The 57,671-nt window shown below is 46.8% G+C and carries 40 protein-coding genes and 1 pseudogene (1 of these 41 running past the window's edge); 17 read left to right on the top strand and 24 right to left on the bottom strand.

Going from position 1 to position 57,671, the window contains the following annotated elements; translation table 11 throughout:
• The 14 genes and pseudogenes from QYT14_RS09440 to QYT14_RS09375 all read right to left on the bottom strand — a co-directional run.
• On the bottom strand, window positions 1–211 hold the beginning of the coding sequence (locus QYT14_RS09440; protein ID WP_288324672.1) for a right-handed parallel beta-helix repeat-containing protein. The gene continues 1,511 nt to the left of window position 1, outside the view; only the first 211 of its 1,722 coding nucleotides appear in the window; it begins with the start codon at window positions 209–211; the stop codon falls past the left edge of the window.
• A gap of 20 nt (window positions 212–231) precedes the next feature.
• Window positions 232–1,340 (bottom strand): annotated as a pseudogene (locus QYT14_RS09435) (DUF5009 domain-containing protein).
• An 11-nt stretch (window positions 1,341–1,351) separates the two neighbouring features.
• A complete protein-coding gene (locus tag QYT14_RS09430) occupies window positions 1,352–3,451 on the bottom strand; it encodes an NPCBM/NEW2 domain-containing protein (protein ID WP_288324673.1) in 2,100 nt (699 codons plus the stop codon).
• A 116-nt stretch (window positions 3,452–3,567) separates the two neighbouring features.
• Complete coding sequence (locus QYT14_RS09425) at window positions 3,568–6,594, bottom strand: glycoside hydrolase domain-containing protein (RefSeq protein WP_288324674.1); 3,027 nt, start codon at window positions 6,592–6,594, stop codon at window positions 3,568–3,570.
• A gap of 21 nt (window positions 6,595–6,615) precedes the next feature.
• Window positions 6,616–9,276: a beta-galactosidase gene (locus QYT14_RS09420; protein ID WP_288324675.1), complete on the bottom strand. Its 2,661-nt coding sequence runs from the start codon at window positions 9,274–9,276 to the stop codon at window positions 6,616–6,618.
• 35 nt (window positions 9,277–9,311) lie between these two features.
• The gene (locus tag QYT14_RS09415; RefSeq protein ID WP_288324676.1) at window positions 9,312–12,875 is read right to left on the bottom strand and encodes a glycoside hydrolase family 2 TIM barrel-domain containing protein; all 3,564 of its coding nucleotides are present in this window, start codon (window positions 12,873–12,875) and stop codon (window positions 9,312–9,314) included.
• A 7-nt stretch (window positions 12,876–12,882) separates the two neighbouring features.
• Window positions 12,883–15,555 carry a beta-galactosidase gene (locus QYT14_RS09410; RefSeq protein ID WP_288324677.1) on the bottom strand — a complete coding sequence of 891 codons (2,673 nt, stop codon included), beginning with the start codon at window positions 15,553–15,555 and terminating at the stop codon, window positions 12,883–12,885.
• A 14-nt stretch (window positions 15,556–15,569) separates the two neighbouring features.
• Window positions 15,570–16,898, bottom strand: a complete 1,329-nt coding sequence (locus tag QYT14_RS09405; RefSeq protein ID WP_288324678.1) for an alpha-L-fucosidase — start codon at window positions 16,896–16,898, stop codon at window positions 15,570–15,572.
• Window positions 16,899–17,104: 206 nt separating this feature from the next.
• Complete coding sequence (locus QYT14_RS09400; protein WP_288324679.1) at window positions 17,105–17,566, bottom strand: hypothetical protein; 462 nt, start codon at window positions 17,564–17,566, stop codon at window positions 17,105–17,107.
• Between the two features lie 31 nt (window positions 17,567–17,597).
• A complete protein-coding gene (locus tag QYT14_RS09395) occupies window positions 17,598–19,571 on the bottom strand; it encodes a RagB/SusD family nutrient uptake outer membrane protein (RefSeq protein ID WP_288324680.1) in 1,974 nt (657 codons plus the stop codon).
• A 15-nt stretch (window positions 19,572–19,586) separates the two neighbouring features.
• Window positions 19,587–22,961: a TonB-dependent receptor gene (locus QYT14_RS09390; RefSeq protein WP_288324681.1), complete on the bottom strand. Its 3,375-nt coding sequence runs from the start codon at window positions 22,959–22,961 to the stop codon at window positions 19,587–19,589.
• 135 nt (window positions 22,962–23,096) lie between these two features.
• Window positions 23,097–24,122 (bottom strand): FecR family protein, encoded by a 1,026-nt coding sequence (locus QYT14_RS09385; protein ID WP_288324682.1) that lies wholly within the window; start codon window positions 24,120–24,122, stop codon window positions 23,097–23,099.
• 117 nt (window positions 24,123–24,239) lie between these two features.
• Window positions 24,240–24,782 (bottom strand): RNA polymerase sigma-70 factor, encoded by a 543-nt coding sequence (locus QYT14_RS09380; protein WP_288324683.1) that lies wholly within the window; start codon window positions 24,780–24,782, stop codon window positions 24,240–24,242.
• A 76-nt stretch (window positions 24,783–24,858) separates the two neighbouring features.
• Window positions 24,859–26,754, bottom strand: coding sequence for an AAA domain-containing protein (locus tag QYT14_RS09375; RefSeq protein WP_288324684.1), 1,896 nt, complete (start codon window positions 26,752–26,754; stop codon window positions 24,859–24,861).
• Between the two features lie 171 nt (window positions 26,755–26,925).
• On the opposite strand from QYT14_RS09375, the gene QYT14_RS09370 reads away from it, so the two are divergent.
• From QYT14_RS09370 to QYT14_RS09345, 6 genes are all read left to right on the top strand, one after another.
• Entirely contained in the window at window positions 26,926–29,169 is a 2,244-nt protein-coding gene (locus tag QYT14_RS09370) for an aconitate hydratase (protein ID WP_288324685.1), read from the top strand.
• A gap of 3 nt (window positions 29,170–29,172) precedes the next feature.
• Complete coding sequence (gene icd, locus QYT14_RS09365; protein WP_288324686.1) at window positions 29,173–30,318, top strand: NADP-dependent isocitrate dehydrogenase; 1,146 nt, start codon at window positions 29,173–29,175, stop codon at window positions 30,316–30,318.
• 12 nt (window positions 30,319–30,330) lie between these two features.
• Window positions 30,331–31,674, top strand: a complete 1,344-nt coding sequence (locus QYT14_RS09360) for a citrate/2-methylcitrate synthase (protein ID WP_237039225.1) — start codon at window positions 30,331–30,333, stop codon at window positions 31,672–31,674.
• Between the two features lie 320 nt (window positions 31,675–31,994).
• Complete coding sequence (locus tag QYT14_RS09355; protein ID WP_288324687.1) at window positions 31,995–32,759, top strand: DUF1295 domain-containing protein; 765 nt, start codon at window positions 31,995–31,997, stop codon at window positions 32,757–32,759.
• A gap of 27 nt (window positions 32,760–32,786) precedes the next feature.
• Window positions 32,787–34,013, top strand: coding sequence for an NADH:flavin oxidoreductase (locus tag QYT14_RS09350; RefSeq protein WP_237039227.1), 1,227 nt, complete (start codon window positions 32,787–32,789; stop codon window positions 34,011–34,013).
• Window positions 34,014–34,043: 30 nt separating this feature from the next.
• Entirely contained in the window at window positions 34,044–34,901 is an 858-nt protein-coding gene (locus tag QYT14_RS09345; protein WP_237039228.1) for an SDR family oxidoreductase, read from the top strand.
• A 34-nt stretch (window positions 34,902–34,935) separates the two neighbouring features.
• On the opposite strand, the gene QYT14_RS09340 is transcribed toward QYT14_RS09345, so the two are convergent.
• Window positions 34,936–35,868, bottom strand: coding sequence for a DMT family transporter (locus QYT14_RS09340; protein WP_237039229.1), 933 nt, complete (start codon window positions 35,866–35,868; stop codon window positions 34,936–34,938).
• Between the two features lie 84 nt (window positions 35,869–35,952).
• On the opposite strand from QYT14_RS09340, the gene QYT14_RS09335 reads away from it, so the two are divergent.
• Together QYT14_RS09335 and QYT14_RS09330 are read left to right on the top strand one after the other, a co-directional pair.
• Complete coding sequence (locus QYT14_RS09335) at window positions 35,953–36,774, top strand: AAA family ATPase (RefSeq protein ID WP_237039230.1); 822 nt, start codon at window positions 35,953–35,955, stop codon at window positions 36,772–36,774.
• A 21-nt stretch (window positions 36,775–36,795) separates the two neighbouring features.
• The gene (locus tag QYT14_RS09330; RefSeq protein ID WP_237039231.1) at window positions 36,796–37,794 is read left to right on the top strand and encodes a DUF4435 domain-containing protein; all 999 of its coding nucleotides are present in this window, start codon (window positions 36,796–36,798) and stop codon (window positions 37,792–37,794) included.
• A 3-nt stretch (window positions 37,795–37,797) separates the two neighbouring features.
• Here the strand turns inward: QYT14_RS09330 and QYT14_RS09325 are convergent, their stop codons facing one another.
• The 3 genes from QYT14_RS09325 to QYT14_RS09315 form a co-directional block, all read right to left on the bottom strand.
• Window positions 37,798–38,238: a DoxX family protein gene (locus tag QYT14_RS09325; RefSeq protein WP_288324688.1), complete on the bottom strand. Its 441-nt coding sequence runs from the start codon at window positions 38,236–38,238 to the stop codon at window positions 37,798–37,800.
• A 65-nt stretch (window positions 38,239–38,303) separates the two neighbouring features.
• Window positions 38,304–40,097 (bottom strand): mechanosensitive ion channel family protein, encoded by a 1,794-nt coding sequence (locus QYT14_RS09320; protein ID WP_237039233.1) that lies wholly within the window; start codon window positions 40,095–40,097, stop codon window positions 38,304–38,306.
• A 109-nt stretch (window positions 40,098–40,206) separates the two neighbouring features.
• A complete protein-coding gene (locus QYT14_RS09315) occupies window positions 40,207–40,857 on the bottom strand; it encodes an HAD family hydrolase (protein ID WP_237039234.1) in 651 nt (216 codons plus the stop codon).
• A 61-nt stretch (window positions 40,858–40,918) separates the two neighbouring features.
• Here QYT14_RS09315 and QYT14_RS09310 point away from each other — a divergent pair, with 61 nt between their 5' ends.
• From QYT14_RS09310 to QYT14_RS09285, 6 genes are all read left to right on the top strand, one after another.
• Window positions 40,919–41,419: a nitroreductase family protein gene (locus QYT14_RS09310; RefSeq protein ID WP_237039239.1), complete on the top strand. Its 501-nt coding sequence runs from the start codon at window positions 40,919–40,921 to the stop codon at window positions 41,417–41,419.
• A gap of 17 nt (window positions 41,420–41,436) precedes the next feature.
• Window positions 41,437–41,697, top strand: a complete 261-nt coding sequence (locus QYT14_RS09305) for a 6-bladed beta-propeller (protein WP_288324689.1) — start codon at window positions 41,437–41,439, stop codon at window positions 41,695–41,697.
• The gene (locus tag QYT14_RS09300) at window positions 41,697–41,996 is read left to right on the top strand and encodes a 6-bladed beta-propeller (protein WP_288324690.1); all 300 of its coding nucleotides are present in this window, start codon (window positions 41,697–41,699) and stop codon (window positions 41,994–41,996) included. The genes QYT14_RS09305 and QYT14_RS09300 overlap by 1 nt, the downstream gene beginning before the upstream one ends.
• A gap of 129 nt (window positions 41,997–42,125) precedes the next feature.
• Window positions 42,126–42,377 (top strand): OadG family protein, encoded by a 252-nt coding sequence (locus QYT14_RS09295; RefSeq protein WP_237039240.1) that lies wholly within the window; start codon window positions 42,126–42,128, stop codon window positions 42,375–42,377.
• Window positions 42,378–42,404: 27 nt separating this feature from the next.
• Entirely contained in the window at window positions 42,405–44,267 is a 1,863-nt protein-coding gene (locus QYT14_RS09290) for a biotin/lipoyl-containing protein (RefSeq protein ID WP_288324691.1), read from the top strand.
• Window positions 44,267–45,502 carry a sodium ion-translocating decarboxylase subunit beta gene (locus QYT14_RS09285; RefSeq protein ID WP_288324692.1) on the top strand — a complete coding sequence of 412 codons (1,236 nt, stop codon included), beginning with the start codon at window positions 44,267–44,269 and terminating at the stop codon, window positions 45,500–45,502. Before QYT14_RS09290 ends, QYT14_RS09285 begins: the two co-directional genes overlap by 1 nt.
• A gap of 225 nt (window positions 45,503–45,727) precedes the next feature.
• On the opposite strand, the gene QYT14_RS09280 is transcribed toward QYT14_RS09285, so the two are convergent.
• The 3 genes from QYT14_RS09280 to QYT14_RS09270 form a co-directional block, all read right to left on the bottom strand.
• Window positions 45,728–47,392, bottom strand: coding sequence for a glycoside hydrolase 43 family protein (locus tag QYT14_RS09280; RefSeq protein ID WP_288324693.1), 1,665 nt, complete (start codon window positions 47,390–47,392; stop codon window positions 45,728–45,730).
• A 10-nt stretch (window positions 47,393–47,402) separates the two neighbouring features.
• On the bottom strand, window positions 47,403–48,617 hold the full coding sequence (locus tag QYT14_RS09275; protein WP_288324694.1) for a DUF4861 domain-containing protein: 1,215 nt from the start codon (window positions 48,615–48,617) through the stop codon (window positions 47,403–47,405).
• Window positions 48,618–48,694: 77 nt separating this feature from the next.
• Entirely contained in the window at window positions 48,695–50,314 is a 1,620-nt protein-coding gene (locus QYT14_RS09270; protein WP_288324695.1) for a glycoside hydrolase family 28 protein, read from the bottom strand.
• Between the two features lie 370 nt (window positions 50,315–50,684).
• On the opposite strand from QYT14_RS09270, the gene QYT14_RS09265 reads away from it, so the two are divergent.
• From QYT14_RS09265 to QYT14_RS09255, 3 genes are read left to right on the top strand one after another with little or no spacing between them, the layout of a single operon-like run.
• Window positions 50,685–51,542, top strand: a complete 858-nt coding sequence (locus QYT14_RS09265; RefSeq protein WP_237039246.1) for an enoyl-ACP reductase — start codon at window positions 50,685–50,687, stop codon at window positions 51,540–51,542.
• A 6-nt stretch (window positions 51,543–51,548) separates the two neighbouring features.
• A complete protein-coding gene (locus tag QYT14_RS09260) occupies window positions 51,549–52,556 on the top strand; it encodes a gliding motility lipoprotein GldB (protein ID WP_288324697.1) in 1,008 nt (335 codons plus the stop codon).
• A 21-nt stretch (window positions 52,557–52,577) separates the two neighbouring features.
• Window positions 52,578–53,282, top strand: a complete 705-nt coding sequence (locus tag QYT14_RS09255; RefSeq protein ID WP_005940971.1) for an SAM-dependent methyltransferase — start codon at window positions 52,578–52,580, stop codon at window positions 53,280–53,282.
• Window positions 53,283–53,376: 94 nt separating this feature from the next.
• Here QYT14_RS09255 and QYT14_RS09250 read toward each other — a convergent pair whose 3' ends face one another.
• The 3 genes from QYT14_RS09250 to QYT14_RS09240 form a co-directional block, all read right to left on the bottom strand.
• Complete coding sequence (locus QYT14_RS09250; RefSeq protein WP_288324699.1) at window positions 53,377–55,329, bottom strand: family 20 glycosylhydrolase; 1,953 nt, start codon at window positions 55,327–55,329, stop codon at window positions 53,377–53,379.
• Between the two features lie 124 nt (window positions 55,330–55,453).
• Window positions 55,454–55,645, bottom strand: coding sequence for a hypothetical protein (locus QYT14_RS09245; protein WP_288324700.1), 192 nt, complete (start codon window positions 55,643–55,645; stop codon window positions 55,454–55,456).
• A 29-nt stretch (window positions 55,646–55,674) separates the two neighbouring features.
• The gene (locus tag QYT14_RS09240) at window positions 55,675–56,970 is read right to left on the bottom strand and encodes a 6-bladed beta-propeller (RefSeq protein WP_288324701.1); all 1,296 of its coding nucleotides are present in this window, start codon (window positions 56,968–56,970) and stop codon (window positions 55,675–55,677) included.
• Between the last annotated feature and the right edge of the window lie 701 nt (window positions 56,971–57,671).

Genomic DNA, 57,671 nt, shown 5'->3' with positions numbered 1-57,671 from the left:
GCCTGTACAGGTGATAATCTCCCTGCTGCAAACGGATAACCACCGGTTTTATTCCTTTGTAAGAAGCGGCTTCGTCAATGGCGTGTTGCAATTTTAAAGTCATGTCTGCATCCTTTCCAGCAGACGGAGACACATGGATAAAGTGTTGGGCACATACATCCGGGAGGCTTATGCATAGAGCAATAAGACTTGTCAATAGGAATTGTTTCATGCTTTTTTTAAAAGATACAATTAAATTTTCAAATAGATATTCAAACGACTCATGGCACACAGAATGACATACAGAATGAGGAAGTTCATTGCGGTGAGCCAGACGGAATAGAAATCACCGAAGTGGTTTGCAAACCGTATGACACAGAATGGGCGATGCATCGGAAATTGACGACTTCGCCTAAAAGATAGGCTGCAATGGAATTCATGCCATATACTTTCAGCCAGCGCAGGCCGTTGCCGTGTCCTTTTACGTCTATCCAATAATAGAACAGACCGGCTAAAAGAAAACAATAGCCTCCTGCAAGAAGGGTCATACTGCCGCTCCATATCCGTTTGATGATAGGGTGGAAACTATCTACCAGCAAGCTCAGTAGCACGAGTCCCACTCCCACAGATATGATGCGGTGAACGGTGGAAAGAGGAGTGGAATGTCCGGTGCGGATCATCTGCCCACAGAAGGCACCCAGCAACACCGTCACTCCGAAGGTCAGACTGCTCCATATCCATGTGTAGGAGGGGTCGCCTTGAAACCGTCCCAGCACGGCCTTGTCTATGCGTGCTGCAAAGTTGCCTTCCATACTATAATCACCGGTCAGCAGGAAAGGGATCATATAGATTAGTAGTAGGAGCACTGTTGCCGCTATCTGTCTGCGACTGGGTATGTAGGTCAGCACTAGAAAAGCAATCAGGTATCCGGCGGCGATGGCTTGCAATGTATTGGTGTAGATCTTCAGTTGACTGGCATCCAGTGTCAACAGGTTTCCCTGCACCACCATTCCTAGAATAAAGAGTACGATGACACGCTTTACTATCCGTCGGTACAGGGCACTCCGTCGGGAAGCTTGCTTGTATTTCGACAGAGAGAAAGGCATCGACATGCCTGCCATGAAGAGGAATAAGGGCATAATCAGGTCCCAAAAACGGAAGCCCTCCCACATCTCGTGGTCGAACTGATGTAGCAGGGGAGTGAGCCATTCCCATTGTGCCACTTGACCGAAGGCCATAAGTACGGGTTGAAACCCTACCAGGAGGAACAAGTCGAATCCTCGCAGAATGTCCAATGACTCTAGACGTTTGGAGTCATCGGACTGATCCGATTGCAAAAGTTGGTTTTGTTGTTCTGTCATTCTTTCCCTTTCTACTTTAGTTGTTTTTTTAGCACTGGCTTGCCCACAATCACATGCCCGGATGCCACATCTGCCACATCGTTCACAAAGAAGCGGTTGCATGCGATGCGTAGGATGCGAATCCCTTTTAAGGGGATGGTCAAATGGTGATCTTCCTGATAAATGGACTTCGGACGTAGTAAAGGCGTTGAATTGACGAGTTTTCCATCAGTCCAAATCTCCACGACACTGCCTCCTAACGATGCCTTGGCGGCTCCCAAATAGAGTTCCAGCTCATTGTACGAACCATCGAGTAACCAGGTTACGGTATCGGGCGATCGGAGCGCAAAGCCTTTTTCAAAGGTTTTGCCGGTAGCCATCACTAAAGGCTGCTGTGTACGAGAATCGCCGGTAGGAAGGGCAAGCGGAGCTGTCGGGGCCAATGACGCTGTAGGGCGTATTATCGTTTCGCTATGAACGAAAGGAACTCCTCCACCTGACATTGTCACGATGTATTCACATGCATTGCCCGCTTGGATAGCATCGCTATTCAGAGGTATCTCGACCGAAGTGTTTCCGTAGGCGGGAATCGGTGCCATCTTTAGCGAGGTGTGTTTGGCATGTTGCTCGTTCAAGGTTGATTCGCAAGTGATTTCCACGGAATCGGAAGTATGGGTGCCGAAATTCTCGATCACGAACCGGGCTTGGCTGCCTGTGAGCATGGGACGGTTGGCATTGAGGATAGGCTCATCGAAATCAACTCCCGGCAGACGGACGAAACCAAAGACGAAGTTATCTTTGGTATCATTGCCCAAAAGTTTTCCTACAAAGTCTTTCTCGGTAAATCCGGCGGACTTTCCGCTGAAGGTGACAATCAGGTCGTTGCCGTCGGCTTCGCGGCGGACAGCAACCAGTCCTTTTCCGAAGTCAACTGCCGAAGGGGCACCGAAATGAAGGGATTTGACCTCTACTTCCTTCAAAGGGTCAAATCCGGGTTCGGCCTTGATTCTTACCTTGACAGTGGTCTTTCCGGCCAGCGGAGTATGGTCTGTCAGTTCCAGCCTGCGTTGCACCACTAATGGCAGGGCGATGTTTTTGGTATTGTGGTTGTCGTTGGGCAGGTCCAGGTCTTTGCGGCTGTCGATGGCGGCAAAATAGAGATGGGTGGCCCGGCCGTATTCGTCTTGTAGGATGCTGGGACGTTCGAATTTATACCACCGTTCTATGGTTCCGTCGGAATGGCGTGCCACATTGACATCGTAGGCTATACCTTGGTCCCATACCCAGTTCACACCGTCTTTCGAACGCATGTAATAGGCGGTCCGTCCATACCAGTCGTTGTAGATGGCATTGTACTGCACCTCGTCTCTCCATACGATGGGATCTTCGAATATGCCTAACGTACAGGGATGGATACCGTGGCTGTCCGTCACTTTGCGGAAAGGTTTCACGCCGTCTTCGCTTATCCACACACGTCCGGGCTGGTTGATCATCAGCACACTGCCGTCCGGCCGTTCGGCATACGTGTTGTTGCTGTCGTCGGGGCAGGAGCCTCCGCGGAAATCGAACTCGATCTTGATGGGAGACCACGGGCCGTTATAGCTGTCGGCAATGTAGTTCTTGTAGATGGCACCGATGACGTACCTGCCGTCTTTGGCGCGGTAGATGGTGACATTATGTCCGTGCGCGATGTCTTCGTCCACTACTTTGAACGGACCGCAAGGATGGTCGGACACGGCATGATACACCCGCGACTGCGGCCAGTAGTCAAATCCTTTGTCTTCGGGCCAGCGGGCACCGAAAAGGTGGTATTTTCCGTCGTCCATGCGGCGTACGCCACGGCACCAGAACGACCAGTCCGGATGTTCGATACCGTTTTCCACATTACGGGGTTTCACGTTCGGTCCTCCCCATACATCGCTGCGGAGGCCGCCTGTGGGGTCGGGCATAGGCAGGATGCGGTCAATGAAGGAAGCGCCGCGCACTAGGCCTTGGGGAATCTGGTAATCCCTGGGTGCGTGTTCCCAGGAGGTTTCTTCATCGGTAGGCAACTTGCCTTCTTGGGCATTCGTTGGGAAGGCCATTGCCAGAAAGGCACATAGGGTTACGGATTTCAGATAGAATTTGTACATTGTCTATATTCTTTATTAGGATTTATAAAAAGAACCTTAGTGCAGGGATATTCTTCCGTCACTAAGGTTCAGGATGAAAAAGTCAATAAAAAATCAAACAGCGGTCTGGTTGACTATTATTCAACGTAGATGAGCCATCCCTTGCGGGGGTCGATGCTCAGTTCATCGCCTTCGGACAGTTTCAGAGCAGGCTGGAAGGTATCGATGGCGGGTATGGTGAATCGTGCCTTGTGCGGGCGTATGCCCAGCTTCTTCCAGTCGATGTTCAGGTGTACGCGCTTTACTTCGTCCGAGTAATTGCCTATGGAGAGGAGGAACTTTTTGCCACGCTGATAGACGGTGACTTTCACCGCTTCGTCATCAGCCGTCACGGGCACGTTGTCTTCCCAGAAGCCGGTCATCTTGGCTTTGGCGATACCGAACTTGTCCCATTCCTTCCATACCACACGCGGGTCGCACACCACTCCTTCGGTGAGCCAGGGATGGCGAACAGTCATGCCGTACTGCATTCCCAGCCATTTGTTGCCGCCGCGGTGCAGCATGTCGCCCATCAGTCCGAAAGGGATGCCGCTCGACTCTACGAGCCAGTTGGCGGGTGTCATGCGGTCGTATAGGAAGCTTTCGCCGAACCAGGTCTTGTCGATGTAGGGGAAGAACTCGGCATATTGGTTGGCAGGTCCGCGCGAGAATCCGGTGTTCGAGTGTAGGTCGATGATGCATCCGGGTTTCACTTCTTCCATGGCACGGCGCATCCGTTGCAGGATGTCACGGCCGAACGATACGTCGTCAAGGTATAGTCCGTCGATGTCATAGTGGCGCACCATCCAGCGGAGGCCTTCGATATAGTAGTTGTACCAGCGCGAGTCACTTTCCGAAGTGAGGATGGCTGCATCGGCGGACGTTACCATCGTTTCATCGTCGAAATGCTGGTACCATTGGGGGGTGTATCCGGTCATCAGGTGTTCGCGCAGCCAGGAATAGCCGCCTCCGCGTCCATCACGCAGAATCTCGTCGCCCAAGCTGCGGATGGCCCAGATTTCGGTCACTACATTGGTCAGTTCGCGCAAAGTGTAGTAGAGTTTCACCTTGCATCCCCTCTTGTGCCATTCCTTGATGAAAGGTACCAGTTTATCACCGCTCAGGAAAGGATAGTTGATGTAAGGGTTATACTCGTTGGCATGATGTATGTTGATCATTTTCACGCCTGCCTTCACGTCGTCATCGGTTGGTGTGGGTTTCGCACCGTTGTGGTAGTAGCGGTCGGTGAACTGGCTCTTCAGGTTGAGAGGTTTCACGGGAGTGACGATGAAGGCGAATTCGAAGTCCATGGGAGCGTTTGCTTTAAGTGTACGCGCACCGCTATATATGGTCATGCGGGTTGTGGCACCTTCTTTCTTGAGACGGAAACCACCCTTGCCGCCGTTGTGCCAGCTAGTCGGATAGGCGGGACGGTAGGCACTCAACAGCGGGCCACTATAGGTAGAACCCCGCAGTTCGCAGTGGATTCCGGCCTTGGTATTTCCCATCCAGAAACTGTCGAAAGGCCACAGCCAGTTGGCCTGCTTGTTCACGGGGATGGACACGCCGTGGTCGTTGACCGTCATTTCGGGGGTGTCCCATTTGCCTTCGTAGGCAGCGGGAGTATTCTGTCCCGGCAGTCCGGCACCGAGGAAATAGGAGGCCACTTCGGATTTCACGGGAAGTTCAAGGCGTACGTCCTTCACCTTCAGGTCGCTTTGGGGAGTCAGTGTATAGGTGTATTTCATCCATCCGTCGAACTCCATGCGTCCGGTACAGGTCAGTTCCAGGGCTGCATCTCCGGCCTTCCAGGTCCAGGTGTGGTGGCCGGCCGTCTGTTCGGCGGTCACAGGTTTTGCCTCGTAGTGCCGGATGCCCTCTTCGGTTTCCACGATGAAGGCGATGGGATTGTTCAGTAGGTCGGTGCCCCAGGAGTTAATCTGTTGGGGCAGGGCGGATGTTTGACTCAAGGTCACGTCACGTCCCAGGCAGCTCATTGCATCCCCCTTGCTTTCCATCGGGGTATAGGGCAGGACAGGGGTATCCGCCATACCCAATGTGGAGTTCAGCCAGCGCAGTCGGCTGTGGCGCCACGGCTCGTTGTCACCTCGTTCGGCGATGGGGGCACCTTTCACGGTGATGGCTACCGGGATGCGCTGATCTACTTGGTGGTCGGCCTTTACAGTGATGGTTCCCTTGTAGGTACCGGCAGGGGTGTCCTCGGGAATGTCCAGCCCGAACCACAGGGGTTGTACCTGTCCCTTGGCCACGTTTACTTTCTTAGTGAAAGGCTTGCCGGCCGGATTGATGCCTTCGGTGTTGAAGCAGGTGATGCGGTCCTTGCCCAGTACGGTGGTGCCATTCGTAAATTCTGATGCTTCATAGCGCACGTTGTCCAGCGCGATGGACGGACTCCACACGCCTAATTGGAACGCATAGTACTCGTTGGGGGCCGCTGTTCCTGCAAAGGTGTTTCCCGGTACGGCCTTCATCCACTGCAAGGGTAGGTGTCGGCGCATGCGGATGGGGTTTTTTCGGTCTTCGGGAAAAACAAACCAGGTCTGTTTGTGGCTGCGGACGTATGCGTTTACCTCGTCGGCCGTGGCGATGACTTCCATGGGGTAGAAACTGTCGAAGGCCGTGCGCGATTCGATGCGTTTCACCTCGGCACGCGGGTAGTCTGTCGCCTTGGCTGTTGTGGATGCCCATACCGAGTCGGCGGGTACATCGTTCAGATAGCCGTACCAGTAGCTACCTTGTCCGGGTTGTACCCGGTAAGGCAAGTAGTAGAAATAATAGGTGCCTGCCTTGCTTACGGGACCAAATACGATGTCGCAGCTTTCATTGTTTACTTGAAGTTTCTGCACGTTGGGGATTGTGTCACCGGTTTGTGCGTTGATAATCAGGAATCGCTTTTGGTTCGAAGCGTCGTCGCCACGTCGCCAGTCCAGACGGAGTTCCACTGCTTCGGCGGGGCTCTTTACCTCTATGACGGCACGGTGGTTACCCATTCCTTCGCCCCAAGGCTTGTCGGGTACGGAATAGGTGTATGTACTTTGCTGGGCGGTAGCCGAAAGGACGGTTGCCGAAAGCAAAGCGATTGAAATTTTTTTGAGTCGTTTCATTATGAGTAAGAATTAATATGATTAAAAGGTAAAACGATATTCCTGTTTTACTTCCACTTCATTGAGTTCCGGCTGCACACAGAGTGAGGGGTCGATGTGCTTTTCGAAGTAGATGGGAGCGTCGGCACTCTTCAGACCGTCAATGCGGATGACCATGGGGTTGGCGTCAATGGTGGACTTCTGACGGCTCAGGCTGACAATCCAGTCGGCTCCGTCATAGAAATTATCGGCTACCAGTTGGCCGTTGATGTAGGCATTGGCCACATCACCCTTGTAGCGTATATACATACGGGTCTCTTCTTCACCACGTACGGGTGCGGGTGCGTTCAACTCATAGACTGCCAGATGTTCTTCGGGAGCGAAGGCTTTGGGCAAGGTTCCTTCTTTCACTACGGCAGGCACTTTGCCTTGGGCGGAAGTCCAGGTGGCATCAGTGTTCCACAGGATGCGTTCGCCGTTGGTCATGAGAATTTCCACTTCGGCCACGGCTGCATTCTGTGCGTCCATGCCTGTCAAGGTCAGTGCGTTGGCTTCTCCCTTGCGCAAAAGCTTAGTTACATCTGCACGCTGGTAGCCAACTAAATCCTGCATCTGTACCGTCTGTCCATTGAGGCTGAAGGCCGTGCCTTGGGGAGCGCTCATACGTACAAAGGCTTTCTGTACTTCGGCAAAGCGTTGGAGCTGGAAAGTACGGGTCACACTGCCTCCTTCGGCCGGAGCGATGAAACGGCTGTGTTCCATAGGACGCAACGCACGGAGGTTTGCATTCAGCCGGCGGGTATCACCCTTGAAGTTTCGGGTCTGGAAAGTACCGTTGTCATACAGGTCGATGCTGGTTTGGGGAGCATCGTCAATCAGGGTGATGTGCTGGTCGTCATAGATTAGGGATGAGGAAGTCAATGCTACAAATTCCCGGTTCTTTGTCTTGCCCTTCCACAGCATATCCGACTGTTCTTCGGTCAAAACCACAAAACGGACTTTCGTTCCATCGTTTTTGGTGATGGTGATGACACAATCCTTGCCGGCCTGGAGCTGGTCGATGAAGTAACCGTTTTTCTTCCGCTGGCAAACGGCCCGGTTGACGGTCACTTCCTTGATGTTGTCACCTTGGAGCAGGAACTCGCCGCCGATTTGGTCATCCTCAAAGAAAAAGAACGTCTGATTCTTGCCTTCATTTAGTGAACAAATGGGCTGGACGGTAGCATATTTCAACAAGATTTCACCCATGTGTTGGTTGAACGGCCACAGGAAATACGTACCGCCTTTCACCGTCACCTTCTTGCTGGGGATGCGCAGTGTTTCATTCTTCAGCTTGAGGGTGAACTGCACGCGCTTGAAGTCCTGGCGTTCGTGACGGTAAAGGATGTTCGAGCAGAACAGATACCCGGCATCGTCCTTGGAACGGATGGCCCATTGAAGATTGTCGCGGTCGTTGTTGCTGTTGGGCAGGTAAGCCACGGTGGGGGCGAGGGCGGTGCCGAAGTCGTTCATGAAATAGTTGTATTTCTTGGTTTCGGGCATTACATTTCCTGGTGTACCGCTTTCGCGCACGGGAGCCTGATAGTCATAGCTTACGCGAGGACCCGACGACTCGAAGGTGCGCAGCTGGCCCACCGGGTTGGTTCCGCCTACATACATATAATATCCCATCAGGTTGGCACCGCATCCCAGGCGGAGGTTGATGGTTTCACCGGCCATTTCTTCAGGGATGATGGCACGGCGGGGATAGAAAGTCGTACTGCCCACACCTACTTCACAGGTGAAGAAGGGAGAGTCGTTGTTCTCGCCGCTGAGGGACTGTACTTCGCCTTCAATCTTGATGATGTCGGTACCGATATTGTCCGACAGACGGTTGTAGGTGAAGAACTCGAAGTTGGAAGTAGGCATTTCCTGCTTGCCGCTGGTTGTCCAAGGTGCCTCGATATAGAAGCCGGCATAAGGTACGATTTCGCCTTTCGGGTATTCGCTGTCCATCCAGTGGGTCATCGAATACAAAGGTACATCGAAGCCTATTTCCTGTGCCATGCGTTTCAGGGTGGTGAGGTGCGGGATAATCTGGCCGCGGGTCACGTATTCGTTTTCGAGTTGCAAGCCCATGATGGGACCGCCATCTTTGTGGAACAATCCTTCCACTTGTCGGTAAACCGCCTCGTACCAACGGCGTACGTATGCCAGGTAGAGCGGGTCGTTCGAGCGTTTCTTGACTTGTTTGTTGTTCACCAGCCACATCGGTAATCCTCCGTTTACAATCTCGGCATTGCAATAAGGACCGAAACGCAAGTGGACTTTCAATCCGATTTCTTTGCAAAGGGTGATGAAACGGTGCAGGTCGAGGTGCCCTTTCCATGAAAGTTCGCCTTCGCTCTCTTCGTGCAATGCCCAAAGACAATAAGTCGATACGATGTTCACGCCCGAAGCCTTCGCTTTGAGCAGGGCGTCTTTCCAGAACTCGGGGTTCATGCGGGCATAGTGGAACTCGCCCATGACAGGCAGTTGGGGAATCCCACCTTTGTCCAAGTAAAGGTTGTTGATGCGGATTTCCTGACCGACAGGACCTACGTTCCCCATTTTCAGGTATTCTATCTTAGGATAGGTGACATCGGAAAGATCCATTTTATATTGCGCTTGTGCCAGACCGGTGGCCATGCACAAAGCTGTACATACTAATAATCTATGTTTCATGATTCTGCTTTTATTTTTATAAATAACCGGATTGGTCAGTTTTGGGCTGCGTCTTGCGCACTGATGCGGAAGTGGCAGTCATACGTACCGGTTTTCATCTCATATTTCTCCATCGGAGCCGGACCGCAGCTTTGGTTACCCAGACCGCGCTGTACGGCATCAATGCACAAGATAGTTTCCTTCAGACGTTGTGCATCGCGTTCGTGTCCGTGGCGCATATCGTTCCACAACTGGCGGTCGCCGAAATGCAGTGCCGAGAAATTGAAAGGTTTGTCGGCCTGAAGCAGAATGCCTTCTCCACCTTTGTCCGTTAGTTTCACCCAACGCACGTCTTCACGGTTGCCCATGCTCTGCGAACGGACATATTCTTCTTCCATGCCGGTTACGGTGGTGTGGTACACGCCTAAGAAGGCTGAAGCCTTGCGGTCGGCATAGTTTTCCCAAGGACCACGGCCGTAGTAGGACACGTCCTCGATGCGCGGTGACAGGGCTGCCGTCAGTCCCAGACGAGGCAGTTTGTAGGCGTCTTCGTTCAGGGTGAATCGGGCGTTGATGTCCAGCACGCCGTTAGGCATGAGGGTGTAAACCACGGTGTAAGGATATCTGTCGCCTTTCTCGGTCTTTATCGTAGCGGTGCTGTTGACGGTGATGATGTAGTTGCCGTCTGCCTGTTCCACTTGGCAGTCATTCAGGGTAACCGAAGTGTCCATCCACTTGCGTCCATCATTGTTTAGCGAGCGATACCAGTTGAAAGTGAATCCCTGGCGGTTGTGGAGCATTTCGCGCCCACCCAGTACCAGTGATACGATTTCACCCTTGCTTTTGTCGAAAGTCACGGTAAGGTTTTCGGCACGGAAGGTCAGTTCGTTGCCTTGTTCGTCCATGGTTACGGTTTGTCCGGCAAGGACGGGGGCTGTCCGTGTGGCCTGTCCTTCCTTTACCATCAGTTGTTCGCTGGCGAAGAAATGGCCTGCGGGCACCCATGCTTCGGGGGCTTTCTTCTTGAAATACACGCTCAGTGCATATTCGGCATCATCGTTCAGTGCTGCGGTGAAAGGAACCTCCACTTCCACGCTTTGTCCGGCATCTGCGGCGGGCAGGTTCATAATGCCCTGTTCCATGCGGATACCGTTTTTCAGCAGTTCCCAGTCCATGTAGAAAGCGTCGAGCGGCAGGAAGTCATACTTGTTCTTGATGCGGATGCGGTGGGCATTGTCCGTCGCCTTGACTTCGATGTACTGGTAAACCTTCTTCACTTCCATCAGTTTCGGCGTTTCGTGACGATCGGGGGTCACCACACCGTTACAGCAGAAGTCGTTGGAGTTGGGCTTGTCACCGAAGTCGCTGCCATAGTAGTACTCGTTTTGCGGACGTCCGTGCATGACCAGTCCCTGGTCCACCCAGTCCCAGATACAGCCGCCGATAGTACGTGTAGAGTGGTTCTCTATATAGTCCCAGTATTCGGGCAGGTTGCCGATGGCGTTACCCATGGCGTGGGCATACTCGCACAGGAAGTAAGGCTTTTTGCGGTCGAGTTTGTCGAAGGCAATCATGTTCTCTACCGAAGGATACATCTGCGAGTCCATGTCCGCCAGGTTGTTCTTGGCTTCGTAATGGATCATGCGCGTGGGGTCTAGTTCCTTGGCGGCCTGGTACATGGCATCGAAATTCTTGCCGCCGCCGCATTCGTTGCCTAGCGACCAGAAGATGACGGACGGGTGGTTCTTGTCGCGTTCCACCATACGCACCATTCTGTCTACCATGGCAGGTGCCCAGTCCTCTTTTCCGGCAATGGAGTTGTTGCCGTGACATTCCACATCGGCTTCGTCCATCACATAGAGGCCGTAAGCATCGTACAGGGCATACATACGGGCGTCATTCGGATAATGAGAAGTACGGACGGTGTTTACATTGTTTAATTTCATCAATTCGATATCGCGTTTCATGGAAGTTACAGGAATGGCTTTTCCTAGTACCGGATGTGTATCGTGGCGGTTCACACCTTTGAATAAAACCAGCTCATTATTGATATAGACTTTATTATTCTTCTGTTCGATACGACGGAAACCGTACTTGTTGGCCGAAGTTTCGATGACTTGCCCTTTGGCATTTTTCAGAGTGACGATAAAAGTATATAGATTGGGAGTTTCGGCAGTCCATAGAGCGACGTTAGCGGGAATGTTTCCGCTGATACGGACAGTCTGGGGCTTTGAACGGCGTACCGAAGCGACTTTTGTTTCCTGTAGGACTACTTCGCGGTTTTGGGGGTCGAGTACCTGTATCTCTAGCTTCAGGTTGCTGAAGTTCTTGCCGTAAGCTTTTAATTCGGAAGTCACTTCAAAGGAAGCACTCTTCAGGTCATCGCTCAGGTGGTCGGTGATATGGAAATCGCGTACGCGTACTTTTTGGGTGGCATACATATATACATTACGGTGAATGCCACTCAAGCGGAACATATCTTGGTCTTCCAGGTAAGAGCCATCGCTCCAGCGATATACCTCGCAGGCCAAGGTGTTTTTTCCAGGGCGCAGATAACGGGTCACGTTGAATTCCGCATCGTTGTTGGCACCTTGCGAGTAACCCACCTCCTTGCCGTTTATCCAAATATAGATGGCACTGTAACAACCGTCGAAATGCAGGAATACTTCCTTGTCCATCCACTCTTTATGAATATGGAAAGTACGTAGGTAAGAGCCTACGGGGTTTTTTTCCTTTTCGATGGTCCATCCTTCTACAGGGAGAATAAAAGGTGGTTTATTCTTGTGCGGATAGGTCACGTTAGTATAAATAGGTGTACCGTAGCCCAGCATTTCCCAAGAGGAAGGAACGGGTATTTCTTTCCAGTTGCGGGCGTCGAATCCTTCTTTATAGAAGTCGGCAGGACGCTTCTCGGGACAGTCCACCCAGTTGAACTTCCACATGCCGCTCAGCAGCATGAAGTTGTCCGCACGGGGAAACTCCCATGGTTCGTGCAGGGTAGGGTCGGCATTCAGGCTTTCGCTCGACAGGAAAGGATGGAACGTATTGCGTCCGTCTTCCTTATTGATGGCGAATATCTGTTCGTTTTCCCAGTTCTCGTCACCCACGGCGTTCACGCTTTTGGGCAGGGGCTCGTTGGTCTTGCGGATGCTCCACTTTTGTGTGGCGTCCGTCTCGTTCTTGCGTACTAGCTGCACCTTGCCGTCCTTGCGGTAGCTCAGTGCCAGGTCGGTATGCTTGCGCGGCGAGATGAAATAGATGTCCTTGCCGCCGGCGGGAACAAGTGTCCATTGCTGGTGGATGTTGGCGTCCCAGCCGTCCCACTGGATGACGAGCACATCGGCCTTGGCGTCACCCGTATAGTCCATCGCTTTTTCGTAGGCAGGCAGCCCGAAGTGGATGAATCCGTCCTCGGTACGGATAATCCGGAACAGTTGTCCGGCTGTTCCTTTGGCTTCGCGACCTAGAATGATGTTGGCCGAGTTGTCCATGGAGTCGCCGTTGTCCATCACTTCGCCCCGGTCGTTGTAGATTTTGTAGAACGACTTGGCATCGAATGTCTGTCCGTTCGTCATGTAGGCGAACAGACAAAGCAGACAGGTCAGTAGTTTTTTCTTCATATTGTATTTACAGCTTTAACAGTGATACATATTCCTGTTCCATGCGGATGCTGCGCATCACGGGTTGTACACAGTCGGTACGGCGGATCAGGTCTTTTTCGAGATACATATTGATGTCGGCCGATTTTAGTCCGTCAATACGCAGGGTCAGCGTGGGGTGTCCCTCAATCTGTCGGGTGTATCGGTTCAGGCCGATTACCCACTCGTCTCCGTTGATGAACACGTCGTGGATGAGGTCTTGTCCCACGTAGGCATTCGCCACGTCACCTGTCGCATTGATGTAGATGCGGGTAGCCTTTTCGGGGCACATGTCGGTGGGCAGTGCTACCTGGAATACCGCCAGGTGCTCGCGTTCGTCGTAGGCAGAGGGCTTGGCGTTTGCCACTTGGACTTCGATGGGGGTGCGTCCGTCTTCACAACGCCACAGTGCATCGGTACTCCACAGCCAGCGGGTACCGTTGGCCAGCATGACTTCCACTTCGGCGGTCACGTCTTTGGACGTACCTGCTGTCTGGAAACTGATCTCGTTCATTTCGTCGGTGCAGACCTTTGTCACATCGGCATACCGGTACCCCTGATAGTCGGTAGTCGTGATTTCCTTTCCGTTGATGAAAGCTTTCGTTTCCGGAGCGGCCTGCATGCGCAGGTAGGCACGTTCGATGGCCGCCAGGTTGCGGGCGTCGAAAGTACGTTTCACCCATTGTCCTTTGGCCGGACGGATACATTGTGCTTCGTTCATCGGAGCTACGGCTACAGCCTTGGCTTCGCGCCGGATAGCGGGAGATTGGTAGGTCTGTGTCACGAACTTGCCTCCGGTGAATAGTTCGAACGTTTGGGTCGGGTTCTCCGAAGCCAGGAACGCTTCTTGTTTGTCGAAAAACAGGAAGGATTCGCTCAAACCAACGAATTTCTTTCCGTTTACTTCGCCTTTCCAGATGTAATCGGACTCTTTCTCGGTAAGCAGCGTGATGCAGATGCGTGCTCCGTCCTTGCCGGTTACCCGGATCTGGCAGTCCTTGCCGGCCTGCAGCCCATCTACGAACCAGGCGTCTTTCGACTTCTTCACTTGTCCTTTGCCGGTCTGTACTTCTGCAATGTTTTCGGCCTTGAAGCGGAACTCGGCGGGGATGCCGTCATCTTCAAAGAAGAAGTAATGGCGGGTGCCGTTCTCGTCGAGATGGCAGATGGGCTGTGCGGTGGCATAGTTCAGGACGATGCCTTTCAGGTCCATGTTGAACGGCCAGAAGAAGTAGGAACGGTCCTTGATGGTGGTCTTCTTGCGTGGCAGGCAGACTTTCTCGCCGTCCAGTTCCAGGTTGAACTGTACGTTGCGGTATTCCTTGCGGGGATGCTTGTGCAGGATGTTCGAGCAGAACACATAGCCGCTTTTACCGTCGGTGCGGACCGCCCATTGCAGGTTCTTGCGGTCGCGGTTGGCCAGGGGAAGGAAAGCGCGCTTGCTGACCAACTCACTGCCGAAATCGTTCATGAAGTAGTTCAGCTTCTTGCTCTCCTTCATCACCACACCCAGCTGTCCGAACTCGCGGATCGGAGCCTGGTAGTCATTGCTCACGCGGGCAGTGGCGCGAGCGGTGGTGTATTGTTCGCCTATGGGGTCAGTCTGTCCTACATACATATAATATCCCATCAGGTTCACTCCGCATCCTAAGCGCAGGTTGATGTTCTCGCCCGCCATTTCTTCTTCCACTACCGCACGGCGCATGTAGTAGTTGGGGGCGCCCAGACCCATTTCACAGGTGAAGTAGGGGGAGTCGTTCGCGCTTGCGTCCAGCGATTCCACCTTGGCGGAGGTCTTTATGAAGTCGTTGCCGATGTTGTCCGATACGCGGTTGTACGAAAAGAATTCCTGGTCGGTAGTCGGGTTCTCCTTGTCGCCGAAACTGATCCACGGAGTTTCCAGGTAGTAGCCGGCATAGGGGATGATTTCACCTTTGGGATAATCGCTCATCATCCAGTGCGTCATGGAATAGACCGGCAGGTCGAAGCCCGCTTCGACGGCGATTTCCTTCAGTGCGGTGAGGTGGGGCACTACCATGCCTTCGGTCACATATTCGTTTTCCAACTGGATGGCTACGATCGGTCCTCCGTCCTTGTACAGCAGTCCTTTCACTTGGTTGAACAGGCTTTGGTACCAGTACTTCACATATTCCAGGTACAAGGGGTCATTGGTACGGGTCTTCAGGTTTTTGTTGAATTCAATCCAGTCGGGGAAACCGCCGTTTCTGATTTCGGCGTTGCAGTACGGACCGGGGCGCAGATGCACTTTGAGTCCCACTTCCTTGCACAGTTCCACGAACTTGCGCAGGTTGTTTCTTCCGCTCCAGTCCTGTCTGCCTTCAAATTCCTCGTGGAGCACCCACAGGTTGTAGGTCGATACGATATCGACGCCTGACGCCTTCATTTTCATCAGGCTTTCGCGCCAATAGCGTTCGTCCATCCGGTTGTAGTGGAATTCTCCCATGACGGGGAATTTAGGTTTTCCGGCCTCTTCCCAATATAAGTTGTTGATACGGATTTCCTGTCCTTTTGCTCCGGGGTGTCCCATCTTGATGTAGTTCAGTTGGGGAGTGGCAACCTTGTCCAGCTCCATTTTGTATTGGGCATACGCAGGAGAGGAACATAAGAGGGCTAGTCCGAAGACACTGATTATGTTTTTCATGCTTTTTTCTTTCTTTATTTGATTTGAAGCTTGATGACCTGTATGGAAGAGTCCGTGAACAGGTTTTCGGGTACGTTAATGTACACAGATTCTCCATGATTCTTGTAGTTGATGGGGCATCCGCTTTCCAACACCAAACAGTCTCCGATACCGTTGACGGGCAGTGCGACTTGTGGCATGGGTTTGGTTATGGATATATATAGCCAGTGTTTTCCGTCGGTTGTTTTTTGTGATAAATAAACCCCATTGGGTGCATCCAGACGGATGGGCTTTGCACCATACACGGCTTCCCCGTTGGCATACATCCAGGCACCCATTTCGCGTAGGCGGCGTACGGTGGGGACAGGGAATGTGCCATCGCCTTTCGGACCTACGTTGAGCAGATAGTTACCGCCACGCGAGGTGCTATATACCAAGTAGCCCAACATCTTATCGGCCGATTTCCAGTTAAAGTCTTGTGCATGATAGCCCCAAGAATGTTGCATGGTGGCGGGAGCCTGCCACGGACGGTCCATGATTTCGCTGGGATAAGCGTTGTCGTCCATTTCCAGAAAGTCGATGTTTTCACCGGGATTGCTGTAGCAGATGCGTCCGTTGATGAGGCACTTGTCGCTGTGCTTGCGGATGAGTGCGATGAGTTCGTCTCGCCGTTCGGGTGTGATGTGGCAGTCCTCTCCCCATGTGTCGAACCACAAGAGGTCGGGGTCGTATTTGGTCAGCAGTTCTTTTACCTGAGGCAGGGCTTTCTTCTTCCAGTATTGCTGGAACTCCTTGTCTGGGCGCACCATCACCCAGTTGGGCATGGCTCCTTGGGGGTGTTCCCAGTCCAGCCAGTGTGAGTAGTAGAACCCGTACTTCATGCCGTGTTTCTTGCAGGCGTCCACCAGCGGTTGTAGCAGGTCTTTCTTGTAAGGTGTGCTCATGATGTCGAAGTCCGAAGCCTTCGAGTCCCACAAGGCGAATCCGTCGTGGTGCTTCGATGTGATGACGATGTAACGGATACCGGCGTTCTTGGCTTCCAGCACCCATTCTTCGGCATTGTAGCCGGTCGGGTTGAAACGGTCCTTTATCTTGCGGTACTCTTCTGCTGGGATTTCCATGCGTGTCTGAATCCATTCGGCATACCAGCTGTTTCCGTTTTTCAGGGATTTGTCGGGCATGGTGCGTCCATTATAGCTTCCTTCCAGTACGGAGTACAGTCCCCAGTGGATGAACATACCGAACTTGGCGTTTCTGAACCACTCGGACTTAGCAGGGCCGAGTGATAGTTTCGGGTCTTTTTGCGCATAGGTGAATTGAATTCCTAAGCAGGCACAAAGTAATAGTAAGAGTGTTTTTCTCATAATATTCATTTTAATAAGTAAAAAAAGGGGTATTTAAAAGTATCTGTCGTTGGGTTGATGGGAAATATAAACAAAAGGGCGGAAGGTTGTTTACAAGACTTCCGCCCTCCCAATCACATGCTATTATAAAAAACAAACTTTTTAATACCTATTGGTAAGATGTCGCCGATGGATGCACCGGCGGCATCTTGATGAAAACTTGATGATTATTCAGTAATGTATGACTGGACGGTAACCGACCAAACCTTACTGCTTCCGTCTGCTGCGGTCACTTTGTATTTGTTGGTCTTTCCGACTGTCCAATCCGCTTCTACTCCTAACTTGGCTGATCCTTCAATCGGTTCGATGGTAGCGGCCGTCGAGATGTTGAACATCATCACCACTTTCTGCGGGCTGAACGATGCGATGTTTGCCTTGGCGGGAGTGGCTTTGCCAATCACGATATTACCGGCTTCGGTATCGATTTGTACATTCGCGCGTGAGATGTCTCCTTTTGAGAAGATGACATTCCCGTCGTGGGTCGTTTCGATGTCAAAGTAGTAATACATACCGCGAATACTGGTGATGTTCGCTTCTTGATATACCTGGATTTCTTCCAAGTTGCTTTTCAGGCAGGAAGTAAATAGAAGGGGCAGCATCACAAGAATAGCTAAATATATTTTCTTCATGATTTTCTTTTTTTAAGCGTTAAACAAAGCATTACCAACCCGGAGTTTGTGTCGTTGTGATGCCATAAGCTGCACGGTCGTCGATGAATCCTTGCGGAATGGGCATCATGTAGCGGTGTTCGGGAGTAAACTTACGGCTGTACTGGTCGCTATAGGTGATATAGCCTACTGCCATTCTCTTGCGGTCACCGGAGATATAAATCTTGGTTGCGGGAGTCTCAAGTTCTTTCACAACATCAGCGTCGGCATAACCGTCGGCGAATGTGGCATTGGTACTGTTGGCGATACCCCAACGCAACATGCTGAAGTAGAGGTTGGAACCTTCGAACACAAATTCGCAGACACGTTCGCGCTTGTAGTCCTTCCAGGCGTCTTCGAGTGTGGAAGCGGTTGAGGCTTTCAGCTGTCCGTGAGTGGTACGGGTGGCGTTTAGCATTTCCACGGCTTTCTGCACGTTCTTTTCATATAGGTACACTTCGGCCAGGTTCAGGTAGGCTTCGGCAGCACGGCAGAGCACCCAATGGTAGTTGGTCTTGTTGTTCCAGTACACACGCGGTGACACTTCGTAAACCGACTTGCGCCAGTAGTAGCTGGAAGTGGTCGTGAACTGTGAGGAAACGCCGTACTTACGGGCACCGCACCACAGGTTACCGCCGAACTGGGTCGTCACACGTTCGCCCATCCAGTCGCTGTTGTCATAGACCACGGTTCCGTAGAAGCGGGCGTCGCGGTTTTCGTACATCAGTTCGGAGATGTTCTTTTCAGAACCTTCCTTCAATTGGGCAAAACGGATGATACCGCTTGATTTCCGGCCGTTACCCCAGTTGACGGTAGCGGTAGCCGATTCGGCTTCGGTAGGCATGTAGCGGCTGTTTTCACCTTCGTAGGAGTCAACGGCACCCTGTGTACAGGTAGCGGGGTCGAGTTCCTCTACGTTGTTCTTGTACTGTGAAGTCTCGTACCAAGGCAAGGCTTCGCCGGTAGTGGCATCGTTCACCAGGTACATGTCCACCAGATCCTGTGTGGGGAATATGTTGCCCCATGCCTCGAAGATGCGGACACCGCCGGGGTTCTGGAACTTATCCACTACACCTGTACCGATGTTGTCGTCATTGCTGTCGTTGGGCACGGTACGGATCAGTTCGGTGATGCCGTCGCACTGCGTATCGTTGGCCAGACGGTAGTAACCTAAGATGATTTCGGGCGTGTTGTAGGCACCTGGTTCCAGGAACATGTTTTTGTATGCGTCCTGTGAAGCAACCAACGGATATTTGCCGCTGTTGATGACGGCGTTACAAGATTCCTTGGCTTTTTCCAGATAACTGGCGTCCTTGGTGTAGGCATATGCCTGCAAGGCTGCGCGCGAGCGCAGAATGTGGGCTGCATACACGTTCAGGCGGCCGGTTGCCGAAGACTCGGGTAGCCCGGAGACAGCTTGGTCGAAGTCGTCCATCACATACTTGTAGGTCTCGGTAGGATTGGCAGTCAGGTCCAGGGTATTGAAGGTCTCGATATCCTCGGGATACGAGTACACCCGGGTGGCCGGAATGATGCGGCCGAAGTGCTGGGCCTGTGCAAAGAATACCATGGCACGCAGACAGTATCCTTCGGCTACCATCGCTTTCTTTTCCGCTTCCGAGATGCCGGTAGAGGCGGCTGCTTTTTCGATGATCATGTTGCAACGGCGCAGGGTTCCGAATCGGTTGATGCCGAAGTCGCTTGTCACGTTGTAGGTTTCGCGGTTGAAACCGTCGGAACTTCCGAAGTCATCATGTGCGCTATAGGGGGTACGGTACGAATAGTCTGCACTGTTCTTGTATTCACCCGATCCTAACACATCACCATACGTGCCGACAATGAAAGCTTCGGCAGTAGCTTTAGAATTCCATACCATTTCCTCTTCGTAAGAAGTAAACGGTTTGGTGTCCATGATATCGGTACACGAAGTAGTCATGAACAATCCTGCAATACTTAAACAGGTATAGATTAATTTATTTGTTTTCATGTGTTTCATACTATTTTAGAATCCAACATTCAGACCGAAAGCGATCACGCGTTCATTGGGGTAACCGTAGTTTTCCTGATTAGCGTTTTCGGGGTCCATACCATAATCAAAGGCATCAGAGATGGTAAAGATGTTCTGCCCACTGATGGTTGCCTGCAACTTGGTGAGCCATTTGCACTTCTTCAACACGCTGTACTTGAAGTCGTAGGAGATGGAGAAGTCCTTCAGGCGGAAGTAGCTTCCGTCTACCATCCAGAAGTCACTGGTGAGGTAGTTGTTGTTACCGTTGTCATTGCCGGCATTGTGGGTCAGACGCGGATAGCGGGCATCGGTGTTGGTCGGTGTCCAGGTATCGGTCATGAACTCATAAAGCGGCATCCAGTTGGTGTTGGCGGTACCATACCGCAATACAGAACCCAGCATCATGTCGAAGCTGCCTGCGCCCTGGAACAGGATGCTTGCGCTCCAGCCCTTGTAGGAGGCTCCCAATGTGATACCGTAATTGCTGTGGGGGAATCCACCCCGGCCGATGCGCTGTGAGTCCGAACCGTCGATGACACCGTCGCCGTTCACGTCTTCGTATTTCAGGTCACCCGGCTTCAGGTTCTTCGAGTTGGTCGGCAATGCGCTTTGGTGGATTTCTTCGTCCGAAGTGAAGAAGCCTAAGCAGTGGTAGCCGGTGGTCAGGTAATCGGTGTTCTGTACACGACGGGTACGGGGGTTCATCTGCGAAGTGATGCTTTCGCTCGGGTCGTTGTTCCACAACTGGTTGAAGTAGGTGTAGTTCAACGCGATGTCATACTTGAAGTCGCCGATGTTGTTGCGCCAGCCCAGCTGGAACTCGTAACCGGCACGGCGGAACTCCGCATTGGTCGATACTTTCGGCAGGGAAGTACCCAGCGGTGCATAGTATCCTGCATTCTTGGCTTCCGGAGCATAGATAAAGCCCTTGGTCTTGTACATGAAGTAGTCGAACGAACCGTACAAGCGGTTGTTCAGTGACGAAAAGTCGAAACCGACATTGGCCTGTGAGGACGTAAACCAAGTGATGGCGGTAGAGGCAGGAGCACCTTCGTTGAAGGTACCGTAATATTTCCCGTCGATGACGGCTCCCTTGCCGTTGTATCCGTAGGATGACAGGTAAGAGTAGCGGGAGACATGGTAGGGGTTGCCGCCGTCACCCCAGTTGTCGGCACCTACCTCACCATACGAGGCGCGGAGCTTCAGCATGTCGAGGATATGCTTTTCCTTCAGCGGATCCATGAACTTTTCCTGGTCGACCGACCATCCGAGCGAACCGGCCCAGAAAGTACCCCATCGTTTGTGCGGCGGGAACTGGTCGGAACCGTCGTGACGGAGCGAGAACTCGGCGAAATACTTGTTGTCGTAGTTGTATTTGGCCTGGCCTACCCAACCGGCACGCCCGTATTCGCCTTCACCGGCACCGATGGTCGTGGTGGCTTCGGGACCCGAACCGAACTGGTCGATGTCGAACACATAGTTCGTACGGCCCATGCTTTCGTTCTCGTTCAGACCGTAGGTGGCTTCATAACCGGCCAGTGCCGACACGTTGTGCTTGCCGAAAGTGCGGTTGTAGCTGGCAAACCATTGCCAAGTATAGTAATAGTTGGACTCTGTGTAGCGGTTCAACATTGGTTCACCGCCACCCTGCGGAACATCCGAATCCCAGGCGAACTGGGGAGCGTCCTTGCGCCAGTTCTTGTCGCGACGGATGTAGTAGTTATAGTTCACTGCACCGCGCAGGTTCAGCCCTTTTACCCAAGGCACATCCCATTCCAGTTGCAACTTGGCATTCAGCATCTTGCGGTTTTCGCGCTTGTAACCTGATTGATCTGAAGTTTCCACTACGGGGTTGTCCGGACCGATATATGGCAAGCCTAGGCTGTTCAGCCCCGGCAACATGGGCGAGTTGTTCTGGATATGGGAGAACACACCGTAGTAACTGTCGGCCGTAGAAGTGTACGGGTGTATCTTTTCTTCGGCGTATCCGTCCAGCGAAGCCGTTTCGCGCAGGCCGATGCTCTTGATGTAGGCCGACTGGCTGAGGCGGACGTTGTAGCGCTGCATGTTGTGTGAATTCACCTTGTACAGGGATTCCTGGTTGATGTAACCCAACGATGCCAGGTAGTTGTTGGTTTCCGTACCGCCGGTCATGGTAAGGTTGTGCTTTTGGGTAGGTGCCCAATCACGCAACGTCAGCTTGCGCCAATCGGTATTGGCATAGTTCAAGGGGTCTGAACCGTCGTAAAACTTGTCGATCTGTTCCTGGGTGTAGTAGTCGTCCAGACCGTCGTTGCGGTAGGCCTCGTTGGTCAGTTCGGCAATCTGTCCCGAGTTCATGCGGTCACGGTAGACACTGGGCTGGGCCAATGACAGGTTGTATGAGTAGTCGATGCTCATCTTGCCTTCCTTACCCTTCTTGGTCACTACCTGCAGGATACCGTTGGCGGCACGTGAACCGTACACGGCGGTCGAGGAGGCGTCCTTCAGAATGGATACCGATTCGATATCGGCGGGCGACAGGGTCTTGAAGTCGGAATAGTTACGGATGATACCGTCGATCACCACCAACGGAGTGTCACCGCCACGGATGGTAATGGTCGAAGACTTGTCGATACCACCACCGTTACCTTGGATCACCAGACCCGGTGCACGGCCGGCCAACGACTCGGTCACATTGACTACCGGTGACTTTTCCATGCCTTCGGTTTCCACCTTCGATACGGAAGCGATCAGCGAACGCTTGGTGCTGGTACCATAACCTACTACCACCACTTCGTCCAGCTTCTGGGTGTCTTCTTCCAGGTTGACGGTCAGCATGTCCTGGTTGCCGACTTTGATGTTTTTGGTAGTATAACCGATGTAGGATATTTCCAGTATGTCATCGATTTTTGCATCGAGCGTAAAGTTACCATTAAAATCGGTAATGGTACCTGTCGTCGTTCCTTTCACACGGACGGTACCTCCGATGACGGGTTCGCCGTTATTGTCGAGTATCTTACCGATGACTTTCTTGGGTTCGCCTGCGTTTTTTGATTTCTTTTCTGCGGGGCTGATGATGATGTGCTGTCCTTCAAAGCGGAATCTCAATCCGGTTCCCTGTAAAGCCTTGTTCAGCACTTCCTGGATATTTCCGCCCGCTACGTTCACTTTCTTTTTAGTGACGTCGTTTTTTTTGTAATCGACAGACAGATTCGTCTGCTTCTCAATTTGTTGGAAAACTTCCTGTAGCGTGATGGATTTCTGTGGCAACCGGATTACCTGCTGCTGTGCAAAAGCTTCGCTGCTCCACCAAAGCAAAGAAGAAAAGGCTAATAATTTAGCACTTTTTAATGGCACATAAAGAGCCTTCTTGCAATTTAAATTCATAACTTTGTGTATTAGATCTATATGTTTTATGATTCTTTTATATCTTATTTTCTCATAGCAAGAAAAAAACTAAACTTATGGGTCTATTTCAAATGTCGGGAAGTTGTTGTGGAAGGCACTTTCCGACATCCTTTTTTATTTTGGAATACCTCCTTTCTCTTTCTTCTGAAACAAGAAGATGCCATTTCCTTTCATCTCGTAATCAATGTTTCCGATTAGGATAGATAATACGTTCATCACTTCTTCTATGCTTTCATAGTGTTTAAATTCTAATGTGTAATATTCTTCGGTGTTAATGTCTTTTCCATAGTAGAAATGTACGTTATACCGGCGTTCCAGCGTTTTCAATATATAGGAAAGGAGTTGTTCGTCAAAACGTATTTTTCCTTGAGTCCACGAACTTTCTTTCTTGGCATCGGCGTGAATCAACTCAAACGTGTTGTTTTTGTTGCTGTAGATTAATTTTTCATCCGGTTTCATGATAATCCCTTCCGCTTCCTTCTCGTTGCGAAATACTTTCACGCTTCCTTGATTCAGAATTGTGGTGATGTATTCGTCTTCGGGATAAGATTCCACATTGAATTGTGTTCCCAATACTTTGATTTTCAGTGGTCCCGTACCGATGATGAACGGCATGTCCTCGTTGCGCCGCACGTTGAAAAAAGCTTCACCGGACAAGTGTACGCGCCGCTGCTCTCCATGGAATTCCTTGGGATAAATCAATAGGGAATTCGAATTGATTTTTACCTCGGTACCGTCGGGCAGTTGAATGGTCTTCTGTTCGCCTGCGGGTACATAACATTCTATCATATCCGAACTTTCTGCCACTTTGTTTTCCATGATTCCCCAAACTATCAGTCCGGTTATTAAAGGTAATAAAAGGATAGCAGCATATTTAGTTGCAACTTGAATCCATTGGATATGTCTTGTTCGTGACTTGTTTATATTGAGTTTTTCCTTTACATTTTGTAAGGCTCTTTTTGCTGACTCATCTGAAACTTCTATGCCATTCGTTTCATTCCATAGTCGAAACATGGCTTCCTCTTTTTCTGAAGTATTTTGTGGTCCGGTTAACCAGCGTAATACAATATCACGTTGGGAAGCCGGTAATGTTCTATCGGCTAGTTTACGGATAATTTGATATATCAGTTGTTTTTTCATTTCTTCCAGTCTTTTAATAATAAGACCCGGTTAGGAATAAATACACGTAACGTGCTTTGTGTATTTTACATTTTTTATGATTTAAAAAAGAAAAGAGAAAGTTCTGAGGCAATAAATTTAGAAGAGCATTAATGCGGAAGTGACTTTCCGTAATGTGGCTAGTGCTATGGATATGTGAGTTTCTACGGTACGTTTGCTGATATTCAGTCGTTGACTGATTTCTTCATTACTTATTCCTTGTTTACGACTCATGCAGAAGATTTGCTTTCTTTGTGGGGGCATATTATCAATAGCACGATTGATCAATGATTCAAGTTCGTGGCTATAAACAATTTCTTCTACTTGTTCGAGAGAGGGAGTGTCCTGCACACTGTCTATTCCAACTGTGTGGGTGTTTGTCTTTTTATCTAAAAAGGTATATAAAACGTGCTTGGCTGTTTGGTAAATATATGCATTGATATTTTGTACTTGGGATAATTGGGTCCTAGCAGTCCATAATTTAATAAAAGTATCTTGTGCTAAGTCCTCAGCTTCTTCCTCGTTATCCAACAGACTATAAATAAAAGTTTTTACTTTAGGATAATAAAGTAAGAACACACAGTCAAAAGCCTGTGTGTTTCCTTTACTTAAAGCTATTAGATCTATGGTTGGTTCTTTCATAATTCGGAAATACAATTCCAATTTGTTGGCCACAAAGTTATTGAATTATATTGTTTCACAAAAGAATCTTACCTTTTTAATGAGTTTGTAACGAATAAATATATTCATATAACTTTTTATAGAACGGATGCTTAGTCAGTGTGGAAGCGTCTCCTAATATAATGAGTTTCATGCGTGCACGTGTAATTGCTACATTCATTCGTCGCAAGTCATTTAGAAAACCAATTTGTCCCTCTTCATTTGCACGTACTAAACTGATAAGGATAACGTCTCGTTCCTGTCCTTGAAAACCATCTACCGTATTGATGGTGATAAGGTGTCGGTAGGGTTTGAAGAAAGCATCTCGTTTTATCAGTTGACGGAGATATTGTACTTGTGCTTTATAAGGAGAAATTAATCCGACATCAATTCGTTCTTCCAGAAAACGGTCTTTACCTATTTTATTGATATAATTGGTAAGTTGGGAAATGGAGAGCGCTGCCTCTTCCTTATTGATGCGGCCGAAGCTTTCACCTACAAGCTCTTCGTTGCATTCCATTCCTTCTGTATTTATCCATTCTATCGGTGTGTCATAGTCCAATATACTCCGATATTTTACTTCGGGGGCTGATTTCAGTTCACCATGATAGAACCATTCTGATGAGAAACGCATAATTTCGTCATTCATTCTATATTGTACCTTTAATAAGGATACGGTGTCGGGCTTGTTGTCTGCAATCTCTTGCATCAGTGTCCGGTCTAATCCTCCTCGGGCTGCTTCCATACATTTTATGGTAGGGGGAAGCTGGCAATGGTCACCGGCAAAAATCACACGGTCGGCTTTGCGTATGGCAATCCAGCAGGCAGGTTCTAGAGCTTGTGCGGCTTCGTCTATGAATAAGGTACCGAATTTATGTCCTGTCAATATTCTGTTGGCGGAACTTACCAGTGTGCAGGCTATCACACGTGCTTCGCCGAACAGTGCTTCGTTGATGCGAATTTCCAGTTCGGTGGCACGATCTTTCAGTGAGTTGATTTTCAGTCGGATATTCTCACGTTCTGCTCCTTTGTGGGAACGTCTGTAGAGTTCGCGTATTGCTTTTCGGATACTCCATAATTGCGGATAATCGGGATGGCTCTCAAAACGGCGTTCATAGGTAAAAGCAAGCATTTTGTCATTGACGCGGGTGGGGTTTCCGATTCGTAATACGGGAACACCTCGATCGACCAGCTTTTCACTAATCCAATCGACAGCCATATTGCTCTGTGCACACACCATGACTTGATTTTCCCGATGAAGGGTTTCGTAAATAGCTTCTACCAATGTGGTAGTCTTGCCGGTTCCGGGAGGGCCGTGGACTATCGCAACATCTTTGGCATGCATCACTTTATTTACTGCTTCCTCCTGTGTATTGTTTAACCATGGAAAGCGGGTGAAGCCGAAACTGAAGGTTTCCGCCTTTTGATGGCCATGAAAAATCTCGCGTAACTCTGCCAGGCGATTTCCTTTTGCTTTGATGACTTGTCCCAACGCCTCGAACATCAACCGATAACTGGTTTCATCAAAATAAAGCTGTACTCCCAATTGCCATTCGGCTGACTGAATGCTGAGCAATGCATCTGCCGAGGGAAGAACGATTACCATTCGGTCTTCGTCCACGTAGTTGACAGTTGCCGTAAAATTGAAATAATGTAATTGGCCTGATGCATTTTGCGTAAAAAAGCATACCGGACGGCCGAACTCAAATACATGTTCTATGTCTTTGTCTTCTTGCCTTTCTATTTCTACAACCAGTTGGTTCAATGAGTTATAGTAACTCCTTCCTGCTGATATGGGATACCAGCACATACCCCGTTTCACTTTGCGGCCGATGCCCATTGCTTCGGTCTGTTGCCTGAAAGTTTCTTTTTCGTAATCATATTCTAACTTTAGCAACAACTCTTTGCGTTGTAGTTTGTTAATTATATTAGAAAGGGGTGTATGTTGGTTCATAATGATGCTTTTTTCTATAAGAATTGCAAAGATAATAATAATCTTCTAGTTAGGGCTTTATGTTTTATTTTGTTAAACGTATTATAGATTACACAAGAAATCGAATATTATCCTTATATTGCCAAAAATGAAATTAATTTAAAACTGTAATAATTATAAATAGTAGAAGGTATGGTATATGACTTGGACATGTTAAGAGCCTTTTATGCTTCTTTCGAAAAGAAGATAAGCCGGGTAAGAGCCGTGTTACAGCGTCCGCTGACATTGGCTGAGAAGATTCTGTATACGCATCTTTATGATGATGCCCAACTGAAGAATTATGAACGTGGTGAGGACTATGTGAATTTCCGTCCCGACCGTGTGGCTATGCAAGACGCGACGGCACAAATGGCATTGTTGCAATTTATCAATGCCGGAAAGAATTCTGTCGCTGTACCTTCCACCGTGCACTGTGATCATTTGATTCAGGCATATAAAGGGGCCGGTCCGGATATTGCGACGGCTACTGAAACCAATTGTGAGGTATACGATTTCCTTCGGGATGTTTCTTCGCGTTTCGGTATCGGATTCTGGAAACCGGGAGCAGGAATTATTCATCAGGTAGTACTCGAAAACTATGCTTTTCCCGGGGGAATGATGGTAGGAACGGATTCTCATACCCCCAATGCCGGCGGATTGGGAATGGTGGCAATCGGGGTCGGGGGAGCCGATGCTGTGGATGTAATGACCGGGATGGAATGGGAATTAAAGATGCCGAAACTGATTGGTGTTCATCTGACCGGGAGCTTGAATGGATGGGCTTCGCCAAAGGATGTGATTCTGAAATTGGCCGGTATCCTGACCGTGAAAGGTGGAACGAATGCCATTATAGAATATTTTGGAGAAGGAACTGCTTCTCTTTCAGCAACCGGTAAGGCTACTATCTGCAATATGGGTGCAGAGGTGGGAGCTACCACTTCATTGTTTCCTTATGATGACCGGATGGCTGTGTATCTGAAAGCTACCGGAAGGGAATCTGTGGCAGAGATGGCCGAAAATGTTGCAAATGATTTACGTGCCGATGCAGAGGTTGTTGCCAATCCTTCTGTTTTTTACGACCGTGTGATTGAAATCAATTTGTCCGAATTGGAACCTTATATCAACGGGCCGTTTACACCGGATGCCGCGACACCTATTTCAGAGTTTGCCGAAAAGGTCTTGGTTAATGGTTATCCGCGTAAGATGGAAGTCGGGTTGATAGGTTCATGTACCAATTCATCGTATCAGGATTTAAGTCGGGCCGCTTCCATTGCCCGTCAGGTAGCTGAAAAGCATTTGGTTGTGGCCGCTCCTCTGATTGTCAATCCGGGCTCTGAGCAGATTCGGGCCACTGCCGAACGTGACGGGATGATTGATGCTTTCCAAAAGATTGGGGCTACTATTATGGCGAATGCTTGCGGACCGTGTATCGGACAGTGGAAACGCCATACCGATGATTCTGCCCGTAAAAATTCGATTGTTACTTCCTTCAACCGTAATTTTGCCAAACGTGCCGATGGTAATCCGAATACACATGCATTTGTAGCTTCGCCCGAATTGGTATTGGCTCTGACTATTGCCGGTGATTTATGTTTCAATCCGTTGAAAGATACGTTGATAAACCAAGAAGGCGAGAAGGTGAAATTGAGCGTTCCCAAGGGAGATGAATTGCCGTCGGCAGGCTTCACTCAGGGTAATTCCGGTTATTTGGCTCCTGCCGGTGCACAGGTGGAAATTAAGGTGAATCCCGAATCACAGCGTTTGCAGTTATTGGCTCCGTTTCCGGTATGGGACGGAAAGGATTTTGCAGATATGCCTTTACTGATTAAAGCGCAAGGCAAATGTACTACTGACCATATTTCGATGGCAGGTCCATGGCTTCGTTTCCGGGGACATCTGGAAAACATTTCCGATAATATGTTGATGGGGGCTGTAAATGCTTTCAATGGCGAAACGAATAAGGTATGGAACCGATTAACAAACACGTATGAAAGTGTATCGGCTACGGCCAAGCAATATAAAGCGAAAGGTATCGGCTCTATGGTTGTTGCGGAAGAAAATTATGGAGAAGGTTCCAGCCGCGAACACGCAGCGATGGAACCCCGCTTCCTGAATGTGAAAGTAATTTTGGCGAAGAGTTTTGCACGTATTCATGAGACTAACTTGAAGAAGCAAGGTATGCTGGCAGTGACTTTTGTTGATAAAGCGGATTATGACAAGGTGCAGGAACATGACTTAATAACTGTCGGAGGTTTGAAGGAGTTTGTTCCAGGTAAGCATCTGACTGTGACTTTGCACCATGAAGATGGCACTCGGGACAGTTTTGAAGTACAACATACTTATAACGAACAGCAGATAGGTTGGTTCCGTGCCGGCTCTGCTCTAAATGCAAGATAAAAGATGAAAAAGACAGTACCTTATATTACAGGCGATGGAGTGGGAGCGGAGATTACTCCTGCTATGCAGTCAATTGTAGATGCAGCCGTGAAAAAGGCTTACGGCAACGAGCATGAAATAGAATGGCTGGAAGTGTTGGCCGGTGAACGTGCTTTTAATGAAACAGGATCATGGTTGCCGGAAGAAACGATGAAAGCTTTTCAAGAACATGGTGTTGGTATTAAAGGGCCGTTGACTACTCCGGTGGGGGGTGGTATCCGTTCTTTGAATGTGGCGTTGCGACAGACACTTGATTTGTATGTTTGTTTGCGCCCTGTACGTTGGTTTCGCGGGGTTGTGTCTCCGGTGAAAGAACCTCAGAAAGTGGATATGCACATTTTCCGCGAAAACACGGAAGATATTTATGCCGGTATCGAATGGGAAGCCGGAACGCCTGAAGCCGAAAAGTTTTATCGTTTCTTGCATGAGGAGATGGGAGTGACAAAGGTACGTTTCCCCGAAACTTCTTCTTTTGGCGTGAAACCTGTATCCAGAGAAGGAACGGAACGTTTGGTACGTGCGGCGTGTAAATACGCTTTGGAGCATGACTTGCCTTCGGTTACATTGGTTCATAAAGGAAATATTATGAAGTTCACCGAAGGAGGGTTTAAAAAATGGGGTTATGAAGTGGCGGAACGTGAGTTCGGAGAAGCGATGGCATCCGGCAAACTCATCATTAAAGATTGCATTGCAGATGCATTCTTGCAGAACACTTTGTTGATTCCTGAGGAATATTCGGTAGTGGCTACGTTGAATCTGAACGGAGATTATATTTCCGACCAACTGGCAGCGATGGTGGGTGGCATCGGTATTGCTCCGGGAGCGAATATCAATTACAATACGGGACATGCCATTTTTGAGGCAACTCACGGAACGGCTCCCAATATTGCCGGAAAAGATGTGGTAAATCCTTGTTCGCTCATACTGTCGGCAGTGATGATGCTGGAGCATTTCGGCTGGAACAAGGCGGCAGTACTCATTGTGAATGCATTGGAGGCCAGCTTTGGCGAAGGACGTGCCACTCATGATTTGGCTCGTTTTATGCCGAACGGAGTGTCACTTGGAACTTCTGATTTTACAAAAGAAATAATAGAAAGAATAAACTCCTAAAAACTCACGGATATGAAAAAGGAATACATTATTTATAAGCTCTCCGAGGAAATGAAAAATGCGACTCGGATTGAGAATGAACTGTTTAAAAAGTTTGATGTAAAACGCGGCTTGCGTAATGAAGACGGCACGGGAGTGCTGGTAGGACTGACAAAGATTGGCAATGTGGTGGGATATGAACGTATTCCCGGAGGAGGATTGAAACCGATACCCGGTAAACTTTTCTACCGTGGCTATGACTTGGAAGATTTGGCACATAGCATTATTAAAGAGAAACGCTTCGGCTTTGAAGAGGTGGCATATTTGTTGCTTTCCGGCCATTTGCCCGACAAGGAAGAATTGGCGTCTTTCTGTGAACTGATTAATGATAATACGCCGCTGGAGCAGAAGACTAAAATGAATATCATTGAGTTGGAGGGAAATAATATTATGAATATTCTGGCACGCAGCGTATTGGAGATGTATCGTTTCGACCCGCAGGCGGATGATACTTCGCGTGATAATCTGATGCGCCAGAGCATTGACTTGATTTCCAAATTCCCTACAATCATTGCCTATGCATATAATATGTTGCGTCATGCCACATACGGTCGTTCGTTGCATATCCGTCATCCGCGTGAAAAACTGTCCATTGCAGAAAATTTCCTGTATATGCTGAAACGGGATTATACGGAGCTCGACGCACGTACACTTGATTTGTTGTTGGTGCTTCAGGCAGAACACGGTGGCGGTAACAACTCTACTTTTACCGTACGTGTCGTTTCATCCAGCCGCACGGATACTTATTCGGCCATCGCCGCAGGTATCGGTTCGTTGAAAGGCCCGCTTCACGGAGGAGCAAATATTCAGGTGGCGGATATGTTCCATCATTTGCAGGAAAATATTAAGGATTGGACGAATGTGGATGAAATCGATACCTACTTTACCCGTATGTTGAATAAGGAGGCGTATGATAAAACCGGTCTGATTTATGGTATCGGTCATGCTGTTTATACTATTTCCGACCCTCGTGCCATCTTGTTGAAAGAATTGGCACGTGACCTGGCAAAAGAAAAAGGTAAGGAAGAAGAATTTGCTTTTCTGGAGTTGTTGGAAGAGCGTGCTATCGCTATGTTCGGAAAGATTAAGAATAATGGAAAGACGGTATCCAGCAACATTGACTTCTATTCGGGCTTTGTATATGAAATGATTGGTTTGCCACAGGAAATCTTCACTCCATTGTTTGCAATGGCGCGTATTGTAGGCTGGTGTGCACATCGCAATGAGGAATTGAATTTTGAAGGAAAACGTATTATTCGTCCGGCGTATAAGAATGTATTGGAAGAAATGGAATATGTGCCTTTGAAGCAGAGATAATGGCTGAAAAATAAGCCGGGATTTTTATGGGTGAAATCAATCTGCTTCCATCATGGATGAAAACGTAATGTGTCGGTTTCACTTGACAGGCAAGGGAATGTCAGCGGTTGAATATATGAAGTAACAATCTTTTTGGAATTGATGAGGAGAATATCCGGTGTATGGGCGAACACATGGGTCGCTTGTACGCCGGATGTTTTTCGTCAAATTCTTGTTTTTATAGTCTTTTCTCACAAAAACTAGCTAAATTCTTTCTCCTCTCTCGAATTTTCTTTAAATTTGTTAGTGACTAACTAAATCTAATAAAAGGAGGAACGAGTATGGAACAACAGACTTTTGAATTATTGCTTCTGACAATGACTGCATTAGCGGGTGTTGTATTTGTAGCCCTTTATTATGTGCGTGCCGGCTACGGTATGTTCCAAACTTCTAAATGGGGAATTTCCCTGAACAATAAAGTGGGTTGGGTATTGATGGAAGCACCGGTGTTTTTCGTCATGCTTTATTTATGGTGGAATAGTAGTGTGCGTTGCGACGCAGTACCTCTTGTCTTTTTTCTTCTCTTTGAATTGCATTATTTCCAGCGTGCATTTATATTCCCTTTCCTGATGAAAGGAAAGAGCCGGATGCCTATTGCCATTATGCTGATGGGAGTGGCCTTTAATGTGTTGAACGGTCTGATGCAAGGCGAGTGGCTCTTTTATATTGCCCCCGACGGACTTTACTCGGATGCATGGTTCGGCACTCCTTCTTTCTGGTCGGGAGTGGTTTTGTTTTTTGTAGGTATGGGAATTAATATTCATTCAGACAGTGTGATACGTCATTTGCGCAAACCGGGCGACACCCGCCATTATTTGCCACAGAAAGGAATGTACCGATATGTCACATCCGGTAACTATTTCGGAGAATTATTGGAATGGGTAGGTTTTGCCGTACTGACTTGTTCACCGGCTGCTTGGGTATTTGTATTGTGGACGTTTGCTAATCTGGCTCCCCGTGCCAATTCTATCCGTAATCGTTATCGTGAAGAGTTTGGAGCACAGGCTGTGGGTAGCAGGAAACGAATGATTCCTTTTATTTATTAACTGATTGGACTATAAATTATAAAAGTCATGATAGATTCTAAACTATTTACTTCGGCATCCATCGGACCGCTTACTTTGAGAAATCGTACCATCCGTTCGGCAGCTTTTGAAAGCATGTGTCCGGGCAATGTACCTTCACAGCAATTATTGGATTATCACCGTGCAGTAGCGGCCGGAGGGGTAGGAATGACCACAATCGCTTATGCTGCTGTGGCTCAAAGCGGTTTGTCTTTTGATCGGCAGTTGTGGATGCGTCCTGAAATAGTGCCGGGGTTGAAAAAGATAACTGATGCCATTCATAAGGAAGGTGCGGCAGCCGGCATTCAGCTGGGGCATTGTGGAAATATGTCTCATAAAAGTATTTGTGGGGTAACTCCTGTAGGAGCTTCTTCCGGTTTCAATCTTTATTCGCCTACATTTGTGCGCGGTTTGCGTAAGGACGAACTTCCGGTGATGGCAAAAGCTTATGGCCGTTCTGTCAATTTAGCGCGTGAAGCCGGTTTTGACGCAGTGGAAATTCATGCCGGACATGGATATCTCATCAGTCAGTTTCTTTCTCCTTATACCAATCATCGTAAAGATGAGTATGGTGGTTCATTAGAGAACCGTATGCGTTTTATGGATATGGTTATGAACGAGGTGATGCAGGCTGCAGGTAGTGATATGGCTGTATTGGTGAAAATGAATATGCGTGACGGTTTCAAGGGAGGCATGGAGATAGACGAAACAATGCAGGTAGCCAAACGATTGGTGCAGGATGGTGCGCAGGCGTTGGTGCTGAGTGGAGGTTTTGTTAGCAAGGCTCCGATGTATGTCATGCGCGGCGAGATGCCTATCAAGACTATGACTCACTATATGGACTGCTGGTGGTTGAAGTATGGAGTCAGGCTGGTAGGTAAATGGATGATTCCGACTGTGCCTTTCAAAGAAGCCTATTTTTTGGAAGATGCCTTGAAGTTCAGAACCGAAATCAAGGATATTCCGTTAGTATATGTCGGCGGATTAGTCTCGCGTGAAAAGATTGATGAGGTATTGGATTATGGTTTTGAATTTGTACAGATGGCACGTGCTTTGCTCAATGAACCCGGTTTTGTCAACCGTATGCGTGAAGAGGAGAAGGCGCGTTGCAACTGTAAGCATAGCAACTATTGTATAGCACGGATGTACACTATCGAGATGGCTTGCCACCAGCACTTGCGGGAAGAACTGCCGGCTAGTTTGAAAAAAGAGATTGAGAGATTGGAGAAGAAATAAATATGTATATATAAAAGCAGGAGTGGAAAAATGAGTAAATTAGCTGTTATAACCGGTGCCGATGGAGGAATGGGAAAGGAAATTACCCGTGCTGTAGCCGGAGCAGGATATCATGTCATTATGTTGTGTTATACTCTTTTTAAAGGAGAGGAACGTAAGAATCAGATGATATTGGAAACAGGAAACAAGGAGATAGAAGTACGTCAGGTTGATTTGTCTTCTATGGCGTCTGTTATCAATGTTGCGGACGGACTGTTGGGACGTGGAAAACATATTGATCTTTTGATGAATAATGCCGGAACAATGAGTACTCATTTGATGCAGACTGAAGACGGGCTGGAAAGAACGGTGGCGGTGAATTATGTTGCTCCTTTTCTTTTGACTATGAAATTATTGCCTTTGATGGGGAAAGGGAGCCGTATTGTCAATATGGTTTCGTGCACTTATTCTGTAGGGCATATTACGCCCGATTTTTTTTCGCGCGGAAAGCCTGGCAGCTTTTGGCGCATTCCTATTTATAGCAACACCAAGTTGGCTTTGTGGCTGTTTACGCGCGAACTGTCGGAAAGAGTGAAGGATAGCGGGATTACAGTTAATGCCGCCGACCCGGGAATTGTTTCTACCAATATCATTCGTATGGATATGTGGTTTGATAAACTGACGGATTGGTTTTTCCGCCCTTGTATCCGTACTCCCAAAGAAGGGGCGGCAACAGCTATTCACTTATTGCTGGATGAAGAAGTGTCGGGAGTGACCGGACAATTATTTGCTTCTTGCAAACCGAAGAAAGTGAAGGATAAGTTCATGAACCATCCGCAGGCCAAACAGCTTTGGGAAGACACGGAGAAATATATAGAGCAACTTCGCTTGGAAGAGTCAATCATATAATTCTCCGGTAGAGGGAGGGTGTTTGTGACAGCCGTTATTCCCTGTTTTTTTGAGCCGCCTGTTCAGCCAGCATCTGTTCGCGGCTCTTGCTTTGAGTGACAATATATACTCCTAAGAAGACCAATACGACGGCCAGTCCTTTTGCCAGTCCGAATGTACCCATTCCCAATAAAATAGAGACGGAAGTACCGACAATCGGTTGTACGTAATTATACATACTGATAACAGTCGGACGCAATGTCTTTTGTCCTATCATCATTAGAATATAGGCAAAGAATGTGCCTCCCAAGATAACAAAGATGACGCAGCCCCATGTGGCGGGGGATATCTCGTTGAATTGAACGGCCGATACTTCGTGATAAGAGAATGGAATAAAACAGATGGCGGCATACGTGAACATCCATTTCATCAATGTGAAGATATTATATCTGCTGATAAGTCCTTTAAAGATAGCCAGATAAAAAGAAAAACTTATCTGGGCCGCCAGACACAACAAGTCTCCCGGGATACTTCCGGCGTTACTGTCCGTAGAGCCTTGGCTGCTCATAATCAAGGTTAAAGCCCCAATAGAACCTAAAAAGATGCCGATTACTTTCTTTCCGGTCACCGGTTCTTTCAAATAGACGGCTGCAACAATCATGGTTGCAATTGGGGCGGTGGTGGTCACGATGGAAGCGTCGATGGGAGAGGTGAGCGATAACCCGAAGGTAAAGCAACCTTGATTAAATACGATACCCAATAGTCCGGCAAAGAACAACATCATCAAGTCATGAGACCTTACTTGTTCTTTGGGTGCGAAAATAGATGCAATCCAAAAACAGACTGCGCCTCCCGTCATCCGAAAAGTTGCCAGTGAAAGTCCTGAAATTCCGTTCTCTAAAGCCGTTTTGCCGATGGGTGACATTAATCCCCACATTATGGCAGCGCCCAGCAATGCCAAATGTCCTTTATACTTCTGAATAGCCATATCTTTTTTACCTTAAATAACAGTACAAATGTAGGCGTTTCTTTTTATATTTTCTATCTTTGCTTTATAGTAAATTTATATAAAATGAAAAAGCAGGCTGATTATATTAAGCGTATCGAGATTAAGCGGTTGTGGGGACGTAAGGATATCTCGTGGGAACTTCGCCCTGATGTTAACATTTTGAGTGGGGTGAATGGAATCGGTAAGAGTACTATTCTAAACAGGTCTGTAAATAGTTTGAGCGCTTTGGAAGGGGGAGCTTTAAGTAATGGCTCGGCACCGGGTGTACATTTTGTCTTTTCTCCCGAAGACGCAACTCAAATTCATTTTGATGTTATCAGAAGTTTTGACCGGCCGCTGATTCATTCCGAATTGCTCGAAAAGATGGCAGATAAGAATGTGAAGACAGAACTGGACTGGCAGCTTTATCAGTTGCAACGTCGTTATCTGGACTATCAGGTGAACATAGGAAATCGTATCATCGAGTGTCTTACCTCCGGTAATCCCGAAGACCAAATGCGTGCTGCCCAAATGTCTTATCCTAAAAAGAAATTCCAGGATTTAATGGATGACCTTTTCGGAGAAACAGGAAAGAAAATCATCCGTCAGAGTAATGAGATTTTGTTTGAGCAAGACGGTGATACGTTATATCCCTACCAACTCTCTTCGGGAGAAAAACAGATATTGGTTATTTTGCTCACTGTTTTGGTACAGGATAAGCGGCATGGGGTATTGTTTATGGATGAGCCTGAGGTTTCCCTTCATGTTGAATGGCAGCAGCGTCTCATTTCATTGATTCGTGAATTGAATCCCAATGTACAGATTGTACTCACTACTCATTCGCCGGCTTTGGTCATGGACGGATGGCTTGATGCCGTTACCGAAGTGAGCGACATAACACAATGAATTTAACTAAACGACACGACTATGGGAAAGAGATTATCCGACAACCTTTCTTCTTTATATATCGGTGCAGCGAATATGTTAAAGCCCAAAAAGGCAAGACGGAAAATCGTGGCTTATGTTGAAAGTTACGATGATGTTTCTTTTTGGCGTACCTTATTGGGAGAGTTTGAAGATGATACTCGTTATTTTGAAGTGATGCTTCCTTCCAAAACCACTTTGGCAAAAGGCAAGAAATCTGTATTGATGAATGAACTGGGTGCACAGCTGGGACAGAATATGATTGCCTGTGTAGACAGTGATTACGACTATTTACTTCAGGGTGCTACGCATACTTCCCGCTATATTATCAATAATAAGTATGTGTTTCATACGTATGCATACGCCATTGAAAACTATCAGTGTTATTCGGAAGCTTTGCATGAAGTGTGTGTCATGGCTACTTTGAATGACCATCCGTTGGTAGATTTTGTTGCCTTTATGAAGATGTATTCACAGATTGCTTACCCGCTTTTTATTTGGTCGGTATGGTTTTATCGGAAACATATATTATCCGAATTTTCATTGCTTGACTTTTGTTCGTTTGTCAAGTTGGATCAAGTAAGTGTTTATCGGCCCGAACGCAGTTTGGAAAATATGGGCCGGCGTGTAAGGCGGAAATTACAGGAGCTGGAACGTCGTCATCCCAAGGCGATAGGGGAGATAGAAGCTATGAAAGAAGAGTTTGCCCAATTGGGTGTCTATCCGGATAATACTTATATGTTTATTCAGGGACATCATATCATGGATAGTGTGGTGATGAAGTTGCTGACACCTGTCTGCAATGTTCTCCGTCGTGAGCGTGAGGCGGAAATTAAAGAACTTGCCGAGCACGATATGCAGTTCCATAATGAGCTGACAAGCTATCAGCGCCGTCAGTTAGGAGTTGACATAGTACTCCGCAAGCATACGAGTTACAAAGAATCTCCGCTTTATAAAAGGCTGGAAGATGATATCAGACGCTTTTTAAAGCATATTAATTAATACTTATCTGTTGGTTTTCGAAATAGCCTTGGCGATAAAGTGGTCGATAGAATACTTGCCGGGTCCGGCTATGTACATCAGAACAAATACCACAAGATAGATAAATGCCAGCTCTTTGACAGAGAACGGGTCATTACCGTGAATCACAAAAAATGCCATGCTCATTGTGAAAATCATGGGAATCATAGCAAGGCGGTAAAGGAATCCGAAGATAAAAGCCAGTGAACAGGCCAGTTCGCCAAAAATAGCCAACATGAGAGACATTTGGCTTCCTACTCCCAAAGGATCCGGGAAACTTCCACTCATAGCATCGAAGTTTGCCCATTTCTGCACTCCGTGTGACATCAATAATACACCGAATAAAATGCGTAATGCCAATAATAGTAATGACATGGCTGTACCATCCGGTTTTGAGGGAAATAAGAATTTATAAATAACAGACATAAATTGCTCTTTTAAAGTTTATACTATTTATCTATAAAAACGTAAAAAACGGATAATTGTTCATTTTATTCTTCGGCTGTTTCTTTAGGGATGGTTATTTCATTACCATCTCTTGTGGCAACATAGTGGGGAGACATAATCTCAATGCCTGCCTTATTGAAATAATCCTGTATGTTTTGGTGCAAATCAGAGTAGATGATGGCCATCTTGTCCGCATCCTTTATATAGGCATTGACCTGATAAACCGGATACCAATCACTTAATGATGTTTCCAGCACAAATGGTTCAGGATTGGCCTGTATTCCCGGAGTGGCCAAAGCAGCATCAATAAGTAGCTGATGTACTTTCCTCCAAGGTGCATCATAGCCGATGGTCACTTCCGAATGAATGATTAGTCCGTATGTTCTTGCTGATGCGCTATAGTTGACGGTATGTGAGGACATGATAAATGAATTGGGTATCGTCACCACTTCATTTTTCGGTGTACGGATTCGGGTTACGAAAGCCGTTTTTTCTACCACATTTCCTGTTGTCTCGTTCAGCTTGATACGGTCTCCCAATTTGAACGGCCGCATATAAGTAATGACAAACCCTGCAATGATGTTACCAATGACAGTACTTGAACCGAGTGAGATAATCAGACCGACAAATACTGAAATCCCTTGGAATACGCCGGAATCAGATCCCGGCAAGTACGGATAAATCATGGCTATCATAAAGGCATAGAGCAGGAACCGTATGATATGGAAAGTCGGCATAGCCCAGTCGGGGTAGAAACCGTTTATTTTCAGCCTCTCAGAGTCAACTTCTGTTGCCAGATAATGCAAACCTTTTATCACATATCTGATGGCATAATAAATCACCAGTATGGTAAATAAATTAGGTACATAGTTCACTATATCTTTAAAGATTTCTTTTATGGGATTCCAAATATAGAATAATATTTTGTAAGCCAGATCTTTGGTTTGCGGAAAGATGGCAAACAGCATCGGGACCGTAATCAGCAATTGTAGGAAGACAAGAACATAGCGTACCATATTGGCAAAGAAAATCAAGAGATTCACCTGTTTCTGTGTGTCCAGTATTTCATAATTTTGGATAGAGACAGACTTTAATTTGGTGTCTTTTAATTGCTGTATCCTGACTTTGCTTTTCCGGTATAGCCAGAGCGTGATCCGGAAAAGCAGGTATTGGCCTGCCAGGACAAGGATAAAATAGAGAATGCGTTTACATAATTGTATAAAGCTATGCTCTTCGTGCATTGTTTTCAGCTTGTTTACAATAATTGTACGGACATGTTCTGCCAGTTGTTCGCGCGTACTGTTTTCCCATAATCCGTCTTGGTCAGTGAAAGAAACAATCACTTTATTGCCATACATGATATCCGAAACGATATCCGAGTTCTCAATATAAACGGAATCGGGATGCAGATTGAATTGTTCTCCTAATTCAGTGATGATGGCTGCATCCATTTCCGCTCTGGTTTGAGGGGTATATCCGCCCCGCTTGGTATATAGGTAGAATAAAGTATCTCCTTCCACTATAACCGGTACTCCCTTGGTCACTCGCCTCAGCGAATCGATACGCATTTTTTGCTGGGCCTGTTTCAGTGAATCAGCAGAGAAAGTTTCAAGCCTCAACTGCTCCATCTCAAGTCTCATATTGGCCTCGTTCAGACGTGCGGTCTCAAGTTCTTGCTGCATCTGTTTGATGCGGATAGAGTCCGAAGAGGTCGCAGAGGATATTGTTTGAGTGGAGTCACTGCCTAATATCTGTTGGATCGTTTCTTTTAATTGAGCTTTTGCTCCGGTCGTTATCAGTATAGCGAATAATATAATCAGTATTCTATTCCTTTTCATTTCATTTTTATTTAAAGCCGGTCAAACATACATATTATTTTCCATAAAGAGAAGTTCTTTGATGAAATGTTTTCACTATATCTGCTGTCTGTACATATTTTCGTCCGAATCAATTGAGCAATGGAATCAGTTCCTCTGCTTTTTCGATGATGTGTGCAGGATGAAGGGCTTCAAGTTCTGTTCGCGGTCTGAATCCCCAGGCTACTCCTACGGCAGTGACTCCGGCATTGTGCGCCGTTTGCATATCGACATTGGAGTCTCCTACGTACAGCACTTCTTCTTTGGCAACTCCGGCTATGGCAATGATATCATTTACAATAGAAGGGTCTGGCTTGGCAGGTATTCCTTCCCTTTGTCCCAATACTTCCACAAAATTTATTTCGGGGAAATAGTGTGAAATCAGCTTCCGTGTGGCAGCTTGATATTTATTGGATGCTACGGCTGTCTTTATTCCGCTCTTTTGCAAAGTCAGCAGTAGTTCCTCCATACCCGGATAAGGACGGCTTAAATCAGCATTATGCTTATCGTAATAAGGAACGAACTGAGAACGTATTTTTAAAATATTTTCTTCATTTCTTTCACTTTCGGGCAATGCTCGTTCAAACAGTTTGTTGATTCCGTTTCCTACAAAGAAACGGTAGGCATCCGTGTCATGAGTGGGATAGCCATAGTACTGTAAAGCTTGGTTGGTAGCGGCAGCCAAATCAGCTATTGTATTCAGCAATGTGCCGTCTAAATCAAATATCACAAGTTTCTTCATATTTGTATTTTTTTATCGGTGCAAAGTTAGTATTTTTGTCTGCAAACTAATAATAATGCTTATGAACTTTCTAGAATTAGTAAAAGCGCGCTATTCTGCCCGCAAATATGCCGGTCGTTCGGTTGAGACAGAAAAATTGGAGTATATCATGGAGTGTGTACGTTTGGCTCCCTCGGCAGTTAATTTCCAACCGTGGCGGTTTAAAATAGTCACAGATGAACCTACATTAAAGGCGTTGCAGCAATGCTATAAGCGTGAGTGGCTTGCCACAGCTCCCTGTATCATTGTGGCTTGCACAAATCATGAAGAATCATGGCATCGTCGTGCCGACAACAAAGATCATGCAGATATTGATATAGCCATTGCGGTGGAACACCTCTGTCTGGCTGCTACCGAGCAGGGTTTGGGTACGTGCTGGGTGTGTAATTTCGATGCTTCTCAGTGCAGCACTGTTTTAGGATTGCCCGAATATATTGAGCCGGCCGTTTTGATTCCTGTAGGATATGCTGAAGACGAACCGACAGAAAAGAAGCGAAAGTCTAAAGAAGAAATCTTATTTTAAGATGGACAACCAATACTATGAAACACCTTTTTATTCTTTCATTTTTGTTTTTGTTGGCATCCTGTTCCTCTTCTTCCAAACAGGAGGAGAGGAGGGTGCTACAGGTGTCTTTGGAGGAAACTTCCGTATCGGTAAAAGACCTGTTTACTAAGGTGGAGGTCATTCCGTTGGAAACGAATGACTCTTCACTGTTGGCACATATTGTCAGAGTGTGCGAAAGTAATGGCAACTATTATTTATTTCCGAAGATTATCCGACATACAATCATATCACACTGATGGTCTTTGACAGTCAGGGAAAGTATATCCGTTCTATCGGCAAAGTAGGACAGGGGTCGGAGGAATATCCTTGGCTGATTTATGATGCAGTCATCGATACTGGTAAATCTTACTTTTTTAAACAAACCGTCGAAGGCATCGGACTGAGGCCGGAACTGATAGCGGAAGATTATATGCTTATGCTGATGCCCACAGAAGAGTTGGAGAAATTGCTTTCGCTAGTGGGAGAGGAAGAGCAGGCTAAAATACTCCGGAGAGTAGAAGATGACAATCCATGTTTGGTGAAATTTCTATTTTGATTTCTACTAATTTTGCATATTTTTCAAACCCTTTATTATAAAAATAGAGCCGAAATGCCTAAATTTGAGCACTTTTTAGGCTTTGAATAACCTATAAGTGTAGTAAGTACTATTAATAACACTAGATTTATGGAGAACATAGGAGTTGGATTGATGCTGATGGTAGTTGGAATGACTACTGTTTTTGTCATACTACTCATTGTTATCTATCTGAGCAAGTACCTCATTACTATTGTCAACAAGGTAGCCCCCGAAGAAGCTCCCAAGAAAGTGCCGACAGTAGCTCCTACAGCCGATGCGGGAGCTATGGATGCTATTAAGGCGGCAGTAGAGATTTTGACGGCAGGTAAAGGTCAGGTGATAAAAATTGAGAAGCTATAATCCAAAAGAAAAACACATTTAAGGAAAATGGAAAGAGAAGTAAAATTTAGTCTGGTCTTCCGCGATATGTGGCAGAGCGCAGGCAAGTATGTGCCCCGCGTAGACCAGTTGGTAAAAGTTGCCCCGGCCATTATTGAAATGGGTTGTTTTGCCCGCGTAGAAACAAATGGCGGTGGTTTTGAACAGGTAAATTTATTGTTTGGCGAGAATCCGAATAAAGCAGTGCGCGAATGGACAAAACCCTTCCACGAGGCAGGTATCCAGACACACATGCTAGACCGCGCATTGAATGGTCTTCGGATGAGTCCCGTTCCGGCAGACGTCCGTAAATTATTCTATAAAGTAAAACACGCGCAAGGAACAGATATTACCCGTACTTTTTGCGGCTTGAATGATGTCCGCAATATTATCCCCTCTATCGGTTATGCCCATGATGCCGGCATGATTTCACAATGCTCCCTCTGTATCACTTTCTCTCCGGTACACACTGTGGAATATTATGTGAACATGGCCAAACAGCTTATCGAAGCCGGAGCTGACGAAATCTGTATCAAGGATATGGCAGGTATCGGACGTCCTGTCTCACTGGGCAAGATAGTAGCAGGAATCAAGAAGATAAAGAATATTCCCATTCAATACCACTCTCACGCAGGACCCGGTTTCAACATGGCTTCTATATTGGAAGTATGCCAGGCGGGTTGCGACTATATTGATGTCGGCATGGAGCCGTTGTCATGGGGCACGGGACATGCCGATCTCATCAGTGTGCAGGCTATGCTGAAGGATGCCGGTTTCAAAGTGCCCGAAATCAATATGGAGGCGTATATGAAAGTACGTTCTCTTATTCAGGAATTTATGGATGATTTCCTCGGACTATATATCAGCCCGAAGAACCGTTTGATGAACTCGCTCTTAATTGCTCCGGGGCTTCCGGGCGGTATGATGGGAAGCTTGATGGCCGACCTCGAAACAAATCTTGAATCTATTAACAAGTATAAGGCAAAACGCAATTTGCCGTTTATGACTCAAGACGAGCTGCTGATAAAACTCTTCAATGAAGTGGCTTATGTATGGCCGCGTGTCGGTTATCCTCCTTTGGTGACTCCGTTCAGCCAATACGTGAAGAACCTTGCCATGATGAACGTAATGGCCATGGAAAAGGGTAAAGAACGCTGGGGCATGATTGCCGATGATATCTGGGATATGATTTTGGGCAAAGCCGGCCGTCTGCCGGGCAAATTGGCTCCCGAGATTATAGAAAAGGCAGAACGCGAAGGCCGCAAGTTCTTCGATGGTAATCCGCAGGATAATTATCCTGACCAATTGGATAAATACCGTAAGATGATGCTCGAAAAGCAATGGGATAAGGGTCAGGACGATGAAGAACTCTTTGAGTATGCCATGCATCCGGCTCAGTATGAAGCTTATAAGAGTGGAAAGGCTAAAGAAGATTTCTTGGCGGATGTGAAGAAGCGCCGTGAAGAAAAAGCCAATGCGACGGCTCCAGCCGAAGCAGAGAACAAGACGAAGGTATTGACGGTGGATGTAAACGGCCAGCCCTATCGCGTGACGGTAGCCTACGGTGCCGTAGATCCTGCTACTCTCAATGCTGCTGCGGGAACTGCTCCGGCGGCTCAGGCTGCCGCTCCGGTGGGCGAGGGAAAAGATATCCTTTCTCCGTTGGAAGGAAAATTCTTCTTGGTAAAGAATGCACAGGAAACACCAAAGAAGGTAGGCGACAAAGTGGCAAAAGGAGAGGTCATCTGTTATGTGGAGGCTATGAAGACATACAATGCCATTCGTGCCGAATATGATGGAACCATCACTGCTGTTTGTGCAAACTCGGGTGATTCAGTGTCGGAAGATGACGTATTAATGAAGATATTATAATGGAAGATATATTTGCAAGACTATATGAAATGACTGCCTTCAGCAATATTATTGCCGAGCCGCAGTTCTTGATAATGTATGCCATTGCGTTCATCTTGCTTTATCTGGGTATTAAGAAGAAGTATGAGCCGTTATTGCTGATTCCGATTGCTTTCGGAGTATTGCTGGCCAACTTTCCCGGTGGTGAAATGGGCGTAATCCAAGCCGATGAAAACGGCATGGTAATGGTGAACGGGGTGATGAAAAACATTTGGGAGATGCCGTTGCACGAAATTGCACACGACCTCGGATTAATGAATTTCATCTACTATATGTTGATAAAGACAGGTTTCCTTCCGCCTATTATTTTTATGGGTGTGGGTGCTTTGACGGACTTTGGTCCGATGCTTCGTAACCTGCGACTCTCTATTTTCGGCGCTGCCGCACAGTTGGGTATTTTCACTGTATTGTTGGTAGCTATTTTGATGGGCTTTACGCCGAAGGAAGCTGCCGCACTGGGTATTATCGGTGGTGCTGATGGCCCGACAGCTATCTTTACTACCATCAAGTTGGCTCCTCATCTGTTGGGTCCGATTGCTATTGCAGCTTATTCCTACATGGCTTTGGTTCCGGTTATCATTCCTTTGGTAGTCAAACTGTGGTGTACCAAGAAGGAGTTGAGTATCAATATGAAAGAACAAGAAAAGAAATACCCTTCAAAGACAGAAATTAAGAATCTGCGTGTGCTGAAGATTTTTTTCCCGATTGTCGTTACTACGGTCGTGGCCTTGTTCGTGCCGAGTGCAGTGCCTTTGATTGGTATGCTGATGTTTGGTAATTTGGTGAAAGAAATCGGCAGCGATACCTCGCGTCTGTTCGATGCGGCATCAAACAGCATCATGAATGCCGCCACCATTTTCCTGGGACTTTCGGTTGGTGCCACCATGACTACCGAAGCATTCCTCAACTGGACAACTATCGGCATCGTGATTGGCGGTTTCCTGGCATTTGCATTGTCTATTTCCGGTGGTATTTTCTTTGTGAAGGTATTTAATCTGTTCACCAAGAAAAAGATAAATCCGTTGATTGGTGCATGTGGTCTGAGTGCTGTGCCGATGGCGAGCCGTGTGGCAAATGAAATCGCATTGAAGTATGACCCGAAGAATCATGTGCTTCAATACTGTATGGCAAGTAATATTTCGGGTGTAATCGGTTCGGCAGTGGCTGCCGGCGTGCTGATTTCATTCTTGGGATAAGTTTGTTACAAATTAGTATAAAGGGATTGTGTCAAAACGTGGATAATACTGTCGTTTAGTTCGTAGGGGCGAGGTTCGCTCGCCCGAAAACAGTTTACTTTGTGTCTTCGGGCAGGCAAACCCTGCCCCTACAGCTGACGATTGGATAGGCTGGTTTAGTTTTGACACACTCCCTTTTAAATTATTAATGCAATACAGGTCTGCCAAAGATGATAAATATCTTCTTTATTTTTCAATTCTGAACCAATCGACATCTGTCCAACCACCGTCATTGCTGACAATGGCAGGGCGGGTGCAGAAGATACCAACTTTGGCACCAATCCATTTTCCTTCTTTTACTTGGAATGTTTTTCCCAGTGGTTGAAACTTCTTGCTGTCTGTACTATAGCTCAGCTGACATTTCACAAGCAGGTCATGACCTCCTTCGCTGCCTTTTATTTTCTCTCCGTTGGCAGAGAACTTGGCACGGAGATAAACGGTACCGTCTTTTAAAGGAACGGAAGCATTCACTTTTTCAGAACCGGAGCGGTCGGCTTTCATACATTCTACCTGTGACAGTATCAGACCGTTGTCTGTGTTTTCAATCACCAATCCGGCATAGTCCATTCCCATTACTATCAATCCGGTACGTTCCCCTTTATACTTTTCTGTCGGTTTGAAAGTCAGTTTGGTTGTGGCAGTAAAGTTGGGAGCCGGAGTCTTCTGCAACATCAGGTTAGAGACATCCCAAAGACTCTTATAATCTTCGCTGACGGGGTAGGAGTAGAGACGCACATAGCTTTCCCCTCCATTGAAATAAGCCCATTTCTCATTGATGTTGGCTTGCCACTGCCATTGAGGGGATAATGTATAGCCGTCAAATTCATCACTTTCCTGCGGAGTGCAGATGGGATAAGTTTTGCCTACATTGGGTTTCTTGTATGTCAGTACAGGTTCGCCGCAACCATCCCCATCTTCATCTACACCGATTACAGGCCAGTCGTTCACCCATTTCATGGGTTGCAGATGAACCAGTCGTCCGTAAGCGCCTACATCCTGAAAGTGTATGAACCAATCTTCTCCGGTGGGAGTATCTACCCATCCGCCCTGATGAGGACCGTTTACAGGTGATTTTCCTTGTGCCAGCACTGTCTTCCATTCGTAAGGGCCGTATACGTTCTTTGAGCGCAGTACCACCTGCCATCCTGTAGGTACACCACCTGCCGGATGGAAGATGTAATAATATCCATTGCGTTTGTAGAACTTGGGCCCTTCGCAAGTCTGATGTACTTCGTGACCATCAAAAATGATGCGTGATTGGGTGATAGCTTTAGTGGCATCAGAACTCAGTTCGCAGATGCTGATTACACTTTTCAGTCCGGCACGGCTTCCTGCATACGCATGAACCAAGTATACGCGACCATCTTCATCCCATAGGGGGGTGGTGTCGATAATTCCTTTTCCGGGCTTCACAAGGACAGGTTCACTCCAAGGTCCTTCCGGATTCTTGGCTTTGACCATAAATACTCCTTGGTCCGGGTCTCCCCAGAAGATATGGAATGCTCCATCGTGATGGCGGATGCTGGGTGCCCATACGCGATTGCCGTGTTCAGGGCGCACATCGGTGACGGGGGGAAGTGCATAGGGCACTGCTGCACCGATGATGCTCCAGTTGACAAGGTCTTTGGAATGCAATATTTGTAATCCCGGCAGACAGTTGAAACTGGACGAAGTCAGGTAATAGTCTTCTCCTACGCGGCAAATGTCGGGGTCGGAATAATCGGCGTAGAGAATTGGGTTTTTATAAGTTCCGTTACCTTGGTCGGCTATCCATACTTGAGATACGTAATTCTGTGCAGAAGCCGATAAGAAGCATGCTTCTAGCAGACAGATAGCGATGAGTCGTTTCATAGTACTGCTTTTATTTAACTGTGATTTTGCACGGATGTTCCAATTCCTTTTTCCATTCGGGAAGGTACTCGAACCATGCTTTCATGTCTTTGAATCCGAAACTCTCCTTCTTTGAAGTAAAAGTGGAGTAGTAATGGAAATGTTGTTTTCCCGGAGCTTGCAGGATATATAGATAATTGGACGCATCTTCTACTTCCTGTGTTCTGTATTTAGGGATGAAAGTTCCCATACCTGTGGTCTCCTTTGCATAGCCCAAGGTATCACTTACGGGCCAGTCCGTACCCCAACTGCCCAGCAACCCTTGGTGGTCACTCATGTGCTCTCCTTTTTTCAAAATCTGTACGCCTGCAGCGAAAACTTCTTCTTTCAAAGGACGGTCGAACATGACATCGATGCGTATATCACGATGCCCACCGTAAATGGTATACCGGTTGGTCATATTCAAATCATTTCCTTGATATTCCCAGCCTATGACTTCCACTTCTGCAATGGCGCGTACCGGACCGGATGCCAATATCCGCTCCGTGCGGTTTACTACCGGTTTTATGTGGGTCGCTTCTTTACCGTTCCAGCCTTTCAAAGCACCTACTCCACCGCTGTTGTACACCCGCAAGGCATCGTCGCCATAGCCGTTTGCACGTTGCTCTTTCGTGGGATAAAAGCAGGTTTCCTTTATTTCCAGGCGTTTGTTTACCTTACTATAAGGGTCAACTGTTTGTTTTTCGTTGAAATAGATACGGTAAGCCACCAGTTCACTTTCTATGGCAGGCCCGTGATGATAGACAAAGCTATATACGTTTTCCGTTCCGGCAGCTGAAAATCCGGTAATGTTGGCATACTTGTTATTATGTCCGTAAGCTTTCATTTGGGCATAGGTGCGGGCAGGATAAGTTTTGTCGCTCTTTTCGGAAGAAAGGACGATGCGGAAGTTCTTGCTGCTTTTGGCCGGCACATCGGCAAGGAAAGCCAGCTCGTCGGCACGGGCATCCCGATTCAGGTCGTCCAATTGAGATGGAATTTCTCTGTTACCTTCCCATACAGTGGCCGATTTTACGTTGAAGCCGGTCTTTAGACTGTTTAGGTCTATAACAATAGGTTCATCAGTCTTATTCTTGGTCCATTCGTTACTGACTTCTACTGTCAGCATCTTTTCTGCCTGCTGCGCAAAAGAACCGGTACAGCATCCTGCCAGCAATGCGAGGGCAATCATTGAGTGTCTTTTCATTATTATATGTATTAAATTCGTAACAAAGATAATATTGCATTCGACTGATGTCATAACCCCCATTATCGGGAAAATTATTAGAAATTGAGTTCTTTCCCACCGGCTCCAACTTCAGCATGAGTCTGTCCGTCAATTGTTACATTGGAAACTTGCTGCATTTTCAGTGTAGAACCATCTTTCAATAATTCTATCTTGATATTCTTCATGCTTACCCCATCTGCTTCTTTCAAAACGATGCCTTCTTTGGCATTGGATACAGTGATGTTCTCCATATTTATGTTCTTTATTCTCATCTCCGGCAAACCGTTGAAGAATGCGGCTCTTCCAACTCCCTTGCAAGTAATGTCTTTGATAAAGATATTGCGGAACACCGGCGTCTCTTCCGTTACTGCAGGAAGAATATCCTCCACGTCCTTTTTATCATCTTCATTCGGGTCTTCTCCACGTCCTTTTCCGCCATAGAACAGGTTGAAAATCAACGCTTCATTAGGAATGTTAATCATATTGATATTACTGATATAGATGTTTTCCACCACACCTCCGCGTCCGCGCGTGCTCTTAAAACGCAGTCCGACATCCGTACCCAGAAACGTGCAATTATCGACAAAGATATTCTTTACTCCCCCCGACATTTCGCTGCCTACCACAAAACCGCCGTGTCCGTGCAGCACCGTGTTGTTCATCACAATCACGTTCCGGCAAGGCTCTCCGCGCCGGCGCCCGTCTTCGTCCTTGCCCGACTTGATGCAGATACCGTCATCGCCCGCATCAAAAGAATTGTTGATAATCAATGCCTTGTTGCAAGATTCCAGGTCGAGGGCATCCCCATTTTGTGAATACCAAGGATTGGAAACGGTAACTTTGTTAATTGTAATATTCTCGCATGACAACGGATGCAGACACCAACTAGGAGAGTTCTTGAATGTAGCACCCTCCAGCAGCACCTTGTTACATTTCACAAAGTTCAGCAATACCGGGCGCAACCAGTCACGGATGCTTTCCCATTCTTCATCCGTCTCAATACCTTTGGGCACATTGAAGTTGACACAAGCCATAGCCCCTTTTCTCGAACCTTCACTGGGATACCATACTTTAGTGTCTTCATCCACAATGCCGCCCGATGCCACTTTTTTCTTCCATTGGCTTTCGGTCAGCTTGTCCATTTTCACGGGACGCCATGTGTCTCCGTTACCGTCGAATGTTCCATGACCGGTAATGGCGATATTTTCGGCATTGCGAGCCGAAATAGGCGATTGGCAACGGCGTGTTTCCAATCCTTCAAACGACGTGTCGATGATGGGGAATTGCGAATGGTCATCGGTAAACAGCACCAACGCATTCTTCTCGGTATATAAGTTGACATTACTCAATAATTCGATAGGCCCTGACAACCAAAGTCCCGCCGGAATCACGACTTTTCCGCCTCCCCTTTTATTAACATCCTTTATAGCATTGTTGATAGCTTGGGTATTTAGCGTCACTCCATCGGGCACCGCGCCGAAGTCGATGATATTGACCGAATAGTCGGGAAACTGCGGTTGTTCCACTTTGTCCATCCGAAAAGGAAGGCCGGCATACACATCCGGAGAAATTATTTCTTCCGGGCTGTCTGTACTTGGGCAGCTGTTGCATCCTGCAAAGAATGGCAGCAGACATGCAGCAATGATGAGCAGCATTTTTCTTGATAATGTAATCATGAGTATTATATTGTATGTTTAAGATTAATAATCGTAATCCTCGTGTCTTGTCTTAAGAAGGCTTATCACCCCCTCTCGTAAACCACCCTCACGGGCTGTCTGCGAGAAGAGCGATAATGTTTCATCTAACCTAATCCTAACCTTAAATAAATATTATGAAAAAACCTCTTAATTCGGAAGCAAATATAGCGGATGTGATTCTCCCGGGTGTGTATAATTTGACAGAATAGTGGGATTTATTGATATTTTAAAACTTTTGAAGTGGAAAAACTGTTCTAAAACTGCATTCTTTTTGCATTTGTGTGCAAAAATGAGGCATAATTCATTTATTGTTTGTATCTTTGCAAACTAATTTAACACTAATATAGGTATGAGTTACAATTTGTTGAAAGGAAAAAGAGGTATTATTTTTGGTGCATTAAATGAACAGTCCATTGCATGGAAAGTGGCAGAAAAAGCTGTTGAGGAAGGTGCTGTCATTACATTATCCAATACTCCGGTGGCAGTCCGTATGGGTGAAGTTTCGGCTTTGGCGGACAAGTTGCATTGCGAAGTGATTCCTGCTGATGCTACGAGTGTAGAAGATTTGGAAAATGTATTCAAGCGTTCAATGGAAGTACTGGGTGGCAAGATAGATTTTGTTTTGCACTCTATCGGTATGTCTCCCAATGTTCGTAAAAAACGTACTTACGATGACCTCGATTATGATATGTTGGGCAAGACTTTAGACATCTCTGCCGTATCGTTCCACAAAATGATTCAGGCTGCCAAGAAACTGGACGCCATTGCAGAATACGGTTCTATTTTGGCTTTGAGCTATGTAGCCGCACAGCGTACATTCTACGGATACAATGATATGGCTGATGCAAAGGCATTATTGGAGTCTATTGCACGCAGCTTCGGATATATCTACGGACGTGAACATCACGTGCGTGTAAACACTATTTCCCAGTCACCGACCATGACCACTGCCGGTTCGGGCGTAAAAGGCATGGACAAACTGTTCGATTTTGCCAACCGTATGTCTCCGCTGGGCAATGCTTCTGCCGACGAGTGCGCAGATTACTGCATAGTAATGTTCTCCGACCTCACCCGCAAAGTGACCATGCAGAACCTTTTCCACGACGGTGGTTTCTCCAGCGTAGGTATGAGTCTTCGCGCCATGGCGACTTACGAAAAGGGATTGGACGAATATAAAGACGAAAACGGAAATATCATTTACGGATAATCACAGATGATACGCAAAATTATATTCATATTGGTAGGCCTTGTTGCTCTTTCTTCTTGTCATTGGAACGGAGGAAAGAGTGGCAATACTGCCGATTTGGATATAAAAGTAGCCCGTTATGACCGTTTGTTGTTCGAGTATGTGACCATGAACAACCTTTCGGCACTGCAAAAGATGAATACTGATTTTCCGCAAGCCACCAAACTTCTGATAGAAGATGTGCTGGCCATCGGTGAAGTGGACGACAATAAGATAAACGACCGTCTGATGGAGTATTATGCCGATACCACCTTATTGGTATTGATACAGGATGCCGAAGAAAAATTCAAGGATATGGGTTGGATAGAGAAGAAACTCACCAAAGGCTTCAAGCAGTTGAAGAAAGAAGTTCCCTCTTTGCCCGTTCCTCATTTCTATGCCCAACTTTCCGCCCTCAATCAGTCGGTAGTGGTAGGAGACAGCATCGTAGGGTTCAGCATAGATAAATATATGGGGGCCGATTATCCCCTCTATAAACGTTTTTACTACGATTACCAATGCCGCAGCATGGAGCCCGACCGCATTGTTCCAGATTGTTTCACCTTTTATTTATTGAGCGAATATCCCATGCCTTGGGGTCCCGGACGTACCTTGCTCGATATGATTCTGCATAGGGGAAAAATCAATTGGGTAGTAGCTCGCATATTAGGTTATGAATCATTTGAGAAAGAGATGGGATATGACGAGAAAGAGGCGGAATGGTGCAGGAAGAACAAAGCAGCCTTATGGAAAGGTATGCTGGACAACGGACATCTGGATGCTACCGATCCGTTGATTGTGCGCAGCTATATTCGTAAAGACCCTTTTATACCGATTATGACAGGTGGTGAGCGAACCCCGGCAAGTATCGGTGTGTGGATGGGCATATTGCTGATAGACGAATATATGAAGACTCATGACGACGTAACCATAAATGATTTATTGAACGATACCGACTATCGCCGTATATTGAGTGAAGTTGATTTCAAGCCCTGATTATTCTGAAAGAACTGAATTATGGAAACAGCATTATATCTGTTGCCCGTCACTTTGGGCGACACTCCCGTCGAGAACGTATTACCGGTATATAACAAGGAAATTATCCTTGGCATCAAGCATTTTATAGTCGAGGATGTGCGTTCTGCCCGTCGTTTTTTGAAGAAAGTGGAGCGTAGCATTGATATTGATTCACTTACATTCTATCCATTAAACAAGCACACTTCTCCCGAAGACATTTCCGGCTATCTGAAACCGTTAATGTCGGGTGAGTCTATGGGAGTAATTTCCGAAGCCGGCTGTCCTGCTGTTGCCGATCCGGGAGCCGATGTAGTAGCCATTGCCCAGCGTAAGAACCTGAAAGTGGTTCCGTTAGTAGGGCCTTCTTCCATTATTATGTCTGTCATGGGTTCGGGCTTTAACGGTCAGAGTTTTGCTTTCCACGGTTACCTTCCCATTGAGCCGGGCGAAAGAGCCAAGCGGATTAAGGTATTGGAACAGCGCGTTTACTCAGAAGACCAAACGCAGCTCTTTATCGAAACTCCTTACCGAAACAATAAGATGGCGGAAGACATTCTGAAAAACTGTCGTCCTCAAACCAAGTTGTGCATTGCTGCCAATATCACTTGTGAAGGAGAATATATCAAGACCAAGACGGTAAAAGAGTGGCAGGGAAAATTGCCGGATTTATCTAAGATACCTTGCATCTTTTTGATATACAAATAGCACATTTCGGATGTGGTTTGTGCTGTCACCATCCCACAAAACGTCCGGTTTATCGGTGGTTTTGAAAGGATGGGTGATAGCAGTAGCAGCACTTTTATTTTAAAATAATCTCTTTGATGATTGGCCAGCAAGTATGTTGGCCGGTTATTTGAATCTTGACTGCTTTTATTGTTTTAGCAGCATCCAGTGTAGTCGATGCTTGCCCCAGTTCATCAAATTCACCTACTTTCACAAAGTTCTTACCATCTTCACTAATCAAAAGATCGGCCATGGTGATATAATCTTTGGAATCTCCTGTTATGACTTTCACTTCATTTACTTTCATCGGTTCACCTAAAACGATTGTAAAATAATGCTCCGGCCCCACAGAAGTTCCACCCCAGAAGAAAGTATTCGATTTGCCATCAAAAGCATATTCTGCATGGTAAGGAGGATTTCCCGGAATATTGGTGTCAATATGTGCATTACGAACCAAAGCAGGCTTTTCGTTTGACGGAACAAACTCCTTTTCATTCATGGCATCATCTTCATAATAATTGATATCCAGTTTCTTCATAACAGGATAAAACGTGGTAATACGTTGATAAAAATCATCCCAATTTCTGGCAGAAGGCTCACTCCATAGCACCTCCGACAAGGCACAGATGCGAGGATAAAGCATCCATTCCACACGGTCCATAGTAGTGATGCGTTCAGTCCACAAAGCAGCCTGTCCTCCTTTTATCAACGCTTGTTGTTCAGAAGTGACTCCTTCTGATACGGGATTCCACTCATATACTTTACGGGTAGAGTTCCCAGCATACCCCCAGTCGAAATAACAACCGTGCTGCGGACACATGATAACAGATATGCCATGTTCCAAGGCAGCCTTCTGTTTTTCCACGCCATTATCCCTCCAAATAGTCAATACATCATTCGGACTGGCTGCATGTCTGTCATTTATTTCCCCCCAGCCTATCATTATTTTACCCTTAGAACGAATCAATTCACTCATTTTACGAGTGAAGTAATCCTGAATTTCCCCCGGAGATTTCATTCCTTCGCGTTTGTAAAGTGCCATACATTTTGGACATTTTTCCCAAATATCAGTAGGAACTTCATCACCTCCGAAATGTATATATTGCGAAGGGAAAATTTCGATAAGTGCATCTATTACATCTTCTGCAAAATCGAATGACTGAGGATTGCCGATACAAATCATATTTTCATTGCCACGTTTGCGTTTGTTCCAGTCACGTTCCTCAGGAGTGGCTTCGAATTTTCCTCCCCGGCAAGATAGTTCAGGCAATGCGGCAAGCAATGCAATGCTATGACCGGGCAAATCTACTTCCGGAATAATCTCAATTCCCCGTGTTCCGGCGTATGCTACGATTTCCTTCAAGTCCTCTTTGCTATAATATTTTCCGGACAATTCGGGAAAATCATAATAATAGGTACCTTCTTTTACTAAATTGGGATATTTATTCATAGATAATCGCCAGGCTTGATTATCAGTGAGATGCATGTGAAGGGTGTTGAGTTTGAAAAAGGCCATGTGGTCAAGTGTTTCCTTCAATTCATCTACCGTCCAGAAGTGACGGGCACAATCCAGCATCAATCCTCTATAACCGAATACAGGCTTGTCGTGTATGGTGAGTACCGGTAATTGAGCATCTTTTGCAGTCATAATCAGTTGGAGTAAACTGGCCAAACCATGATTGACGCCCTGTGTATCGCCGGCTTCTATTTTAATCCGGTTTTTCTCTATATTCAGCAGATAGGCTTCGGCAGAAAGTGACTCGTTTTTAACGATAGCCAAAGTGCCCTCCGAATCAGTTAACGATACGGTTAACGAGGCTGTCTTTTGCAAGTCTTTCACAAAATTGTTTGCGGTGAGTTTCCACTCATCGGGTACTTGTATGCTTTGTAAATTACTTAATGGAAAAGCGCCTTTATGAATTTCTACATTTTCCGCCAGCGGAATAAGGTCTACCTTTTCTACCAATTGGGTTTCACACGAGGTCAGTAACAAAGCAAATGCTGCAATAGCAATCCGGTTTTTCTTCATAGATTTAATAAGAAACTGTTTTGATTAAATAATCGATATCCATTTGTCAATCAGTAGATTAATTGTAATTTCGTAACTTAAAGGTCTTTTGATTAAATAAGTTATGAGCTATAATCCAACTAACCTAATTGAAAAACAGTGGCAAGGTATCAAAAATATCGTAGAGCCACAAGGAAGAAGCAGGAAAACTTTGGCTATCACCCACAGGCAGGTAGAGACCGCAGTTCATGGCATTCAACCGGAGGTAGTGGGGATATTCTTTTCGTGTTGTCAAATCAAGAAAAGGAGGTTTTGTGCCTTCTTCAAAATATTCCATTTCATTTAAATCAATGATGTGTGTTTTTATTATTTCTTTTTTAAATATGCCATGATTAATACAGGGTTGTCGTCTTCTTTCAATCCGTCGGCAAACGCTACTAGTTTCTCGCTTACCCATTCTCCCTTTTCTTTCTGTTGGGCGATATACTCTTTCAGTTCATAAGGCCATATCCAGCTGACCATGGCACCATTGTGTACTCCCAGTCTTAACTCAAAAGGTTTTCCACCATCAATGTCATCAGTCAGATGTTCTGATATGGCAAAAGTATTTCCGTTGGTCTTATCAAGGAAGGCTAATAAACGTGGGGAATATCCGCGTATACCTTCATAGGCAATAATGTTCATCCATTGCATCACTACATAGCGTTCGGATTCGTATGCGCTGAGTATTCTTTTCTTATTGTCTACCAGTTTGGCATATTCGCTATTCTCAGCAAGAAGTTTTTTAGTCTTTTCATCCCCCTTTGCCTGGCGTGATATCTTCACCATTCCTGTAATATATGTTATATAGTCATTGAGGAAAGCACGTTTATCCGGCCCTAAATCTTTCATATCAAATTTCCATCTCACTTTTAGCCCATTATCAGTTACTGTGTACATGCAATCGGTGAAGAAATTATAGAATAAGGTATGTCCGTCGTAGTCTGAAAACTCATATTGGATACCTTGAGCATAAACATTGGCCGGCTGATGCAGACTGCTGTCTAGCGGAATACGTTCGCTATACACAATGTCGAGATTCGTATTCATCCAATATACAGAATCGGGATAATTGACAAGCATATATAGGCTGTCGGCTGTAACCATACCTGCCAGACCCGTCAAGGAACCGCCACTAATCATGCCTCCGCTTGTATATTGTATCGTCTTTTCTACTCCTGTAAACTTGCCATTCCTGTCATATTGTATGATTTTGTTTCCCTGTGTATAGAATAAGCCACGCTTTTCGTCATAGGTAACCATATAGCCCCATGGACTGGTATCTTCTCCCGGTCCGCCTCCCAGTTTTCCTATTTGTTTGACATATTTTCCTTTAGCATCGAATAAGCGTCCGGGAAAGGCACACCAATACGGCTTTACATACTGTAATAATCCGTTGGTCAAATATACTTTTGTTTCCAAAGGCACATATACGATACTGTCCACCACTTCGGATAATTTCATGGATGGAAGTGCCTTTTCAATGGCATCGCCGATTCTGATAGTGGAATCCAAGACAAATGCTGTCTCTTCACTTTCATCACTTTGTTTTTTCGACTGGTTTGTGCAACCTGACAATGCAAGTATACACAATATCAAGATGGTGTTTCTCATAATCTTCATATTGTTTTGAAGTTTGAAGCAAATATAAACAAAATATTTAGAGGTGTAACGATGTTGGGGATACTTTTGGTACACAGATGACTTTTTGCACTATTCTAAAGTATACAATTGCTACATTGAAAAATGTAACTTATTGTAAATCAGAGATAAAAGTATCAGCTTTTTCGGTAGTACTTTGTTCCTTCAGAACCAAAATGATAAAGTACGGATTCCCATCTCGAATTCCGATATTTACTGATGATTGCGTCGTTTCTCCCTTTCTCCTTTCATTAGCCATTGAAACGCTCTGCTGATGGGTGTTCCGGTAGTGAAGGGATATCCCATCACTGCCCTTTCAGCCTCCTTTCATTTGTAAAACTCCTTCCGGCTTTTGAACTTTTTCGATAATACTTTACGGTAGGGGCGGACCCATGTGTCCGCCCAATGACCCCAATAACTTAAAGTGAACTGTTCTCGGGCAGACACATGGGTCTGCCCCTACAGAAAACGGCAGGCTGAAAAGAGGTGTAGAAAGTACACAAGGGATTGTGAAGGGACTTGGAAAGTGCGGCTGAAGGGAGGATGAGGGAATGTGCCGTCATTCTTAACCAATTGATTATGTGAGTGTTTTAATTAAAATGTAAGGATGAACGGAAAAGAAGGACGACCGACTTAATGAGGGGATGATGCAATCTGCCCCTACATGAAAAACATACCGAGCT

The organism is uncultured Phocaeicola sp., assembly GCF_948499155.1.
GTDB lineage: Bacteria > Bacteroidota > Bacteroidia > Bacteroidales > Bacteroidaceae > Phocaeicola > Phocaeicola faecalis.
The sequence above is the reverse complement of the archived record's forward strand: the minus strand, read 5'-3'. Positions and strand labels throughout refer to the sequence as shown.

Bases quoted from the DNA above. Each gene is read 5' to 3' on its own strand.
- QYT14_RS09260 (WP_288324697.1), top strand. From the start codon at position 51,549: ATGATACGCAAAATTATATTCATATTGGTAGGCCTTGTTGCTCTTTCT.
- QYT14_RS09245 (WP_288324700.1), bottom strand. From the start codon at position 55,645: ATGGAATATTTTGAAGAAGGCACAAAACCTCCTTTTCTTGATTTGACA.
- QYT14_RS09370 (WP_288324685.1), top strand. From the start codon at position 26,926: ATGGTATATGACTTGGACATGTTAAGAGCCTTTTATGCTTCTTTCGAA.
- QYT14_RS09385 (WP_288324682.1), bottom strand. From the start codon at position 24,122: ATGAAAAAACAACTGATATATCAAATTATCCGTAAACTAGCCGATAGA.
- QYT14_RS09285 (WP_288324692.1), top strand. From the start codon at position 44,267: ATGGAAGATATATTTGCAAGACTATATGAAATGACTGCCTTCAGCAAT.
- QYT14_RS09330 (WP_237039231.1), top strand. From the start codon at position 36,796: ATGGGAAAGAGATTATCCGACAACCTTTCTTCTTTATATATCGGTGCA.
- QYT14_RS09345 (WP_237039228.1), top strand. From the start codon at position 34,044: ATGAGTAAATTAGCTGTTATAACCGGTGCCGATGGAGGAATGGGAAAG.
- QYT14_RS09305 (WP_288324689.1), top strand. From the start codon at position 41,437: ATGAAACACCTTTTTATTCTTTCATTTTTGTTTTTGTTGGCATCCTGT.
- QYT14_RS09410 (WP_288324677.1), bottom strand. From the start codon at position 15,555: ATGAAAAACATAATCAGTGTCTTCGGACTAGCCCTCTTATGTTCCTCT.
- icd (WP_288324686.1), top strand. From the start codon at position 29,173: ATGAAAAAGACAGTACCTTATATTACAGGCGATGGAGTGGGAGCGGAG.
- QYT14_RS09375 (WP_288324684.1), bottom strand. From the start codon at position 26,754: ATGAACCAACATACACCCCTTTCTAATATAATTAACAAACTACAACGC.
- QYT14_RS09325 (WP_288324688.1), bottom strand. From the start codon at position 38,238: ATGTCTGTTATTTATAAATTCTTATTTCCCTCAAAACCGGATGGTACA.
- QYT14_RS09360 (WP_237039225.1), top strand. From the start codon at position 30,331: ATGAAAAAGGAATACATTATTTATAAGCTCTCCGAGGAAATGAAAAAT.
- QYT14_RS09430 (WP_288324673.1), bottom strand. From the start codon at position 3,451: ATGTACAAATTCTATCTGAAATCCGTAACCCTATGTGCCTTTCTGGCA.
- QYT14_RS09420 (WP_288324675.1), bottom strand. From the start codon at position 9,276: ATGAAACATAGATTATTAGTATGTACAGCTTTGTGCATGGCCACCGGT.
- QYT14_RS09290 (WP_288324691.1), top strand. From the start codon at position 42,405: ATGGAAAGAGAAGTAAAATTTAGTCTGGTCTTCCGCGATATGTGGCAG.
- QYT14_RS09335 (WP_237039230.1), top strand. From the start codon at position 35,953: ATGAAAAAGCAGGCTGATTATATTAAGCGTATCGAGATTAAGCGGTTG.
- QYT14_RS09355 (WP_288324687.1), top strand. From the start codon at position 31,995: ATGGAACAACAGACTTTTGAATTATTGCTTCTGACAATGACTGCATTA.
- QYT14_RS09350 (WP_237039227.1), top strand. From the start codon at position 32,787: ATGATAGATTCTAAACTATTTACTTCGGCATCCATCGGACCGCTTACT.
- QYT14_RS09320 (WP_237039233.1), bottom strand. From the start codon at position 40,097: ATGAAAAGGAATAGAATACTGATTATATTATTCGCTATACTGATAACG.
- QYT14_RS09300 (WP_288324690.1), top strand. From the start codon at position 41,697: ATGGTCTTTGACAGTCAGGGAAAGTATATCCGTTCTATCGGCAAAGTA.
- QYT14_RS09310 (WP_237039239.1), top strand. From the start codon at position 40,919: ATGAACTTTCTAGAATTAGTAAAAGCGCGCTATTCTGCCCGCAAATAT.
- QYT14_RS09275 (WP_288324694.1), bottom strand. From the start codon at position 48,617: ATGAAAAGACACTCAATGATTGCCCTCGCATTGCTGGCAGGATGCTGT.
- QYT14_RS09240 (WP_288324701.1), bottom strand. From the start codon at position 56,970: ATGAAGATTATGAGAAACACCATCTTGATATTGTGTATACTTGCATTG.
- QYT14_RS09340 (WP_237039229.1), bottom strand. From the start codon at position 35,868: ATGGCTATTCAGAAGTATAAAGGACATTTGGCATTGCTGGGCGCTGCC.
- QYT14_RS09280 (WP_288324693.1), bottom strand. From the start codon at position 47,392: ATGAAACGACTCATCGCTATCTGTCTGCTAGAAGCATGCTTCTTATCG.
- QYT14_RS09405 (WP_288324678.1), bottom strand. From the start codon at position 16,898: ATGAGAAAAACACTCTTACTATTACTTTGTGCCTGCTTAGGAATTCAA.
- QYT14_RS09400 (WP_288324679.1), bottom strand. From the start codon at position 17,566: ATGAAGAAAATATATTTAGCTATTCTTGTGATGCTGCCCCTTCTATTT.
- QYT14_RS09315 (WP_237039234.1), bottom strand. From the start codon at position 40,857: ATGAAGAAACTTGTGATATTTGATTTAGACGGCACATTGCTGAATACA.
- QYT14_RS09250 (WP_288324699.1), bottom strand. From the start codon at position 55,329: ATGAAGAAAAACCGGATTGCTATTGCAGCATTTGCTTTGTTACTGACC.
- QYT14_RS09270 (WP_288324695.1), bottom strand. From the start codon at position 50,314: ATGATTACATTATCAAGAAAAATGCTGCTCATCATTGCTGCATGTCTG.
- QYT14_RS09255 (WP_005940971.1), top strand. From the start codon at position 52,578: ATGGAAACAGCATTATATCTGTTGCCCGTCACTTTGGGCGACACTCCC.
- QYT14_RS09295 (WP_237039240.1), top strand. From the start codon at position 42,126: ATGGAGAACATAGGAGTTGGATTGATGCTGATGGTAGTTGGAATGACT.
- QYT14_RS09265 (WP_237039246.1), top strand. From the start codon at position 50,685: ATGAGTTACAATTTGTTGAAAGGAAAAAGAGGTATTATTTTTGGTGCA.
- QYT14_RS09415 (WP_288324676.1), bottom strand. From the start codon at position 12,875: ATGAAGAAAAAACTACTGACCTGTCTGCTTTGTCTGTTCGCCTACATG.
- QYT14_RS09395 (WP_288324680.1), bottom strand. From the start codon at position 19,571: ATGAAAACAAATAAATTAATCTATACCTGTTTAAGTATTGCAGGATTG.
- QYT14_RS09390 (WP_288324681.1), bottom strand. From the start codon at position 22,961: ATGAATTTAAATTGCAAGAAGGCTCTTTATGTGCCATTAAAAAGTGCT.
- QYT14_RS09425 (WP_288324674.1), bottom strand. From the start codon at position 6,594: ATGAAACGACTCAAAAAAATTTCAATCGCTTTGCTTTCGGCAACCGTC.
- QYT14_RS09380 (WP_288324683.1), bottom strand. From the start codon at position 24,782: ATGAAAGAACCAACCATAGATCTAATAGCTTTAAGTAAAGGAAACACA.